The sequence below is a fragment of the Vibrio sp. 1159 genome (assembly GCF_033340395.1).
GTDB classification, from domain to species: Bacteria; Pseudomonadota; Gammaproteobacteria; order Enterobacterales; family Vibrionaceae; genus Vibrio; species Vibrio alginolyticus.
Genome location: NZ_JAWOWL010000044.1, coordinates 1 through 44,871, shown reverse-complemented (window position 1 = coordinate 44,871; position 44,871 = coordinate 1). Strand labels below are relative to the sequence as shown.

Below are 44,871 nucleotides of genomic sequence, written 5' to 3'. Positions count from 1 at the left end.
GTCAGTATTATTTTCATGGTGCGTAGCATGATCCTGATTTCATTGAAAATCAAGCATCTTCAATGATCACGGGTATATCAATAATGATAATAAAATTATAAAGCCCCACTTAGCTAAAATCCGTTTGAGATCATCATTCTTAATACGTGCGCGTATATATATGATTAAAAAAACCAATAAGCTTGCAATTGGAACAGTTACTTGCGCCAAGCCTGGTGAAATGTAATCCAAAAAACTCTCTACAGTTTTGTCTAGAAAAACCATGTAAATGAAAGGTGAGAAAAAAAGCAATAACGCAAGAAGCACACCGGCTGCTCGATCACCGCTTTTTTTATTTCTTTTTTGCATCTCTTCTTTTGTTAAAAATACGTATTTTATATTAGACACTTAAACTCCGTTTTTTTATTAGTTTTATATCTTCTACTAATTGACAGGGGGGCCCTAAAAAGATAACTACTTTGAACTTTGTAGGGGAGCCATATAAAAGGTTAGATATAAGTGATAGTGCTAAAATTATGATTTAAAGGTACCCACGGATACCTTTAAATTTGGTAAAAGTGGGGTTAATTTTTCACCTTAACAAAGAAGTTTGGATTGCCTTTTCGAATTACAAACGGAGTATCTTGGCTTACCAGAGGCTTATCAGATGGAGAGAAACGGTTAAGATGCTCTGCTTTGTAACCCATTGCTGGCACATAGGCTGATACCATATTAGTTTTGATAAATGGTAAGAATGTAGCCGTGTTCAATAGTCCATCAGTCAAACGTACAATGATGTATCGGTCAGCTTTTATATCAGGATTAAATGGAATACCTGATTGTTCTGTCGCATAGCGTACTACATCAACTGAGTATTTAGGGAACAGGTTGCATTCACCGTATTTAGCATCTCCGAGCATTACAGGCCAGCATGCACCACCTTTAACACGGTAAGAACCATCTTTGTAACTGACAAACTCTGTTGGATGTTCCATTTGTTTATTGAAATCAGAAGCGATAAACGTATCAGCAGCAGGCTTTAAGTAGTTAGTTTTTAAGTAATCATCTAGCGCAGCTTTGTTGGTAATATCAATGTTATCGGCAGGAATCCAAGCAATGATTTGAATGAAATCTGCTTGAACGTTACCACCAGCGTTGATGATAGCCGCCATGCCAAGACCGCCCAAGGCACCGATACCTCCATGTGCTAGAAAGCCAAGCCCGGCGCTAGTACCGTATCCAATTTTATTGTCATAGACATCCTGCGCTACTACTGCGTCCTTAATATCAAAAGGTACATAATCAAATCCAGATTTCAGAGATTGCATTGCCACTGAGTCTGACGTGTTTAATTGTAAAGGTGTTGGGTCAATAGCTTTGTTACTCGCACAACCAGAAAGAGCCAAAGTCAATGCGGCCATTGCCGGTACAAATAGTTTCTTCATTTGGTAAATCCTTTAACGTTCCATTTATGTCGTTGATATTTAGATGCTACTACTTTTGGAATAACGCGCAATCATACAGGGTATAGCGGAGTCATTGACATCGTGAAATTATTCAACAAGAGAATGATACGGAACTATGGACCCACATCAACTAGTAATTAAGTATCTGGTATAAAATTCAAACAATTCTGGTCGATATTCATAATCAATCAAAAACGCAAAATGTTGAACTCGTAAGATTTTCAATTCTTGTTTATCATAAGCCAAAATTTTTAAGAACAGGTGAGGTAGAGTGTCAGGATTAACGGAAGACCAACAGCTGGTGGCTGATAGTGACGGCCATACGATGTGTTGTGCGCTGCCTGGTAGTGGTAAAAGCCATACAATGGTTGCCTTAGCAGATAATCTGGTAAATAAAGATCCGTCATACAAATTGCTGCTAATTACATTCACCAAAGCTGCAGCCGAAGAACTCAATGAGCGATTAGCACAGAAGATTCAAGGCAACGGTAAGTATCGAGCCAAAGCTGCAACATTCGATTCTGTGTTCGGACAACAAGTGAGAAATGGTGGACGTAGCACTAAGCGCACGCTTGTTGGTGGGGAACAATATAATTTCCTTGAGCGCGCAATGCGGCATGCTGGCCTTTCAATGGAGATTGACGAAGCGATGAACGCCATTGATACCTATGGACGGATGCTAAAACCAGAACCAATAGGTGGGAAAAGTAGTAATTCGGGTTGGCTTATCTACCAGGCTTACTCTGACCTATTGAAGAAAAATAATTGCCAAGATTTTAACTTAATAGCGCGTTCGGCATACCTGGGCGTACAAAACGGTACATTACCGCCGTGGGACGCAACCCATATACTTGTTGATGAATTTCAAGATACCAGTGACATGCAATATGCGTGGATCCAGATTCACGGTGAAATGGGCGCGAAAATCGTTGTCGTTGGTGATGATGACCAATCAATTTACTCTTGGCGTGGTGCTGCTGGCTATCAGAATATGGTGAATTTTCAGGGGGACTTCAACGCGATAGGTTACGTTTTAAAAAAATGCTTCCGTTGTCGCCCGGAGATACTTGCAGCTGCTAAAAGAGTGATCGAGTACAACGAGGATAGAGTTTACAAGGATATGGTGTCGGGTAGGGAAGAGGGCGGCATTGTAAATTTGAAAGGTTACCTAACGGCTGCAGATGAATTTCAGGGAATGATTGAGGCTATCACTTCTGACAATCGTCAATGGGCAGTCCTTGGTAGAACGAACCGGATTCTCGATGAAGCCGAAGGTTACTTAAAACTGCATGACATTCCTTATCGCCGCTTAGGTGGCAAGAAACTTTGGGATGATAACGTTGCAAACATTGTCCTCAAGTTACTTTGGAGCCTAGTTCGACCTAAAGATACGCGATTCATCAGCGAGATACTTGGTTGGTTAGGAGAAGACGAAGAAGCCATTCAAATGGTTACTCAAGGCCTTGCTAAAAAAAGGTGCTCGTTTGGTGACTTCATGCCACCAGCATGGCTCGATTGGCAACATAGTTCTGAGCAACTGCACTTGCATTGGAAAGACTGGGGAACCGATACAAATACCAAGTCAGACTTGAATGTTCGGGTCAAAGTGATTGTTGACTTCCTTAAAACTCACCGTGGTGGAAAAGGTCGAGAAGCAAGGCTTATCGAATTGGTAGGCGATATTTTAAACAATCTCAATGTTGAGGGCGGTTTTGTAGATCGTGTTGAATTACTCTCAAAGAACTTAGCACCTAGCCCCAAAGGTGTGGATGAAGACACAGAAAGGGGGGTGGTGACGCTTTCGAGTCTACATTCATCAAAAGGGTTGCAGTGGGAACAAGTTTGGATCTGTGGTTCGAATCAAGGTGTTTGTCCATCTAATAACTCACTGGAAGAAGATTCAACTGGAGGTGTACCTGAAGAGCGGCGCCTTTTTTATGTTGGTATGACACGAGCAGTTGATGAACTTTACCTTTCATTCAATAGTGATCCAGACTCTTCTGGAACCGCGAAGAAAAAAGAGCCATCACAGTTCTTGGTTGAGGGCTTCCCAGAAGAACTCGCGCAAGTAGAGGAAAAGCTGGAGTTGTTGGCCAAGCAAAGAAAAGACGAAGAGCAGGAAGCTGCCTAATAACTGCTTAGGGGTGTATTTTCGCACCTCTCTGTTATTTCTCGCGGAGCATTGAATAAGTGGGTCTACATAGTGCTACATAATCAACGTCTTGAGGGTAGGTTTTAGGTGCTTACGCTTTCAACGTGCGTTATGATTAAAAGGTAAATTTCTTCTTTGGCCTTAGCCCATTCCTACAACTTCCCTCTCTTTTGAGAGACTTTGTTGGATTGTTTAAAGAAGAGCTGTGTTTTTTACTCACAACTGAATCTAAAGTAAGCTCGATTGATAACTTTCACTCGTGATAAAACTTAATCTTATGCATGCATAAGTAACTAAATATACTGCCGATTAGCTATCAAGCTTCTCTGTAGTCATTCACAAAATTTGTTCTCATAAGGAGGCTATGACTCTCCTGATGGGAAAAAACTCATAGTGTTCTTTTGATCAAATTTTATTCATTTAAAACTTGTTCGGAGGAAATATTATGGTGTTTTTAGGATTGCTTGCTTTTGGTTTTTTTGTAATTGCTCTGCTTTACAACGGTGGCGTTGCTATCGAGGATAGATACAGAGAGTACAACAAGAACCAAGTAGAAAATGAATCCAAGCGAAGTATTGTTTTAGAAAGCCCACCGATTAATATCCACGGTTTTCTAGTACGTACTCACTCTGATGCTGAGCGTGTCCACAACTTAGAAAAACTAAGTGTAAGATTCGGTAAGCATGAAGGAAAGACTTGGGCTGAAGTTCCAACTGAGTACTTAACTTGGATGGTTCATGAAGATCACAAATACTTGCAAATTGCTCGTGTGATACTTGCTGCTCGCCAGTCTAATTATAAATTTGTCTAACACCTATTAGGTAACCACATTACCAATTAGGTGACGTGGTTTCATTTTATTCATTTAAAGGAGAACACCATGTTACTTTTAGACATTATCGAAGCGATTACTGACGTCATTCTTTTGTTGTCTTAGTAAACGTTCGTACTGTAAGGGTTGAACCTTATAGTGTTATGCACATTTCACTCAGTGAATTAGTCATAACCGTTATGGAGCATACCTAGCATGATGTAAGTTGAAGTTAACGCCTTTGGCATTGCCTTCCCTTACACTTGCTAGGTTTCTCTTTCAGGTCTACCACCTCAAACGTTTTTACGCGAGAGCGTTTGAGGGTAGATCTGAATACAAAGAGAGGCATCCCATGACGACTGAAACCACACCTGAAACTCTACACAGCGCACTCGATACTGAATCAAACGTTTCATTGCATTACCGCGATAACGTAGTGAGCTTCCGTAAGAAAAAACCATCAACCACTATGAACAAAATGACTTCAAAAAGTCATTTGCACCGCTGGGCTCGATACACCGAGCAGCCAGAAAAGTGCGCGGTTGTTGCAATTTCTAGATAGGTCGCAGGGTTTCAGTTCGTCCTAGCTCGTTATCTTTATAACGCGCCTGGCAAGCTGCTTGGGGGAGGCTGACTCTCCCTCGCAGTCCATAAAAAGATAGATTCAATAAACCTGATGGCCAATAACCGTCAGTATAGGCGTTAGGCTGTAACCGTAAGACCTAGCTAGCCTCCGAATTTTTACCTGCACACTAGTTGATTCATTTGCCTACTGGCCTTTCCTCCCCACATTTTGGGATCGGGACTGTTGATGATCTAAGTGCTACCGTGACTTGTCTATTTGGATTCTTTTCCTAACTGACACTATTACTCTGTAATAGCATAAGTCACACCCCAAGTAGCTAATCTCACTACTTTAAAAAGAGATGATTACTAGTCATTGACCAGCTATATAAATGGCCTTCAACCTGTCTTCAAGATAACCACTTGTTGATAGATTTTTACTTCCCGAACTGGTGGAGCATTGTTCTTTACCTTTTTGGGTTAGATACTATATGCTCCGCTTACAAGTTCAAAATCAAGCGTTCTTATGCTTGTAAATAAACAAATCTGTGGAGCAACAAAATGATTAAGACAAACGCTAATAGTGTTGAATTTGGTGGAACATGTGGACGTGATCTTAAAGTAGTTGGTGGTAATAACGGTATGCAACCTTTTGGTGTCGTATCTGTCTGTCAAACTACTTCATGGCGCAAGAAAGATGGACCTGGATTCAATGAGCGTAAAACTTGGATGAACCTGAAATTTAACGACTACTTACTTCAAAAGCTTGAACGTAATGGTGGTTTACTTTCTGGTGACGAAATTTGTGTTAAAGGATTTCTCGTTCAACGTTCTATAGGTGAAGAAGGTCATGTGATTACAGAGATTCAAGTTGAATCTATAGTTTCACATATGCCTAAAGCCTTAAAAGAGTTAGCTAAAGAGGCAGGTTTGAATTATTCAGCTCAACCTCAAAGCTCTGCACAGCAAGCTGGTGGCCAAGGTCAATACAACCGACAACCTCAGCAACATGCACCGCAGCAGCCAGCACCTCAACGTACACCGCAGCAATCAGCACCGCAACAACGTGCCCCGCAGCAACCAGTACACCAAAGTGCACCTCAGCAACCTCAATATAGCGCGCCTCAGTATTCTGCACCGCAACACAACCCGCAGTACACTGATGACCAATACCCGCCAGAACAACAAGGTGGAGATTGGAATGAAGGAGATTTTTATGGTAGCCGTCAACAGTAATAACTCACTGTTTGTCATTGCCATTGAAATGTAAACCTAAACCTAAACTAACCAATTCAAAACAACCCTTTGGGAGAATTACTACTCCCTAATAGGGCTAGTGATCTCCCATTTTTAAACCGACTGTGGAGGTCACTATGTCTACTAACAACTCTTGTAACTCAACCGATCCGAAACAAACAGCAGCTTACCTTAAACGTCGTTCTACACGATTACGTAAGAAAGCTCGTTTTGCCCGTGATACGACTACACATGAACGCCTTTTACATATGGCAGATCGTGCAGTTACTCGCGCAAACGAAATTTACTTTGCTGCTTGTTGAGGTGTTGTCATGGCTAGTTTGATGTTTCAACTTGCAACGAGCTGTAAAGGCCGTATCGAGCGACACCGAACGGTAGGGGATAAAAATGCGCCTAGACGGATGCATATTTATTTTTCTCTTGAGAGCCAACAACGGTTCGTCATGACGGAAGAGAATACAAACCAAGGTCGAGAATTTACTGAACTCAGAGAAGAGCAAAAAGGCAAAAGTCTATGCGCTATTGAAGGGGAATGTATTCAAGAGCTTGGCCTCGAGTAATTTTAGTAACTAAACCAACCTTTAATTAAACCAATCTGCCTAAGCAGGAATAACTCCTGCGTAAGTAGAAGTGTGTTCCTCGTTTAAGCAGAACAAAAATTCTGTGGAGGAATTACACATGCAATACGACATCTTTGGTACTACCGAAACAACTTCAAAATTTCAACCTAAACCACGTCAGTCAAAACCTAAAGCTAAGAAACGCACCGCGCCTAAGAAACGCGTCACTGCACCACGAGCAATGGTTGAAGACAAAGACGGTATCACAATGCGCCATGCCAACGCGTCGCAGTCTATGCCTGATCACATGCTCTTGCTATGTCCTGAGTACGATCCTGCAACAGACGAACTGCTACTTGATTGGGATGAGAATACATTGCTTGAACTATGGGATGGGATGTTACATGAGCACCTTAAACAGCTTCGTCAAACTAAACCTGGCTCAGCGACTCGTGAGGAAATCTTAAAGTGGCAAGAAAGTGAATCCTTTAAGGATTTGTGTGCTGCGATTTGTTATCGACCTGACGATATTCGTGATGGTGTTCTTGAAGCGCTTCAAAACTACGACAGTGCTGCCCAAACTCGTAAAGTCATTAGCATGCTTGTGAAGTTGGACCACAAAGTTGTAGACGAAGTAAATGAAATTGGCTTGACCCCTCGTGAATGTAATTCACGTCGATTTAAAGACCAATTGGCCGACTGGTTCTTGTCTGAGTTTCGCAAATGCAAAACCAGCAAAGCTAAGTGGGTAAAGGTATCAACTTTGATGCATTGTAACGAACTACGTGATCTGGCCAGTAAAATCGGTATGGACATGGCAGGCGTTATCAACCGTATCAAACCAAAAATGTACTTTATTCAGAATCCAGAAGATTCTGAATTCGACGTTTAATTAAACAACCAAAACCAAACAAACCATGCCCAAAGGGGACGGCATAACTTCCCTTTAGGGACAGTTGTGTTTGTCCTTTGCGGGTTTCTAAATCCTGTGGAGGAATTTTAAAATGACTAATACTGCAACTCTTACTGCTCAACCATCTCAAGTAATCTCTCGTGAATCAGCTCGCCAAATGTCTAATGAACAATTGGTGAAATTGTTGGAACTTAAAAACCCAATGATAGAGGACATTGTTTACAGTGACCCTCGCTGGAGCGAAATGGAACTGGTAGATGCCGGCGAAGTATTTGCACCTCACATTCCGAAAGGCATGTTCAAAATTGCCCGTCCTAAACATCGCCATCCAAAATGCATCGATTCGAACCCGACTTACATCCCTCAAAGAGATGTACTTCGTTCAATCCTTGCTTGGTGGTGTGCTCCAACACGAAAGCTATCGCTATTCATGTTTGGTGAAACAGGTACTGGTAAAACTGAAATGCTTCTTTGGTTTGCTGACCGTATGAACTGGCCAGTGTCATTAACAGCGGTGAACGAGAGTATGCGACCTGAAAAGGCTCAAGGCTCTTACATTCTGTTCAATGGCAAAACACCTTACCGTTACGGTAGCGTGGCAAGTGCTATGAAGTACGGTTGGTGTCAGATTATGGATGAATGTGATAAAGGTTCGGGTGATTTCCTGAGCAAGCTTCACACTCCTGCTGAATACAAACCTTGGCAATTAGATGATACAGGCGAAATCATTACCCCACATAAAAACTTCCGTTTTTGCGCAACTGCAAACACGAATGGTGGTGGTGACATGACAGGTAGATACCATACCTCTCAACGTCTTGATGAAGCTTTCCGTCGTCGTTTTGCATTCGTGGAATGTGATTATCCATCTGCTGCTGTTGAAGATAGTATCTTGTCTGCAAGTTACCCTGACATCAGCAAATCCACTCGACATAAGATGATTAAGTTGGCTGGCCAAATGAGACTTGCACTTCGTGCACCTCAACTGGAAGCTAAAGCGACCACTCCGGAAGCACTTAATAAACTGGGTCTGCCAGATGAACGTCTGTCTTGTGCGTTTTCTACCCGTGTTTTAGTTGCATGGGCTGATTACATGACAATCTTCGGTGTGAAGAATGTTCCGTTGAAAGAGTCTTTTGACTTTGTATTCGGTAACAGCCTTGATGAATCAGATGAACCAGCGGTTTATTCGATTGTTCAACGTATCTTCGGAGAGTCATTCGACCATCCTGATGGTTGGAACGAGGCTAAAACATCGGGAAAGTAAGTGAGGGAACTGCTCAGGAGAAGGACTATTGTTCTTCCCCTGAACAGGATGTTTCAAGTGTTAAATTTGAATGCTATGGAGCAATCCGACCGGATGGTAAGCAGAAAACTTGGTCTATTGGCCTCGATGATCGCGGTGTCCATACCTGGTTCACTGAGCCAGGCGGTTCCCAACTTGTGTATTACTTCAAGCCATTAATTACTGACTTTGATGGGTCATCAATTAAAGCTGATATATATGTGACCAAGAAAGTACGTGAAAAGAAAGGAAAAGGTTATGTCTCTATAGGGCACATGACTTTTGACGCTCAGACACGTTCCTTTGTGCCACAACCTTAAAAATTAATCCTATGGGGATGCTTTTTACAATCTCCCCATAGGGGCTGATCTGTGACTGGTATTCCTTGGGTTGATTTGAATAACCAAACCAAACCAAACCAAATAATATTCTGTGGAGGAATAACCATGTCACTATCAACTACAACTAACTCGTCTGCTATCGATCACGCAACAGCGGCTACCCAAGAGCTGTTGGATAACCACAAACAACTTAAAGAGGGTTGTGTGATTATCGGTTACGAAATGCGTAACTGGAGCGGTAAGAAGACATTTAGTGAAGGTAAAGTAACAGCGCTTGACTCTGGCGGTAAAAGTGTTGAATTGCCTGACGATCTAGTTTCACCGGGTCGTAAGTCACTTCTAGATACAAGGACACACCTGAGCTTCTGTAATAAGTTCGCTTCTCGTTTTGGCCGTTTGTTTAATAAGTACGGGGTTAGATTTATGGGCAACCATTTATTATCCGACTCATCGCTTATCGAATTGCTTAAAGAAGCAGAACCAATGGTTGAAGAGTATGAACGTGAAGTTGATAACTTCTGTAGTAAGTACGAACAACTGATTGCAGATTGGTGTCAATTGCATCCGGGATTGGAATCTGTCATTCGTGATGGATACATGACTGTTGAGGAAGTTCGCTCTCGTTTCCGTCTGCGCATTTACAAACCTGTTCGTTTTACCCCTCGTGTTGAAGAAGATCTGGCAGATATTGTCGGTGAAGCTGCAGCACAGTTGTTTGAAGATATCGCTAAGGAAGCGCAAGCTCTCCTTAAAGACTCTTTAACAATCAAAGATGGGCAAGCGAAAGGTTCTCGTAAAGAAGAATGTACTCAAGACATAAAACGTCCACTGCGTCGCCTACGTGACAAAGTGTTCTCTCTGTACATGCTTGACCCGGTATTTGAAGGCGTTGTCGATATGTTTGACGACTTGCTTGATAAGGCTCTACCGAACACAGGCAAAATCAGAGGCTCGCATTTCAGTAATCTTATGGCACACGTCATGATGATGACTGACTCACACAAACTTAAGCTACACGCATCAGGTATTAACCAGATTGCAGCGAAGGTAGCCGAAGTGGAAAGTGAGCAAGAGGAAGAAGAGCAATCAACTACGGCTGCAAATAATGCGTCTCAAGTTGATACCGGTATCGATGATGTCGAAGCTGAACTAATACGTCAGTTAGAAGAAATTCGTCGTAAAAAAGCCGAAAATGCTCAGACTCCAGTTGTTGAAACCCCTGTCGTTGAAAAACCGCAGGAAGTTCAATCACAGCCAGTTGTTGAAGAACAGCCCGTTGTCGAACCACAACCTACTGTTGAACAAGCTCCTGTAGTAATGCCGGCGCCAAAAGTTGAGGTACCTGTCTCTATGGAAGAACCACTCGAAGTTGAACAAGCTGAGGCTTCGTTTGACGATGTGGTACTCGCAGAAGACGGTATTACAGTAGATCTTGATGCATTTGATTCATTTGAAAATGTTACACCTGAGACACCAGTTTCTGAGCCACTTAACGTGACTACTTCTGGTTTCTTCTTCTAATAAAACCTAACCCACAAGGGGAGTTATGCTTCCCTTTGGGTTGTATTTCTCCCTGTGGGTTGTCTACAAACCAAACCACAGTGGAGGAATATCCTTATGTCAATTAATACTGCTGAAAGTGCAATCTCTAAACCAGAAAACCCTGCGTTAGTAATGCGTCGTAAACAAGCACTTATACGCAAGTTTACTTTGCTTCAAACGATGAATACTGGCCGCAGCGTTGGTGTACAAATCCAAGGTACAAAAGCTTGTACTTCGGGAAAGATGACCACTTTACCGCTAGGTAATATGGAAGACCCTGAGTACTTAGACATGCTTGAAGGTATGATTGATCATGAAAATGGTCACTGTAAGCACACTGATTTTACAGAGTGGTACAGCATCAATAATAAGATGGTCAGACGCCTTACGAATATCTTTGAAGATGTTCGTATCGAGAAGCTTGTCGGGCACGAGTATCCTGGAGCTAAGACCAACTTATTGAAGTTGGTTCAGGTTGCAATTAAACGCGGTCTTTTTAGCGCACCATCACCACAAGATGACCTTGTTCGACTGGTACAAAAATACATTTTGTATACCGGACGTTACAAGCATCTTGACCAATACCCACTTAAAGAGTTCTCCCAAGATGCTGCATTTTGTCTTAGTCGCGCATTACCAAATGCGTTTCCAAAGTTAGAGGCCATTCTTACCCTGTCTGCTAGTGACCAATCAACTGTTGACGCTCGTCGTCGTGCAGAAGATGTTCTAAAGGTTCTGCAGGAAGAGTTTGAAGACCAACAGCAACAAGAGGAAAAACAAGATCAGGATGAAAACCAACAGCAACAAGAGGAAGAACAAGATCAGGATGAAAACCAAGATGATCAATCTGGTGGATCTGATTCAAACTCTGAAGTTGAGGACGAACAGTCTGAATCTGAAGTCTCTGATGAATGTGATAATTCTGATGAAGAGGGTGATGAAAACCAATCTGGTCAATTGGACACAGATTCTAATGATGATGCCAACAGCGACGGTTCTGAAAGTCAGTCAGAAACTGACAGTTTTTCTAATCAGGCAAGCTCTCAAGAAATTGAAAAAGCGATTAACGCCGATGAAGACGACTTATTGGAAGACATGCATGACGGTATTCGTCGCATGATGGAAGATAAGGCCGAAGAAAATGAAGAACAGTTCAAAGAAGAGTCTGGTGATAGATACTCAACGCCAACTTTAGCGTTTCGTTGTGATAAATCGCCACTTACCGGAGGTATTCCATTCTGGATGCCAAAAGCTAGACAACAATCACAGCGGGTAAAACTGGTGCTTAACAGCATTTTGAATGACCGCAACCGAGTTAAGCGTAGTTATGAAAATACCGGTACCGAAATTTGTGCAGGTACTCTTTGGGGAGTTTCTGCAGGAAATAACCGAGTTTTCAAAACTGAAACCATATCCAAGTCGCCTAACACCGCTTTTTCAATCTTGATTGACCGAAGTGGTTCTATGCAAGGTGGAAATATGGATATGGCCAATGTAGCTGCATTTGCAATAGGTCAAGCGATTGAGTTCATTAAAGGCGCGGAATGTGAAGTACTTTACTACCCATTTTACGACCCGGCTCGTCAAGATGGATTCGTTCACATTGCTAAGTCATTTAGTGAGCGTATGAACTCTGTTGCGACTAGAAGTTTCAACGTCCGTGCTGATCACGGTACACCGACGGCTGAAGCGCTTCAAGGTGCAACTGCTCGTTTAGCTTTACGTAAAGAACCAAATAAAGTGCTTTTCCTAATTACGGACGGACAAACCAGCGGTGCTACGGTACAAGCTGCTTTGCGTGAATGTGATGTTATGGGAATAACCGTTATTGGTATCGGTATTGGAACTGGTCAATTGGCTGGCTTCGAACATCGACCATACTTTGCGATTAAGAGTGCGGATGAATTAGCAAACTCGCTATTCACCTACTTAAGAACATACTATCGCGGATAAACCTCTAACCAAGGTAACCGCAACAAATAACCAAACCCAGAGGGGCGACATACCTGACCCCTTTGGGGATCAGTGTGTCAATCCTCTACAAACAACAATTCTGTGGAGGAATTACCATGAAAGTGACTATCACTGAGAAACTAACCAATGGCAATTATGTGAAAGCTGCAACAACTGTCATTGACGGTCGTGAACAGATCTTATTCGGAAAAATGCTTTCGGGTCCTGGCTTTGCCAATTTCCTGAGTCAATTTGAAGAAGGTATGAATCGTGTAACGATTGTTGAAATGTCTAGTTCGGCATTCAAGATGAAGGGCGTAATGAAGCTTGAGAAATCAGCTGTTGCACCGAGTAATCACAGTGAAGAAGTAGTGGCGTAAGCCACTTACTTTTTTCATTTCAACTGTTGCCGTGGGGACTACCAAAACTTCCGGTAACAGGGGGTTTTGGAGTCCCTACGGGAATTCAATTGTACGATTATTCGGAGGCAACCCATGTACGCACAAGGCCAATCAAAAATAGAAAAAGTTCGCGCAATCGCGGATGGTAAGTGGGACTTAGTATTTGGAGCATTTCCTCAGCTATCTACTGCCATCAAGAAAGCGCCACAACAAGTTCCATGCCCAGTTTCTCCGGGTGCTAAGAAAACCTCTACTCAGTTTCGATTCTTCAAGGATTGGGTTCAAACGGGAGGGGCGTACCACAATAAAGACGGCGCTATGCCTGATGGTATTGAGGTTATTAGCTGGATTGAAGGATGTAGCAAGTCAGAAGCAATGGATACGATCGTCAGCATTTTAGGTGGCGATATATCCCAAGTTTCAGATGAACAAATCCGATGGAAACAAAAACAAATGCAGCAAGCTCGCGAGCAGTACTGTGATGAAGAAGAAAAGCTTAAGCGCATGAACCGAGTTCGTGGCGTGGCGCAAACTTCTATTCCTGCAGCAAAAGCTCCTGAGCTACACGCATATCTACGTAGCCGTGGATTGAAAGGTGATTTTTCTAAATTGCCTGACACTATTCGCTATCACAACCGACTGCGTTACCCAACTTCGTTCCGCGAAGAAGGTGATAACCGTAGCCCTTGGTATTCCGCAATGTTAGGCACATTCAGAGATAAAGATGGAAATAACTGTTCTTTGCATCGCACATTTCTCTCTAATGGCAGAAAGGCTCCGGAAAAGAAAACCAAGCTTTTGATGTCTCCACCGTGGGATATTCGAGGCGGTTACATCGCTATGGATGATCCAATCGTTTACGAAGCAGAAGACGGCCTAGACTTGGCTATCATCGGCTACTGTGAAGGAATGGAAACTGCATTAGCGATTCGTGAAGCGTGCGGTATACCAATGCGTCCTCACTACTCGAGCTCATTACTGAAACTAGCCAGTGGCGTAGTTGTTCCGGGAGTTCCTAAACACCGTACTCTTATTACTCTTTGGGGTGATAATGATCGTTCTGGTGATGGTCAATCGACAGTGCATAAATTGGCTGAAAGATTGAGAGAAGAGGGTTACTTGGTGGAAGTATTCGTTCCGGACTATGAAATCCCAGAAGGTAAATCTTCTGTGGACTGGCTGGACGTCTATGTCGAAGAAGGTGCGGTAGGTTTTCCTATCGAACTGAGTCCAAGCGTAGGTATCAACGCGTTTTAACTAAACTGCGATGCTCTGTCATCGCCTTTACCCACAGGGGAGCATTTTTCCCCTGGGGGATAAGTGTTTCCTGTTATGAGGAAATACAGCATGCAAGCTTCAAGACATGTTTCAGATTACTATTTCAATATCTACTCTGCTGGCCAACAGGCTCATGCGGATAAGCAGGACCGTCGAAATGATTGTCCATACCCGGTGTTAAGTCATCAGAGAGTGGTATGGCAAAGTGGTTATGACGATTCAATGGCATTAGATCGGGAGGCCGTTATTTAAAGAAAAATAACACTCACCGTTGTTCATCAACAATGAAAACCTACTGAAATCTAATACAAGGAATCAAGATATGACGACTCAACACGATCCAATTGAAATGAAATTTGAAGAATGGTTCGGTAAGTACAAACCAGTAGCTAACCCAACAGGTGACAGCTTCGTTCAAGTTGACGATGTTTGTTATGCGTTTGGTTTGCATGGTGCGGATTTAGTGAAAATTCAGGCGGCTGACCCAAACTGTGTTTGGTCTCTTATAGAAAGCGATGATGTTGACTACGACGATGATGATGAAGACCGGGATACGGTATTGATTATCTCTGACGGTTTTCACAGAGTGAATGTAATGGGCTATTTAATCACAGAGGTTCCCGCTGATCCCAAGAGCTTCTATGAAATTAGCTACGATTGACAGTAGCTTCGTCCTGACCCTTTTTCCCTAATGGATTAAGGGTTAGGCACCACCATTTAAGTAGGACGCATTAGCGTCCTTCTGGTGGTTTATTCGAGAGTTCTGAGCGCAGAGCTGCCGAATGAGTCATCCAATGGCCCCGCCGCGTCGAAAGACGTGCCGAATGAAAAACCATACCCTAATAACTTCCTCAAATCTTAGCTTTGCTATCTTCCACATCCTCCTTGGATGCCTGGATGTTGAGTTTGTTTTTAGGTTCGTTAGCCAGTGAAATTCAAAAACTATTTGAAACTAACCGGGCGGCAATAAGTAGAAGATAAGCACTACTCTAAAATCGCTTTCATAACGTCACAACGTAACGTTTTGACATGCACAAACTGTCTGTTTGTTAACCACATTCAGATAGACATTTCATAACACAGCCATTGGGCCACATAACGCCAATGGCGCATGTGGTCTATCCCTATATTTCGGAGGCACACATGTACAAAATAATTAAGAAATTTCCAACCTTTGCATTACTTACCATCATTGCTCTTCTAGTAGCCGCTTGTATTAAAGTCGTAGACATTTATTACGAAAGTGGTCTTGTTGGTGCTTCGTGTTTTGCCATATTTTGCATCATCTTTTTTAGATGTTTAGCAAGCTTGGTAGATAACTCAAAAGCAAAATTTGAACTAGAAGGTGCTCGATAATGAATAATGCAGTAAATAACCGATCAATTCTTTTCGCTTGGACAGATATCGAATCTGGTGGTCTAGATGGAAAGTTAGAGAGTGGCGAACTAGGTATGCAGGTTTACCCGATACTCGAAATTGCTATTCACTTAACGGATACTGATCTAAACATCATCGATGGTGAAGGTTTTAGAGCTGTTATCCACCATTCGGAAGATATTCTAAACGCTATGGACCCGTGGAGCATCGAACAGCACACCAAAACTGGTTTGTTGGATGAAGTTCGCCAGTCAGTATTAACTCTGGAAGAAGCGGAACATATGGCATTAGAGCATCTAAGGAAACATAACGCTGAACCCTATAACCAGAAGGAAAAGCGTGGGACAGTAATGGCAGGCAATTCAATTAAATTGGATCGCAATTATCTATGCTGTCAAATGCCACAACTTCATAGGTATTTTCACTATCGTCAAGCTGATGTATCTGCTATCGCACTCTTCGTAAGAGAGTGGCGCCCAGATATTGAAGCATCCGTTCAGAAGAAATATCAACACCTGGCAATGGAAGACCTGCGAGAGTCCATCATGGAGGCGAAAGTCTATAAAGACCGACTCTTCAATAAGGACGCTGTAGTTTCAAAGTCTGGGATCACTGATATATTGGGCTCCATTAAGTTTTTGGCCGAGGATATGGAACGCGCAGTAGAGCGTTTTAATTTTGATGACGCTAAGTATCAAAATGATCCAGATATTCAAATTCTTAAGAGGGACTTAATGAACCTTCTCGATAGACAAGTTGATCTGGCCAATGATGTTACTCAAGGTTAAGGAAAGCTTTATGTTCAAGATCGCTGACTTTGGAAATGACACTGAATGTGCCAATGGCGAAGAGCTAATGGCTTCACTCAGAGGAAAATATGCTGGTAAATCTGTGAGTATCCATTATCGCCGTAATTCTGGGATTACCTGGACTAAATTTGTTGACGTAAGTACGGAAGGTCATGTGACTGATTCGTACAAGGGCAACGATTTTAACTTGGCTGATGTACTAGAAAAAGCTACCAGCTAACAAAAATCACCATTAAAAACCACCCATAAGGGACACAATTCGCCCTTACTGGGAGAGTTGTGTCACTTCAACCATTCTGTGGAGGAATGACACCATGATTTTCTATTACTATCCAAACTTATATGCAGATAACGATGACCTAGTGTTAGCTGAAAAACCAGAAATTCTCACCTTTGACCAACAAACAAGAACTTGGAAACAAGAGAACGGCACCTGTTACATGACAGACTGTTCAACGTTGGTACCGCTCAGCAATGACGAAGAGAAATTCGAGTGCCTAACAGGTTACTTCATCGTTGAAGTTACCGACCCTTATGGCAAGAAAGGACGTTTCAAACTGCATGCTGCAAATGAAATTGTCGACTACTGCCGCGCTCCTGGTGTTGTGTGTGACGATGAAATTGAAGGCAAAGCACTTGCTGACTGTGGAATAGCTAAACCAGAAATGGAACACAGCTTTATTCCACACATCGTGGCATATGGTTTCAATGAAGTGTCCGAAACCATAGGTACGATGGAGTTGGAGCTTCATGTGAATGAAGGCGAGCCAACTGGTGAAGAAGAGATTTTTCACTGGAAAGTTATCTAAATTATTAACCAATATACCAACCCATGCGGGACACACCGCTTGGTGTTGTTCCGATATTTCTGTGGAGGAACAACATTGGAAATTGAAACCCAAGTTTTAGTCGAACTGATCAAAGCTGGTGGTCATATCCTAACGGCGACGATCCCAAGCCTGACAACGCTTTTCGTAGGCAAAAAGATCATCAAGTCTGCCAAGCTCAAAGAGAACTATCTCATTGCGCTCAACGACATTCGGTATTTGCTGGGTGTTGAAGACTTACATTGCCGAGAGCATAGAGAACAGCAGGGTAAGCCATTAAAACTAACTATTCGTAAAGCTGTCACCGCTGAACGAAATTTAGAGTGGAGTGGTAAACACACGACTTCTCAAATCATTCGACGTATCGAAAAACTCAAATAAACCACTATCCCGGAGGGTATTAATTGCCCTCTGGGTAATTAGTCCCTCTGAATTTCCGTTCGGAGGAACAGCAATGAAATACCAACTAAAATCAGGCCTATCAATATATCTCGTAACTGTAATTTTCGAAGACACTGTTTACGTCGGGAACGGTCAAGGGTTTACTGACACAGTACATCGTTACGCGATTGCTGAGTCAAAATCTGCAGCTGAAAATCTTGCTACTGAGCATTTTGAAAATCAGGGAATGGCTGTGAGAATTACTGACGGCTTTGAAACATCTCGAGTCACAGTAAACAATCTTATATGCAAAGAAGATGTAATTGGCTTTGAAACAGGAGTAACAGAGAATGCTTAATCTTGTTCCAATCGCCAAATGTAGCCTTGTAAATACAAAACATCGAGTATGTCGTGGGGGATGGCTGAAGCCAACCTTCATTGCAGCACTGAAATGGCAGTGGACCTCGAGCAACTGTAAAACACACAGCGAGCAATTGAACCAACAGTTAGATAACTTCAACTGGAGCGTGCACTGTGATCTCTACAGTCTATCTAGCATGTTAAAACAGCATGTAGGACTAGAGGGGAGAGATTTCTATTCTCGCATTGTGTTTACTGAAAAGCCTCACGACAACCATTACAAGTATTGGAAGGTTATTGGCAAGAGCTGCGCAACCGGAAGGGATGAATTACTTTCGTTTCGCCTCTACGAGTCACCTACCAACCCAGAGAAAATGGCTGTTGTATTTGAAACCGTAACAGGACTATTTGGTAAAGCTGTATGGGACTTCGATAAATTGGAGATTTTCTCAGAAGAGATTTTTTCCGAGTTGACCTGGGCACCTGACCATTAAAAAACTACGTTTTCAATAATTAACGTTTAAATGTGATCGACCTCGACCAGTTATCGTAGTAAGATACTTTTACTGGCAACACAAACTATGAGTGCATTAGCACTCATGGCTTGTGTCTTTCAGGTAAAGCCATTCTAAAGCGAATAATGTATTGTTCGTTTCAAAATTGCTTTATATAGAATTTTCCAAACCCCTAAACTCTTTACATATCGAAGCTTTTGCTTCCTCTTACATCCTACTTTGGATTGCTAATTGATGTACTGAATTTTGGGTCAACAGCCAACGTTTTGACAGATACATTTCTGCTTTAACTTAGGTTGTTCATAGTAGCCCAGAACACTACTCAAAAAAGTTCTGTATTACGTTCGATCTCGCATTGAACAACTAAACTGTTTGCTCGTTAACCACGACCAGATAGGCTATAAACCAAAAACCATTACCATTAGGGAATGCAATATTTCATTCCTTGATGGACTGAATAATTGTCTTTCCTTCTCGGTGATTCTGTGGAGGAAACACTATGACTATCAATGCTCAACCTAACACCCCGGTTGCCTATTTCTATTATGGAAATCGTTTTCTGGGAGCTGCCAAGGTCGAAACTTCAATCAAAGCTGCTTTTGACGTTAATCGCGGATATTGTCTTTCTACCGATCGTGAAAGCTTGCCTTACCTTCCTTTCTGTACTCATGCTGAAATAGCTTGCGTCGAACTGGATAAAGAACTGAAGATTGAACCCAGTAATCCAATTTGGAATGCTGAGAACGGTCATAAAGCGTGTCTTGTTGCTTCGGCTTAAGATTCGATTATTCATTAAACCAAACAAACTAAACCATAGGGTTGCATTAACCTTATGGGGTTGTGCTACCTACCTCGGAGGACACAACCATGCAATTATCATCAATCTTACCTAAATTCCTTTCTTCTAAAGCTCAACGACCTGTTAAGCCACAGAGTTCCGTTTCTAAGAACGCACCTCAATGGAAAGAGTTAGGTAAATTATCTTCTAGCGGTGTACGCGGCATTTTCTACTCAGTGGATTGTACCGTTTATCTGGATACCGGTGATGTGATTATTCTTGATACCAAGATTCATTCACGTACAAACAACAGTCGCCAAAAGATCACAGCAGAAATTCAGAAATGGGCTTCTTACCGTGGTTTTATCAAAGCAGGCGAATGTATAGCTATCCGTTAATTTCATCGCAACAATCCCAATCCGGGCATACTTCCCGGTAGGGAAATATGTCCACCAACCAACAAAAAGTCTGTGGAGGACATAAACATGATCGTAACTAAAACTAAAGGTAAATGGGAAACTGTACACTTCATGCTAAATGAACTTGATGACTCTCTTTTTGAGATTCACGAGACGTCAGAGTATGAAGATAAAAAATACGCATTGAGTAAATCGGTGTCAGTTAATATTTCGGAAGACCAGTTACCACAAAACTTCTTTACCGCTCAAAAATGTTCTTACAAATTCCTTGAAGGATCAGAGGTGTCTTATGCAGTTCACATCGAGACTCGACATGGCCTAAGCATCAATGTTCACTTCGCATATTCACTACGTATTAACCGCCGTCGCAATGAAAAAGGTCAGCAGCTTATACGTGATGAAGTATCGAAAGAATTTAATAGAGTAGATTTTCTTCAAGCTTCTAAGGATGCTCTGACCGAAATTATGGAAAGAAACATCAAAAAGCTTAACCATGAAGAAGAACAGCAGGTACATCGATTTTTTGAGAATGATGCGGCTACCGCTGCAGAGAAAATTCTCCTGGAGTCTGATTGTCAGGAATGGAAATATCTTATTGAGCAAGAAGAGCAGTTGACTGCTTTGCTAGCTAACTTGAGAGATCGCCAAGCTGTTCTACGTAAAGAAGCCTTAAAGACTAACATGAAAGAAGATGAACGCGAGTTTCCTGTAGACATTCAAAAGATAGTTGATGACTATTTGATGAATGTGTCCGGTATTAAAAAGCGTAGAATATTCTTTTCTTAATCTTTTTTAAATCAAACCACCCGAGGGTAAACATCACCCTTAGGTGAAGTGTTTTCCCTCAAACCTAACCAAACCTGTGGAGAAAACACCAATGTCTATTCAAATTATTGAAAACAATGCCGGAAACTTTGTAAACGAAATCAATGACTACATTGAAGGTTCAGGCGTGAAGCTTATATGGCACTCTGACAATACGTTTGAGTTTAAGCATCGCACTAGTTTGTTTACAAATGTCGCTATGTTGCCGTCGAAAATGTTGCAGAAAAAAGTGAAAGAGTTGTTCAAGCTCTATTTCAAAGGCTACTTACCTAATTACAATAATTTAGGTACTACATTCTGGCCTGAGCTGGAAAGCCGATTTTTTGTAAACGTCTACGACAATAAACGTCATGTTCATCGTTATAAGGTTCTATCCACGACCAGCATATTGGACGCACCACTGAGCAAGGAAGTTCTTTCCTTATTTGGTTACGTGCATCAATCTGAGTGCAAGGTCATTTGTTTTGAGCGTTGTACTGGTGGTACTGCCACTATGCTCAATACCGTCGAGCCATCTATGGTTAATGCTCTTATGGAAGACAGCGAGAATTTCACTGTGGAATATAACCCTCAGTTAGATTGTTCATTCAAGCTGGTTTCTGAGCGTGACTTAGGCGCCGAACTGGATGAAGAACTAAGCGCAACGATCGGCTAACTTTCGACAACAAACCAACCTTGAGGGTTACATTACCCTCATGGGTCAGTGTTTCCCTCTTACTTAAAATCCTGTGGAGGAAACACTCATGTCAACAACACGTATTTTTCTAGACCGTAAATCAAAAACTATTGTTCATGCCATTGAAGAAGAACGCCAAAGCTTCCGCGATATGCGAGCTGGCCTTGAACCTGAAAAGCAATTTACTTCCATTAGCCGAGTATTACTCAAGCAAGGAAGTCGCCAACAGGGAAGGGGAAACGACGTTTTTAACGAGCTAATGAATGAGGGCCAGTTTGAAGAGGTAACCGCGGAGTCACTCATTGTTAAGAAGCAACTTTCTAGCACTGAGCTCGATTCCGTTACTGGTTTACTCTTAGCCAAACTAGGTATGACCGGTGACAAGAAATTTGAAGATGCCAGAGCAGTTATTGCTGCCCTGGATATCGGAGAATCGATTATAGAAAATACACAATCATGTACGGCACAGCCACAAAGTGAAGACGAAATGAGCTCGACTATTCGTGAGTTGATTCTTGTTGAAGCAAAAGTGGTCGCAGATGAATTTGATAAAGAAGGGTTAGTAGACTGGCGAGTTCGTGACTCTCTCATCGCGAAATTTCGCTTGAGTGTGCGACGCCGATTAAGAAATGTTGAAGGGTATACCTTTGTTACCACTGTGGTTAACAAATGCCTAGATCAGTTCTTAACGTCACAACCTGCCTAGTCAAACTCACTGTGGAGCAATAACATGAAAAATTTTACCAATGCATTAAATTCTCACCGCACTGTACAACTGATGCGTGAGGCCATTGATATTACGAAGGAAGAGAAAGGGTTTTACCGTAAGCTATTTGTGATTAGTGGCTTTAATCAGGGAACTATGTTGATGTTGTTCACTGTAGCTTTCATTGCGATTAATTTCACAATGATGATCACTGAAAAGCTTATATGGGGAGAGACGTTTTTAAACCCTCTAGACCCTTTCATAAACATGATTTTTATCGGTACTTACATTAGGGCGACATATCGTCTTAGTGACCTGATGATTACATGTGCATTGAAAGGTAAAGACCCAGAGCCAGAACCAGAACAGCCAAAATCGGCTGAACTGATACTGATGCCTTCTTCGAAAATCAAATAATGTAAAACCAACCATCTACCAAAGGGTAATACTTCCCTTTGGGGAAGTGTTCCCTTGGTAACAACCAACTACTGTGGGGAACACTATGTCTATTAAAACCGTTATTGAAAAGATGAAAGATCATGCTGAAGCTGTCGATCTACCTAAGTACTACAAGGAAGATCTGGACATGGACTTCAACAATATGAAGAAGTATGGCAACCGTGAATACGTATGGATGCTTCGTGAGTGCGGTTCGCTGCTCCTTCCATTACGGGTAGGCGCGTCACCGTTCTTGCTCGAGTACTACATGCGTCAGGACTCGACTGCTCGCTTCTTCCATGTCAGAGGGTTTAGTGAAGTCACCTTTAAGGAGCTGAAACACAAAGATGTTGAGTCTTTGATTAGTCAGCCACCGATTGAGTTTGGCCTAATAAACTGTCCTGATGACTTGATCTCGAAGGTGGGTAAAGTACTTAAAGATCGCAACGTCACTACTAGTGGCCTTGTAACTAAGGAAATGGACACTACACCGATACATTGGAGTGAATGGAAGTCGTTCTTCGATGGCAATAATGACGTTATGACGAATGTCATGACTCGAGCCATCAATATGTTGAATGACTTTTCCAAACGCTCAGGCTATTCAGGCCTACGTATTTCTTAATCAATAACAACCATAACCCAGAGGGGCTATACCCTCTGTGGGTTAGCTCCCTCGCAAATCTGTGGAGGAATAACCCAATGTCAAATAGAAACGTATCAATCGCTCGTTTTATCGAGGCTCGAATCGAAACCAATTACTCAAATCTTGCAGAGCTCGCTTCTTTCGTGAGTTTTGAAACTGATGATGCAGGGCAATTATTCGTATTCGATTTTGTCCCTAAAAACAAAGTTAAGCTTAGCTCTCATGGTAAGTATTCTTTGATCAGTGAATTGTTCTCAGGTGAAAGCCTTTGGACACTGCTCGATAACATTGATGATTTTGATTTAATCGTTGGTAAGAACTCTGTAGTACAAGCAAACGACGAAATCTTCTGTCGACCTGTAGTTACAAACACTCCGATTTCATCCTTGATCCCGGAAGTATCCAGAGTACTTAAAGCGAAAATTGCTACTGTGCGTAACGAGTTGGAAGCTGCTGCAAAGCAACTGGCCAATAATCTGTATATCCATAACTCAAATCACGGTGAAACACACATGTTACGTACCATCAAGCATGGTCGATGTGTATTAGAGATCCGAAAAGTACATTTGCAGTATGAGATTGAGGACTACGCAACTTTTGACCGCGAACTATTGTCACTTCAAAAGCTATATCAAGGTGATGGTGAGTTATTCACTATTTGTTTTGAGTTGAAGTGGGATGGCGAAACGGTACAGCACACAGCGCTAGAAGGTTTCATTATGGATTTGGGTGAAAACCCATTAGCTCTCTACAAAAGAGCAGTTCGTATGCAAATCGACAATGTGATGTTTTGTGCTCGTAGCAAACTTATAAGTTGCGGAAAAGTCCTGAGTAAAGATGCCAAGCAAGATCGGGCATTCTTTGGCTCGTTAAATATTGGAACTAACCTAGCTTAATCATTACGTTTTAAATACCCCCGAAGGGATAACCCTTTGGGCTATTCCTTCATCAATTCTGTGGAGGAATTAATATGTCTTTATCTACTTTTGTGAAACTGTCTTATGGCCTTAACCCGGCTGAATTAGTCCCTGTATCAGTTCAACCGATGAATGAACAACAACGTGAGATTGCTCAGTGTGTTGTGTTACCAAAGCGATGCTTTGATAACAGCATTCAGTTGGCCATGCATCTCGATGCGACTTATGTCTTGGGGGTGTATCAAAGCATCATTCCTATTGAACATGCCTGGCTTAAAGTTGGCGATACGTACATTGATCCAACCCTTGAAACGGTTCTCGGTGATGTCAGCGGTGAGTATTTATCTCTTATAGAGGTAAAGGCTTCAGACCTGATTGATCTTGTAGATGCCATTCAGCGGTATTCTGGTGATGATGCCGCGTACCCGCCAATGTTTCATACGATAAGGAATTTTCCGGAGTTCTCTCATTTGTTTATTTCTAACAAGGAAAGGCTTCGAATCTTACCGTGTGAATCGTTCTAAATTGCGTCATTTCGACGTTTCCATCTAGTAATTAACCAAACCCATGAGGGATGAATACAACGCCCTTACGGGATCGTTGCGTTCATTTCCCTCACTAAATTCTGTGGAGGAATTTTCCATGCAAGTAACAAATAACAAACCTACTTTTTCAGATACACCAGCATGCGTCCTAAACGATGTTTATGAAGTTCCAATGCCTGGTGATTTTGTTGAAGTAATTGATTCTCTGGATAGCCAAGCACCTGCCGGTTGCTTTGGTGTCATCTTGGGTTTCAAGCACAACTCCAAAGATGAATACGACATCTGCTTTAACCCGATTCGCGCCCCTTGGGGAGGTAAGTTCAATGACGCTCAGATCACTGCAGCTGGTGGAACAACTTACCCAATGGTACCGACTGAGTTACTTAAGCCTACGTCTACGGTAATGGTGAAGGAGTTTCTAACCAAAACACCTTACATTCACCCAGTGAAAAATGTTGTGAAGGTATGGACTATCGATTTGTGCGATTACGATCGTGCCGGTATCCGTAGTTCATACATTCAGCGTTACGCTCACTAAACCGTTTCAACTTTAAACCATCAACCTGAAAAGGGGAGTGCGACTATCCCTTTTCAGGGTTAGTCCCTCCCGAATAACTATTCTGTGGAGGAATACATGACTACTAAAACACTAACTGCTTATTTCAACTCTCAACTCAAAAGCTTAGGTTACGACGATATTGCTCGAGAAGATAAAACCACTTGGTCCCTCGGTTATTGCCAAGGCGATGGTGTGTTTTTCCCGGAAGCAACACTTCACTCTGATGATGCGAAAACATTATGTGATCGCCTTATGACGGGTAAACATCGTGCAGCCGTGAAACGAGCTATTGATAAGGACATCGAATTTACCGCTGGTGGTAAGTACGATGCCGAGTATGAAGATTGGAGAATGTCATCAGATCCGACGCCACTCGAAAGAGAGGCATGTGATTTGTTTGTCAAAGCTATTAAGCAAGACCTTACAGATTTGGCCAGCCGGCTCGAATCTGAGGGTTATGCGTTCCTTGAAGCTACACCAACCGAAGATGAACCAGAAATCGTGTCTACACGTAACCTGGGACGCCTTCGTGTTGTTGTCAGCAAGTGCAATGAAGATTGGTTTGACCTTTTTGGCTCTGATGCCGAAGAGGACATCCAAAACGATACCGAAGTAATGAAATCCATCATTAATGGTGATCTCAATTTTTTCAGTTTGAAGACCGATGTATTCGATCTTACGACGCTAGATGAATTTGAGGACTACGATGCCCTGGATAGTCTAACGACAAATTACTTGGGCGGTTGCACGCTTGGAAAAGATGAAGATTTTAAGGCTACTTATCGCAGTGAAGTACGTACCCAAATACATCAACTGGTATCCGAATGTCGAGATTTACTCGATATGGAACGACCAGAACGTGAGGCCGTCTTTGCAGCAATTCGAGAGCAAGAGCGATTAGCACTTTTAGCTGAACGTGAACGCCAAGAAAGCGAACGTCGTGCAGGTGAGTTAAAAGCAATTGCAGAAGCCGAAGAAGCTAGAGAGCACCTTGAGATGGCTAAATGGAGCGGAATGGTCTTAGACAATTCAGTGTCCAGTATTCACTCAAGTGCAAGTATCTAAATTTTCAATTAATAGCAGGAAAACAATTATGAAATTCTCTACATACAACGAGTTTAAAAAAGAAGTAGTAAACCTATTGAAATCACGCCTTGGCGTGAACGATGGTGACATCGATGAAGTCTCTTTGCGAGATTCTTTCGAGTCAGGTTGGTTGCCCTCTGATCATGTTGATTTAGTAGCGGCGAATATCTAACACCACATTTCAATCACACTAATACCCGTTCGGGGAGTTTCCCGGATGGGATACTCCTTTGTTCAGGCTGGGGAGAAAAATATGACTATAGCGAACAAGCCTCAAGGTGATTTTTTTCACAAGGTTGAGGAACTGTTACAGCAACAATTTGGGATAGGTATCGATGATGTTGGACCTGAAATGGTTGAGTCGTGCTTCGCGGGGAATGAAACACCTGCAGAGTGCGTTGGCCAACTGGCATCAAAGTACGAGTTAGACGAAATCTAATTCAACTTGACTATCTATTTCAGTAACTAGTCAGTTTCAGTTCTACGGACCTGAAATAAAACACACAACCTCTTTCAAAATGGAGCAGTAACTTAAAGAAGTGCGAAGTTTAGGGCAGGGGAAAAGGACAATGAAAATATGAAAAACAATAACAAGACTAATTCAGCTAAAAAACTAATTTTGGTTTCTGCAGTGGCATGTGTCATTTCAGCAGCTGACGGTTCTGATTTTGCGAATGTCTTTGAGGCAAACGTAAAAACTATATCGTTTTTGGTCATTGTAATGGGGTTAGGTGCGTTAGCACTGATCAAGCCTCAGTTTGTTAAGGAGTGGTGTTCTAAGGCATCAGTTACGCTTGCTGTACCACTAGTGGTACTAAGTGTTCTGAAGGTATTTATTGCCTACGCTGTAGAGCCTATGTGGTCTGTTATAGCAGTGTGTATCTTCATTAGTCTGAGTGTTCAGATTATTGCTGACATACGTATCGTAACACCACAGCTTCGAGAAGTATTTGTTGTAAAAAAGAAAGTAAATTAAATCAAAATATCCCCATTTGGGAGCATAGCCTCCCATATGGGTTCGCTGTGTCTCTCACCTGGGTTCAATAACGTAAAGGTGAATTTTATGGCGAGAAATAAAAGCAAAAGAAAACGTCGCCAAAACGCTCTTCAAAAGAACGCAAAACGACGTCAACAAAAAAACAAACAGCTGAGAAAGTCGCAGCAAGCAGATTTAGGAAACTTCCTGTCTGCTACTGCAGCTAACGCAGCAGCAGCCGGACTTATAGGCATAGCGGTTACAAGTGGAGACAACATCGGCCTTACGGTCGGATTGATTCTAATTGCAATCAGCCTTGGTCTATTTTGGCTATCTTTGGTAGTTAAAAGGTTGTAGATATAAAAAACCCGGTAGGTTGTCCTCGAATAGAGGGCCCTCCGGGTATTTTTTTGCCTGCTAAAAAGTTAGTTTAAGCTTTCGTTGGCTCCATGTACTTGTCTGGACTTCCGGTGTTGTCTGGCCATATCTCAATTAGATACTGACTTTTGCCGTTATGTCTGTTTTTCTGGTGCAAAAATAGAACAATCCCAGCGTGATAGAACTCATCAACAAGTTGTTGAACTTCGTTACTGATTACCAACAAAGTGATAGGTGCGGTCAAGCGGCCAAGGTCATCAAACGATTCAAAATGTTCACGCATAATGAAAGCGGTATTGTCTACAGTGGCTTCATAGGTACCCTCAGTTTCCCAGTTACGATCTAAGCCCCAAGTAATTTCCCAACCTGCTTCTTTTAGTTTCTCTCCAGCAATATTTATTCGTCGTTTGTAGCTGCCAGGTAACCTTCTCGTGTGTTCAACTTTTTCTTGGTAAGACTCGATGACAGATTCGAGGCTTTTCTCCATGTTGCTTAACATCCCGTGTTTGATACCATTCGAGGCCCAAATCTGAAGTTCATCGGTAAAAGCATGTCCAAAGCGACCAGTTTTCGCAGCATGTTTTGCCCAGTTGCCAATGAATTTATTTGCTGCAACTCGATTTTTCGGAGCGTTGGAGGAATATTTTCGCGCAATTCCAAGTGCAACAAGCGCGCACCATGCAACATGAGCTAGCTTTGCTGGGTTATCGTGTCTTATAGTTAAACTCATAATTGTGTCTATTTGGTTGGATTTTCTTGTCATTATACAACGCGTGTTGAATACGCAAGACCTTGGTGGTTTAAATTTGTAGTGTTATAGTGAAAGGTAGGTATTGATAGGAGTACGCAATGATTGTCATCCTAAGTGTAGTAGTCGTGACCTTGATTATCGTTACCCTTTGTATTCGGTATAGAAATGTTCGTTTCCTTTCTAACTTCGGAAACGGTTGCTTTATCGGCTCAATAGCAGCATTTTTTTACGAGTGGACAAACAATAATAATCAAGAAGTTCTGGTATACCTCAGCCTTATTTTTATTGCAGGGATTATATCAAAATTAGTGGCTGTTTACCTCGAACGAACATCAATTAAAAAAGGCTAGTATCCAGCAGTGGGCACTAGCCTTTTATATTTCAGTTGGTTAGAAAAAACCTTTCGATTCACCATCGTCTTCATTCAGCGTATCTAACATCTGTTTGACCACAACATCAGCCTTGTAATAGTCCTGTTTAGGCATAGAGAGGGTGTGAATGTTAATACTGCTAAGAAGCTCTTGTGCAGCTAATGTCTTTGACTCAGATTCGTTATACCAATCGCGGCCACCAGCTGTCACAAAGAAAGCAAGTTGAGGTTTAAGACTTTTTGGATCGAGTAGTAGTATATCAATGGACACATCAGGTATATCTTTCTCGACCTTACTAACGATCGCTTTTAAGCTTGTGCCGAACTGGACTAAGTAGCAATCACCTAGTTGTTCAATGACATCAATATATAACTTCATTTCTGACTCGGTTTCACCGATTGTCCTTGATAGATACTTAACGTCAGATTCATGATTCTTAGGCTTATGAGTGATTACACTTCTTTTTACAATGTGGTAGATCGATATTAAAGCAATTGCAATCAAGAATAAGACTGATGGATAGTTTGATAATACATTCATATTTAAAACGCTCAATTTAGAATGTGTAGTTTATATCAGTCTTGGCATTGTTCCAATTTATCTAAGAATCCAATCGCATCGCTATCGTACAATTCTGACTCTTTTAAGCTTCGAGGATGTAAGTTAAACCCAAGTTTTCTAGCCAATACCGGATCCAGTGAAGTCGATTCATTGCTATCTAGCTTAGTAATAATCTCAATGTTTTTCAGCTCACCTGTTTCAGCAGAACTGAATTTGACTCGAACAGCGTCCAACTCTTCGATTTCTAATTCCTGTGTGTGATATGCCCAGCCAAGTTCGATCGGAATACCATCGACATGCGCACATAGTGTGACAGTGTTACTTGCCTTACAAACGTTCATAACCTGGAGGGTAGTTTCGTTTTTCAAATCCATCTTATATTTCTCTCTTGTTGATTGATCTGCGGCTAGTACTGTTCCTGCATGTACTAGGAGTGCTTCTCTACCTGTAACTTCACATGCTCTTAATGCTAACTGCTTTGCATCTATGCTCAATAGAGGGTTAACAACGTAGATGTTTGATAATTCCTTGTTGAATAGCTGATTTAATACCTGGATTCGTTCTATTAGGTTTTGACCAGTTCTGTCGCATTCAAAGTAATATAGGTCTTTGATATACACTGAACCATCTAATCCCAGTTGAACATCAACAAGCAGTTTTTTGCCGTTCAAATATTGGTTTATCTTGCATAGCGTGACCATGTTGCGTTGGTTTACGCAGATAGGAATACCTGCAGGGCTCATGACCGATATTGCATATTGGGCATTTATGTCAAAGCTAACTAGTGCTTCAGTTCCATACGCGGGGATGACCTGTACCGCATAGCTATCACTATTAAATTGTTCAGTTAACGTAAATTCATTCCCCTCAGTTAGACCAGTACGAAGTGGCCAGTTTGTTTGGTCTAGATCATTCTCAAAACGAAAAGGCATTGTGGAATCAATGATGATTGAACCTTCTTGGATGTACTTATTTACCACTCTCTTAAATGTATCGAAAATGCCATTAGAAGGTATTGGTTTAGGGGTGGCTGAGTGAAAACTCTTCTTGAGTTCTCCGCCTGCTACAACCTCTGTTAATTCAATTATGTGGCCTTGGCTACCACGCTTGGTTTCGAGTTCAATCGCTTGACCGTCTTTAGTTTCCAATGCAACTGTTAAGGATTCGTTTGGTACCATCGTTACCTCAGTTTATTGAACGCCTGGAGCACAAGGCATGATGTTTAGGGGTCGAGGTGTGCCAACAACCAGAGCATCACTGGTGTGTTTCATTTCACAGCTCATCTTCACACCATCTAGCATGTCAATGGCTGCGTCGTAGCCAACAACTGTTTCAACTGCTTGTGAAGCAACCGCGACCAGTTTATTTAAGGCTCTCTGTGCGTCAGCTGCACTAGTAGCTCCAGATGTTTTTAGAAATAGGGCGATTGCTTTTTCAGCAAGAATTTCTGTTTGAGAGTTTGAATGCATTATTGATATATCCTTTTTATGCCCCGGCATCCGGGGCGGGTAAATTAGTATTGTGGTTGGTAGTAAGGCGTTTCTTCGTAATGATAAAACTGACCATCACCTACATTTGGTACCACTTGAGTATCCTGTTCAGGAACCGTGTCTGTAGTTGCATCAACACTCTTCAAATAGTCTTGCATTGAGGCTAAACGCATTGCGATAGGACCTGTGCTATTGATTGGCCAATCCTTAAATGCCTGGCGGATAATACTTTTAGCCACCATCTGCTCAAACCAATCGTTCCATACTGCCCCAAATGACAGTTGGCGTACTTTATTTATGAGGTCCATGCTTACGGGGGTGCAAATGAAGCTACCGTCCGGGCGCCTAGCCATACAATACCCTCCCACAAGTTCACCACGGCCTTTAGTGTCAAAGGGGTTGTACTCGTGGATTGGCTTGCTAAAGCGGTCTACCCATTTAAAGTCATCATTTTTATAGACCAGTTCGGCAACTGCACTATCAATAGCACCACTATCAATACCCAGTCGTCGCAATCCCTTATATGAAGGCTCAAGGTGACACTCAACTCGTTTGAGGTTTTTATTCCAGCGAGGAACGAGATATGCGAGGCCAAGTTGCGGATTAAGGGTTAGGCCGCTGTTCGCCACAAGTACCAAAGACTTTTTAATAGACTCATGAGTGGCATAGGCTAGGCTATAGTCTTTGTTGTTGGAGTTGTTGAAGTTCGTTTCGATCAACTGTTTTGCATAAATAGCTTCTTCATAGAAGCGGATATCTAGACCCGAACTTTTTGCTATTTTCTCAAATGAGTCTTTCGCACCATCAAGTACACCTGCAATTTCATCAAAATTAACAGCAGGCAATGGTTTCTTTGCTTGCTGGTTACGTTGATTGTTTTGTCGTTGCCATTGTGCTGGTGGACGATGACTACTTCTTTCCTGCGGATGACCTTGTATTGGTGCCGACTGTTGAGCTGGTCGAGACTGCGCGGGTTGAGATTGAATGTTACGTTGTGGTTGGCGTTGATGTTCAATCGCAGGGCGCATATCGTTATTTCGACCGTGGTGTTGAGCTTGCTCCATTCCTGTATAACCTGAATGTTGGTGAGTTGTCTGGGTCATGACTTAAATCCTCAATGTGGTGCTTTTCCACTATCATCAATCACACTACTGATCGTGCAAGTAGGCTTTTATGAAAAATACAGGCCTTGTGTTGTTGCCGTTTCAGTTGCTTCTATGACTGATGGCTTAACACTTTCTTGATTATCTGCTCGTTTAAAGAAAGCTTCTGCTCGAGTTCGGTAGCCACTCTTTTGTGCCGCATGACGTGACGTATTGACGATTGCGCGACGCTCTGTTTTTTCATAAAGATCCAAGTCGTTCTCCGATAAGTGTTTCGCTGCTTTAGCCAGTCGACCATGTTGTGCACTAGCCAGAGAATGTAGAGCACGTTTCAGTACTTGTTTTTTCTTAAACTCATCGGCAAATACTCCAAACCATGCTTCATTACCACTAAGCAAGGCGACTTGATTAAGTTCATCTGCCTTCATAAGTGTTGTTAAGTAATCGCCGTTCGGTGTGCATACCGTGCATAGAGCGCCAACAACGGGTCCACGGTCACCAAAGATGTTAGGAATATCGATTTGAGGCTTACTTGTTACGTCGTTGCTCAGTCTTACACTGTCCTTTTCGTGTATAACCCAAGTCGTGACGTGCGTCAGTGCTTTAGCTTCAGCGCAGAGGTGAAGCAGACCTTTGTATGTAACATGCAATTTTGCAATTGCTTGGCCGGTTGCATTCATTTCACCGATAACCATTGCATGGTCAAGAGTAGGTGATAGAGATAGACCCATAGCAGCCGCGTTAAATAGCGCATGGGCAACACTTTCAGGACTTGTTTTGGACAGTGGTACACGACTGGTGTGTGAGTTAGCTACCAACCGCATGGCAATACGAGATTCAACGTCGAAATCTAAATGTTCGACGGAATTTTCTTTAACGATGCTGATGTAGTCCTGTTTTATTTGATTAATAGCGAACTGGTATTTTTTCATCATGGGTTTCCTCTGTTTCTCACTATTAAAAGCGATGTTGCGAAACGCGCTAGTTCGCTCATTGTTGCCCTGGCATGCCAAATTCTCTGTCATGGTTAAACAGAGCGATGTCTAATGATTTTGTAGCTTGTTGTAACTCTGACAGCAGAGATTGAGGTGGGGCAATGAGAGTTTTTAGTGCTCTTTTGAATACATGGCGTTTAGCGAAATCAGGAGTAAGAGCTTTGAGATCGCCGCAGCTTAATCGAGAAAGTTCTTTCAGTTCTCTAATGGTTATCGTAGTGACCAACAGGTCATGATTTGGCACTTCAATAACGCAGATGGCACCTTTAAGCATTTCATTCTTCACGGGTGTTCTTACAGGGAACGTTGAACCAAAGACATTACCATTCCACGAAATACCATCATCGCCAGTTACAACATCAAGTGTGGAAATCGTGTATTCACGAATGCGTGACATTGTAACCTCAATGCCGGCAAGTGAAACGTCCAGGTAGAACTCAACTTCATTATTTACCTGCTTAAACATGGATAGCGTAGCCAATCCTTTTTCGGGACATAGTGACAATCCCAACTTCGCTGCATGGCTTATTGCTTGAATGATGCTATCTCGGGTTGATGGTGCCATCGTGTGGCTGCGTTCAAGATTGGGAATAAGCGCATGAATTTTCTGCAGCTCAGAAGTTGCATTTAGCAACCCGTTAAATGGGGAGTTTTCGTACAAGGCACGAATTTCTGAAACAAATTGATTGTAATGACTCTGCATTTCTATATCCGAATTTAAAATATCTAATAACTAAAATATTCGAATTTTCAAAACGTGCCATAGTGAAAGCGTGATAATGTTGTGTATTGAAGGGTTCTACTTGATACAATGTATCTAATTTTTCGTACAGAATAACAGGGTAGTAAAATAAAAATGAGCAACGAACGTCTAGAAGTTTTGAAGTTAATCTCAGACTCAATACAGCACTCTGATGATGGTCTTTCCAAGAAATAAAAAGCTTTAATGATCTTCAAAACCTATTGCAAAACACTGCAATTTGACATTATCGATATTGAACATAAAAAGAATCTCAAAACTAAGCCATCATTCAAGTTACTCGACAGTGATGGCATGACATGTGGCTTAATATGTAAGGAAACCTTAAAGGTCTTGGGTGACGATGGCCTTTCATATTTTGATCGGAACATCATCTCGGGAATAGGTGCCCTTTACCAGGAACTTGAAAATGCCTATTTGTCAATTACCAGCAATGAGCACAGTGTCGAAGAACGCTACATTAAATCGATGACACAAATTCTTTTAGCACTTGGTTACCCAATGGAAAACATAAAGGTACACAGCCGAAGACACGAAGGTTACAAGGTGGATATAGCTCAACTGGAAGGTCTTGATTATACACCGGAGGAATTCATACGATGGGGACTATGGATACCTATAATTTTAGCTGGTGTTATCGGTTTGTGGCTGCTTTCGCTTTAATTTAATTCAATATTGAAGAGGTCACATTATGGCCTCTTCCCATTACTAAAAGCGAACGTTTAGACCGTTTAACCGGATACCAATTAAAACAGCACCAGCAGGATATCTGCGCCATTGGGACTCAGGGTAAATGGTAATCCTTTCTTCTCTCCAGCCTATTTACTTTGTTTGAGCCTACGTAGCTTATGGTGGGCTTGAATATGCTGGCTATAAAAATTTAAAAAAATGTGTTTTTTAGGGGTTGTGCGTTGAGAGATCTACGAGAGTATGGTCTCGAAAACCAACTCAAAGGATAGTTATCATGCAAATAGTTAAATCAAACATCACGGCAATCTCTCTACTTGCGGCGTTAGTTATGGCAGGCTGTTCGAGCTCTCCGGTAGAAGAGTACCAAGAGCAACTTCAACAAGACAAAGAAGTAAAATACAGCAAAGAAGAGAAGAAGTTTAATTCTGTACCTAGCTGGTTTTTGAACGCACCTAAGAACGATGAACAGGGTATCTATGCTGTCGGTACTGCCACCAGCAATAATCTGCAGTTCTCGATGAATCACGCTAAACTCAACGCAGAATTCACTATGGCTAAGGCAATGAGCCAAGAAGTTTCTGGCCGTGAACGTGCATTCATGCGTGCAGGCTCTAACGGTAATGTTGAGTCTGATTCTGAATCAGTGGTTACTAAGTTTGTGGACTCAGCTGACATTGTGGGCGTAGATACGGTCAAAAATGAAGTTGTACTCATTGATGACAAATACACTGTATATACGCTTCTACATCTGTCATACGAGAATCAAGCAAACATTCTCTCACGTAAAGCTGGCGATACCACTCAGGCAACCGCAGCGAAAGCATACGCAGAAGTGGAAGCCGAAGTGCGCCGCCGAGCAGCAGAGCGTCATCAGTTAGAAGTTGATAAAGCTGCGGCGGCTGCAAAAGCAAAAGCCGAGGTTAACGCAAAGGCTGCCGCTACCGCTGCAAAGCAGGCACAAGCAGAAAAAGCAGCTCATTCAAATGAATTAACGTCATCTGCATCGTCATTAATCCAAACCGTTGAAAGCAAGATTTAATCGTGCTTGGTCGTAATCATGTTATCAGTGCAGGTGCGGCCTGGTTATTAGCTGGGCCGTACCTTTTAAATTATCAACCTAAACCATTTGAATCCGTAGTAATGTTCGTTGCCGTGTTATTCGGCTCGTTGTTACCCGACATTGATTCGCCCGAAAGCTTACTGGGTCGGCGTGTGAAGTTTATTTCAGTGCCGCTGAGTTATATGCAGGGGGATCGCGCTTTGCTCCCTTGGAGTGAGGATACGCATAGTCGCGGTATTACACACTCAATATGGGCACTAGGTGCGTGTTTATACTTTCTAACGGGCCAATTCGGTATCGCAGCTGCGGTAGGTTTCGGGTTTGTGGCTCACTTAATTGGTGATGCACTGACACCCGCTGGCGTTCGTTTATTCTGGCCACTGAGTATAAAAATTAGAAGCCCGATATGTTTTCGGACGGGTGGGTTCATTGAGTACGTGTTCACGACAGCTTTAGCGACGGGTGCAATTGCAGTCTGGCTCGGCTATGACGTTTTGAACATATTGCAAGGTTTAGTAATAAGCTAATTATTGAAAAGGTGATAATGCATGATCGATAAAAGCATGACGGGGATTATCATTAAGGGAATTATTCCACAATTCGCGCTAAAGGAATTCGATGCTGACAGTATTTTAGAAGAAGCCTCTCCCGAGGACATGATCAGTCTAATTACAAGCGTAGCTTCTGAGTTTGGTGAAGGAGAACTTAACTATTCATTCGACTCAGAGCATAGAGCTTTGCAAATAAGAGTCATGGACCTGGGTGTCGATGTTCAGGTATCAAATTTGAATGAGCACATTGACTGGGAATTTGAAAATAAGTCTGATTTTCTTCTTCTTCGATCAGTTATGCCCAAGTATATGAAGTTTGATAGTGAAACAGTGATGCGTATGAATGAGGCTCACCCAAACATCAAACTATATTTGAAAAATGAAAGGTTAGTGATTGAAGAAGCATACTACCTCTCATATGGCGTATCTGTATTGAACTTAATGGACAGACTAAGTGCCTTTTTGAATACATTAAGTTCCATTTAATCACGGTAAACGCTACGCATGTTGAATTTATTGACATAGTTTAAAATGTAGCGTTTTATTGTATAAACAGATCTGGTGATTTACACAGTAAGGAATAATATGAACAAGACGCAACTAGTAGAATCTATCTCAGAAAAAGCAGACATTTCTAAAGCGGCTGCGAGTCGCGCACTTGACGCAATGCTAGAAGGTATTACTGAATCCCTAAGGGCGAAAGATCCAGTTCAACTTGTAGGTTTTGGTACATTTAAAGTGAATGAGCGTGCTGCACGTACAGGCCGTAATCCAAAGACTGGCGAAGAGATTCAGATAGCAGCAGCTTCCGTACCGGCGTTTTCCGCGGGTAAAGGACTGAAAGATAGCGTGAATTCTTAAATCGTTATTAAGCTCGGGTAACTGATGATTTACCGTTAGTTAAGAGAAGAAATCCGAGATTTATCTCGGATTTTTTATTTCTAAGATCGAGATTTAAACTAAGACCATAAGTCTAAATAGAATATTTTTTCTTGAACGATGATGCGGAAGCAAACAACCCAATAGCCACAGTCGTTATTAAGATACCAATCAAGAATGACAAATCTTCGTATGCTAGAAGGCCATAACAACTGATTCCAAACGCAAAAATGGTTAGTGATACATTGATACGATGGCGCAACGGCCGTTTAACAGAATGCTGAGCATACTTTTTTACTAAATCAAATCCCATAAACTTCACTCTTAATACAATTACCAATTTACAACGTATCAGCCAAGTCCTGATAGAGGTTTCCAGAATTGATCAGCTGGTGGACCGACGGAGTAATGTCTTCACTGATGTCAATGTCGCGGAATTTCTTCTCACGAACAATTGAACTGCTTATGGTGCTCAGTTCGGGGTTGACCAATAACGAAATGCGTCCAACAAGTGGAGTGGTATCACTCGATGTTGAAAACTTTGCAATATGCTCTGGCTTAACAACCAATGTGACTTCTGCGGATGGGTTCTCAGATTCAATATATTCAATCACCTGACTAGTTTTGACGTAAGTACCATCAGGATTAATCAAGTGTTCTACAGGGTACACTGAGGCGTTTTTAGAGCATATATCACCAAGGAATGCCTCAAGCATATCTATACGAGTTTGGTAGTCTGCTAATCGATTACCACGAGCATAGGCCTGGATTGGTACCAAAAGTACGCGATCGTAAAGAGACAAACTCTCAATCAATTTCTTGTGGCCGATGGTTGGTGGGTTGAACGCACCTGGTATCACGGCGGTTTTCACTTCTATAGATTCCTCTAACAATTGAACTAACCAAAGCTTTAATAACGCTTATTTTTGAACATGTGGTATTGTATTGTATTGTATTGTTTTTGATATTAAATGTCATTCAACAATAGGTTTTACATCGATTCATAAGAGAATCTATGTAAATCAGTAATACAAGTTCTGGATATGGAGTTCTAACAAAGTGAAAAAAACAATTCTGATAAGTAGTGTCATTGGTTTAACTGCTTGTAGCACACCGCAGAGCTACCAGAGTTTCCAAACTGATAAAGAAAAGCAAGTCTCTGAATATAGTGATCAAGATGCCAAATCGGTGACCTTAAAAGTTGTTACACCAAAAGAACTCAAGAGTTTGGATGATGCAATGAAACTGAATTATGAGGTCGTGACTGATGATCCAAAACGTAAAAGTGATAAAGATAAATATATTTTTTCTTTAAATAAAAGTAGTGACCGGTTTACGTTTGTCGAGACCAAATGTAGTTACCATCCGGGTGTAGGGCCTATCTTCTTGGATGGCCAGTTCATTGATAAAGATACAAGATGTCTGGAAAGCCAGTTGCACGACTTTCCGCCAAACGGTCATAAAACGCAGGTCAAAGGTAACTACCAGTTTAAAACCGAAAAAGAATCAAATACTCATGTGTTTAAGATTGATTCAGCAACCTCACAACATTCAACGGGACCAAATTTATTCTCTGGATACATCATTTCTGACGTTGAGCAGAAAGCTACAGCAAATTCGTTGGCAAACCATTTTGCTAGATATGTCGATAAGCAATTCCAGTTTAAAACCGGGTATGGGTATAACTCAGTACAATCAGCAATGTTTAGAAATTCTACCTTCACACAGTTCGATCTGAATAATGTCGAAAAGATAGATCGATTCATTGACGTCACAGGCACACTTAGTCAACGAATGCGTCAGATGGGCCAAGTTTACGTGAAACTTAAAAATGCAGATGGGTATATTGCTATTCAAGTAGGCCACGATACACACAAGAACGATACCGTTGTATATCTGACACCAACTTACTACCTAGTCGTTCCTGACAAAATATCAGGGGAGCTTACTTTTGATTTTTCACAAGCAAGAAAAGAGTTGGTTGAGTTTATCAAAGGGGTCGAGCAGTCGCTGGAAGGGTGATGGTTCTCGTATCAAAGCCATCCCAAATTTAGCTATCAAAACGAAAGTGCGTACATGCGACACATAGTGTGTATGCCTTCATATTATTAACAAACACTCTTTTATTCCAACTTTAATGCATTGATTGTTAAGTGAATTTAAATAAAATTCATTGCAAATAGAGAATTCAATTTGAAGGACTGAGAATTTGAAAATTAAAGGAAACATTAGACCAATTGCACTGGCTCTTGTTTTAGGTGCAATACTAGCAGGTTGTAAGGCAACTCCTGATGTGATCGAACCGGTGCCTTTTAGTAATCAGAATAGCGCTGCACTCAATATAGCGAATCAAACTGCCCTGACAAAAGACCAAAGCCCTCTTAGAGATTACACAGTGCAAGAGGTTCAAAATGCAGAAGTGTCCCTAGAGCAACATTACGGGGGCAATAAACCCATCATTTTAGGTGCACTAAAGCTGGCGACACTAGATCTGACAGGTGTCATTGATGTCGCAGGAGGCTCAATGGCTAACCTCGCTCAATCTAACCACATTGCGAGTAAGCCAAGGTGGTTTGTCGCTTTGCCTAAAGTACAATTCCAAAGTAAAAATGAAGCAATAGATTTTGCAAGACACAGCATCCGTGAAGCTCAAATAAAAGCATACTCTACTTATGGCAATGTGAAGGTTGAAACAAACCCTAAAAACAGTGCAACGTATTTATCCCTTGAAATAAATGGCAAAGTCACACCGATTGGTGGCGTGTATAACGAACAATTACAACCTACTGTGATTGAATCTAAATTCTCTGGTGTTGACAGTTACCTAATGGGTTTTGATGGCAACATGTATACAGGGTTCATCTCTGTCACGGGTGCGCTAATAGCGGAACTAGAGAATGATAGTGTAGAAATATCACCAACAGTGGTGTATCAGTCAATCACGAATGAGTTACCCGAAAACTTCTTTATATACATGCCATCATTCGGACAGTTTCATGGACAAGGCAAGGTATACACCGATTATAGTCACGTCGTTCCTTCCATTTACACTCAAGGAAAAAAACTTCAGTTCATCAAGCCTGAATAACTCAAGGCTTTGATGTTTGAGCTATACGGATTAAAATAAAATATACAAAACATTGCAGGGGACAAGTCACTGAGTGTGGCGTTAGACTTCGTATGGAGTGTTGATGAAGATCCATATTATAGGTGGGCCTGGAGCTGGAAAAACCACTTTATCGCGAACAATATCGAAGCACTTAGGTTGCAATATCCTTCACCTCGATGACGTTGCATACGACAAAGGTGACTTCAATAGACCAACATCACGAGAATATAGACTGACAAAGGTCTCACGCTTTACTAAGCAAGATAGCTGGGTAATTGAAGGTGTTTACTTTAGTTGGGTGGGAAGTAGCTTTAAGCATTGTGACAGGATAATTTTTCTCTCATTGGATAAGAGCTCCCGGAGGGACAACATTATTGATAAATTATCAACGCGCACGAATCTAACAATCAAGCAACTGGAAGAGCAGAAAGCCAGACTTCTTAAGTCGAATGATGAATTTGATGATCTATTTAAAGAAAGAATTTGTGGTTTTCTGAAGAAATTTGAAAGTAAAGTTGTTACTGTAAACGGAAGTGTACTTGATCTAAAAGAATTACTCTGAACGTCAATCTGGCGTCTAGTAAGAAAGCTACCTGGGGATGTGAGTTCGAGTCTCACAATCGCTAGATTTGTGAAAGCCACATTATTACTAGTAACTGCTGCTCTTTTATTAGCGCAGCCCTCACTTTTTGTTACTGCATTTAACGCAGTTAAGGAGGGTGTTTTTATGGTTGAAGCATTGAAGTACGAACTGTTGATAGCCCTAAAACCAGTAGGCAACGTTTTATTGGCCGTAGCAGCTAGCGTGACAGCGGGTCTGTTCCCCAGCCGCATATCTAACAAGAACAGTCAGAAGATCGTAGCAAAGCTGCGTCTCTGCATTGTTTCTGTCCAGAAATTTCACAAGTGGGCACTTTCGAACGCAAAAGTGCTCCGTTCCTAGCTAGGGATGCTAATTTGCCGATTTCAACGTACTGAATATTTTTCAATCCATTCGGGTAATAAAGGTTTGCTCGTCATCCACAAAAGCTACAAAGCCGCCGTTATAGATAAACACCCGACCACGCCCCTCTACTAGACAGGCAAGCTGTGGGTTCAAATCTTCTTCGTTATCCTTCCTTTGAAAAGTGCCTGTATCTGTGATCACGCCGCTGAGTGTAGGCAAATAGCCATAAGCACGCTTGGCTTGATCGATCAGGTTCAATTCGCTGTCAGTAGAGAAGCAAGAGGGGATAGCACCAGCGTCTTCGATAAATATAGGTTTCAGTTCTTCAAAAGCTGTAATCACCAGCCAGTCAATGCCGTTAACATGATGGATAAACATAGAGTTGCTCGATAATTTTGATGCGGAGATTCTATCACTATCAGGTGCAGAACGTAGTAGAAAGTTAGTTGCTAAAGCCGGTAATTCTATGCCATTTCTGGACGTTCACTAGTGCCCTCGATACACGTTTTTGTCCAGAGGCGTGTTTCAGAGGTTCTGGTCAAAAAACGAGGTATTGGTCCGAATAGTTGGCGGCTAATCAAACATCTTAAGAAAAAACACTATAAAAGTACTTACATAGCTATATCCATAATAAACTTACATTCAAATAAGTGAAAGGAACTAGCTATACATGAACGATTCAATAACTGATTTGGAATTAAGTTTTATTGTCTCTACAGAGGTGGGTGAACTGTATGGTAAAGCCATAGAGTTTGCCAAAAGCATTCCTGATTATTCGTTACTACAGTATCGGCATATCATAGATTTAATGCTTACACAGATAGCAGACAAATATGATGTTGTGTTCAACACGTCTGACTTAATTACGCGTATTGATACTTTGTTTGATAGCCAGTTGATCAACAACTCGACCAAGGACTCTTTCCATCAAGTGCGTATACTTGGAAACAAAGGAGCTCACATAGAGCGTGAAAAACCGCAACAAGAAGACGCAACACTTAAGAAAGCTGAACATAAAGAAAAAATGATTCAGTTGGTAGAGCAAGGACGTAAACTGCTCATTTCAATTTTTGAAGACGTACTCCGACTTAATGATGACAGCATCCGTATTGGAAAAGTAGTCATGATGGAATTGTCGATTCAGGAATTTCAGCATGTCGTAGCTCAAGGGATACTCACAAACGATTTTGAATCCAAAATGAAAGCAGCCTTGTTGGTTGATAATGCGGCCAATGAACAGGCTCAGAGTGGTGGTATAGTTGTGTCATCGAATGAACTGGCACATGGGGAATCGATGCATGCTATAGCAATGAACCTATTCGATGCTTGCTGTACTTTATCCGCTGATATTACCTTAGAAAAGGAAGTCTACGGGGAACTAGAAGGTAAGAGCAAAGAAGAATACATCCAAAAGCATGCGGATCTCGAAGCATTGTTTAAGTATGCTTTGACTGCAGATATGGTCACTGATGCAAACGAAGAAAAGAAAGTAGCAAGAGTAAAAGCGGCTGCTGAACGGGGATTCGAACCAGCGCAACTATTCTACGCTGAAGAACTATATTTCAATCAATCTAAGTATGATGAAGCACTCAAGTATTTTGAGATGGGGATTGATGGGGTAGAGCCGGGGGTTTACTTGTCATTATTCCAGTTCTACAAAGATAAGAACAATCCACACCACGATTTAGAAGAAGCTTTTACCTATTTGCATCGTGCAGTTAATGAGGGAGCACGAAGTGCTAAAGCAACCTTGGCGGGAGAGTACTTCAGTGGGGAATATTTGCCTGTAGATATAGACCTGGCGTTTTCACTTGCAGAAGAAGCAGCGCGGGAAGGTTGCATTAAGGGAATAATGCTGTATCGCATACTTGAGCTACACACGTTGGCGAAGCACTACGAAGAAATGGAACCAATAAAGAAAATCAATCCTCACACTAAGCAACCCAAGCTAGGACCAAATGAGGAGTGTCATTGCGGATCAAAAAAGAAATTCAAAAAATGCTGTAAGGGGAAACCACCAAGACCTCTTCCTCATGAATTGTTTTATTGATTGTTAGAGCTGTAAAAAGGCCCCTGAAACAGGGGCAAAATAACCTATTGGCTTCTAGATACCAATTACTATGTAGACCTAAAACCAAGCCTTTTTGTTTTGGACATAAATTCGGTCAAAATCTTCTTCTGTCTTGGTCAGGTAGATGATGAACTCAATGAATGCAATGATACCAATAATGATTGATGGTAAACCTAGAAGAATGAAACCTAATAAGAATACAATCAGCATGATGAAGCCTTGCTTTTTGTATCCTAGATAAAATTTGTGAATACCTAATGAGCCAAGAAAAAATGCAAAGAGAGCTGCAGGGATTTTTTTGCTCGATGTCGCTGTGCTGGCTTCAAGATAAATTTCTTGAGCGGTATTTTCAGACGCAGTGAAGTCAACCTTACTCCCGGTTTTTGGTAGTTGGCTGCTTTTCCATTCTGACATATTCAACTCATATCGATTTCCATCTTCACCTGAAATAATACCCTGACGTGTAGTCTCATCGAAATTTAAGATAGAGCCTTTCATTTTTAGTCCTTCTTGATTGTATGAATATTACGCTTTACCACTTTGCGCTTTGTGCATTTAGCTAAGGCAAATGGAAACTGTTTGCGATAACTGTATCGCTAGATTTATTCGCTCTGTTAAGCCACAGATGTATCGAATTCTTTAAATCAACCCTTTGTATGAGGCAACCATTGTGGGTCAATGGGTACAGGGTTCTATACACAAACCTTTCCACCGAAAAAGTGGATAACTTTACCGGATAGAGCGAAATGGCTGTTTGTCATTGTCACGTGTAATGATTTGGCCTGCACTAAAACGCTCACTTCCAACTACTGCGGATTGGTGCAGAACACCTCTTTTAATTTGGCCGTTTGGAAAGAAACTGATTTCCTGACCAGGCGCAAATACAAGTTGGCCATACTGAACCGGTGTATTGCTTGGTATATAAGAGCGAATACTTCCGCCTTCATACCAAGTAAGCTGGCCAACGATTGGGATGTTCATGTACTGGCTAGGCCTTGATAGATTCACCCCTAAACTTTTATCTACCGGGTCGACGTAATAAGTGCTGCCGGCGGGTATAAGAATGTCATGGCGCCATTCATCGGCTAATGAAGGTTGAGCCCTATTGTTGTCGGAAATTACATTTGCGCACTGTTTAGATACTTGTTCGTTATGTTTTATTAAGCACTGCAGTAGTGCTTGTGGATTACCATCAGTGGTCGAGCAAAATGTAGAAATCTCAGGTTTGCAAAAGCGGCGTACCTGGTGAAACTGGAATTGCCCCTTTACGGTTGCTATATCTCTAACTTGCCCAAGGATCTGATTCATTCTATCTTGGCTCATTAGACTTTTGGATTGGTTAGACTGTTGACGATTGGATGCTTCTGTCTGTCGCTGAACCTGGGATAGTATTTCTTTTTGCCAACTTTCTGTTTGGTCTGTAGTAAACGAAAAACTTGTGGCTGGTGCAGCACAGAGGGAAACAGTACACAGTGCTATGAACCGACGTAAAGGGCATCTTAACAATGATTGATAATTTTTAAGCGGCATACAATTACCACGAGTTCAATAATTGTAGTTATTTTGACATGGTTTATTGATAATCATAAGACTTGTACAGCAGAAAATCGGAAAGGTTGTAAAATTTTTCCTCAATATTGGGAGGTTTAGGAAGTTAAATGCCGTTGAGTCCGTATCATTCTGTTGCTTACGCACACGACCTATGCCGCTTATGATACTTAGCCATGAATTGCTGTATGTAGTGGTACGGTGAATTTGGCCACCTGATTAGAGGTGTTAAGATACACCTCATAGCATGACAGGTGAAACTATGA

The 44,871-nt window shown here is 41.7% G+C and carries 59 protein-coding genes; 46 read left to right on the top strand and 13 right to left on the bottom strand.

Annotated features, from left to right (window positions below; translation table 11 throughout):
* Positions 1-66: 66 nt before the first annotated feature.
* Positions 67-387, bottom strand: a complete 321-nt coding sequence (locus tag R7127_RS23445; protein WP_318148592.1) for a hypothetical protein — start codon at positions 385-387, stop codon at positions 67-69.
* 176 nt (positions 388-563) lie between these two features.
* Positions 564-1,424: a hypothetical protein gene (locus tag R7127_RS23440; protein ID WP_318148591.1), complete on the bottom strand. Its 861-nt coding sequence runs from the start codon at positions 1,422-1,424 to the stop codon at positions 564-566.
* A 292-nt stretch (positions 1,425-1,716) separates the two neighbouring features.
* On the opposite strand from R7127_RS23440, the gene R7127_RS23435 reads away from it, so the two are divergent.
* From R7127_RS23435 to R7127_RS23260, 36 genes are all read left to right on the top strand, one after another.
* Positions 1,717-3,576: an ATP-dependent helicase gene (locus tag R7127_RS23435; RefSeq protein ID WP_318148590.1), complete on the top strand. Its 1,860-nt coding sequence runs from the start codon at positions 1,717-1,719 to the stop codon at positions 3,574-3,576.
* Between the two features lie 466 nt (positions 3,577-4,042).
* The gene (locus R7127_RS23430; protein ID WP_206953781.1) at positions 4,043-4,408 is read left to right on the top strand and encodes a putative quorum-sensing-regulated virulence factor; all 366 of its coding nucleotides are present in this window, start codon (positions 4,043-4,045) and stop codon (positions 4,406-4,408) included.
* 352 nt (positions 4,409-4,760) lie between these two features.
* Positions 4,761-4,970, top strand: a complete 210-nt coding sequence (locus R7127_RS23425; protein ID WP_206953782.1) for a hypothetical protein — start codon at positions 4,761-4,763, stop codon at positions 4,968-4,970.
* 563 nt (positions 4,971-5,533) lie between these two features.
* Positions 5,534-6,208 carry a hypothetical protein gene (locus R7127_RS23420; RefSeq protein ID WP_206953959.1) on the top strand — a complete coding sequence of 225 codons (675 nt, stop codon included), beginning with the start codon at positions 5,534-5,536 and terminating at the stop codon, positions 6,206-6,208.
* A 137-nt stretch (positions 6,209-6,345) separates the two neighbouring features.
* Positions 6,346-6,531: a hypothetical protein gene (locus R7127_RS23415; protein ID WP_206953785.1), complete on the top strand. Its 186-nt coding sequence runs from the start codon at positions 6,346-6,348 to the stop codon at positions 6,529-6,531.
* A gap of 9 nt (positions 6,532-6,540) precedes the next feature.
* Entirely contained in the window at positions 6,541-6,789 is a 249-nt protein-coding gene (locus tag R7127_RS23410) for a hypothetical protein (RefSeq protein ID WP_318148589.1), read from the top strand.
* A gap of 118 nt (positions 6,790-6,907) precedes the next feature.
* Entirely contained in the window at positions 6,908-7,681 is a 774-nt protein-coding gene (locus R7127_RS23405) for a hypothetical protein (RefSeq protein ID WP_206953789.1), read from the top strand.
* Positions 7,682-7,793: 112 nt separating this feature from the next.
* Positions 7,794-8,969 carry an AAA family ATPase gene (locus tag R7127_RS23400; RefSeq protein ID WP_206953794.1) on the top strand — a complete coding sequence of 392 codons (1,176 nt, stop codon included), beginning with the start codon at positions 7,794-7,796 and terminating at the stop codon, positions 8,967-8,969.
* 464 nt (positions 8,970-9,433) lie between these two features.
* Entirely contained in the window at positions 9,434-10,849 is a 1,416-nt protein-coding gene (locus R7127_RS23395) for a DUF3150 domain-containing protein (protein WP_206953796.1), read from the top strand.
* Positions 10,850-10,945: 96 nt separating this feature from the next.
* Complete coding sequence (locus R7127_RS23390) at positions 10,946-12,823, top strand: VWA domain-containing protein (protein ID WP_318148588.1); 1,878 nt, start codon at positions 10,946-10,948, stop codon at positions 12,821-12,823.
* 116 nt (positions 12,824-12,939) lie between these two features.
* Positions 12,940-13,203, top strand: a complete 264-nt coding sequence (locus R7127_RS23385) for a hypothetical protein (protein ID WP_318148587.1) — start codon at positions 12,940-12,942, stop codon at positions 13,201-13,203.
* A gap of 114 nt (positions 13,204-13,317) precedes the next feature.
* Positions 13,318-14,481 carry a toprim domain-containing protein gene (locus tag R7127_RS23380; RefSeq protein ID WP_206953799.1) on the top strand — a complete coding sequence of 388 codons (1,164 nt, stop codon included), beginning with the start codon at positions 13,318-13,320 and terminating at the stop codon, positions 14,479-14,481.
* Positions 14,482-14,571: 90 nt separating this feature from the next.
* The gene (locus R7127_RS23375) at positions 14,572-14,754 is read left to right on the top strand and encodes a hypothetical protein (protein WP_318148586.1); all 183 of its coding nucleotides are present in this window, start codon (positions 14,572-14,574) and stop codon (positions 14,752-14,754) included.
* A gap of 70 nt (positions 14,755-14,824) precedes the next feature.
* Positions 14,825-15,163, top strand: a complete 339-nt coding sequence (locus R7127_RS23370) for a hypothetical protein (RefSeq protein WP_206953801.1) — start codon at positions 14,825-14,827, stop codon at positions 15,161-15,163.
* A 482-nt stretch (positions 15,164-15,645) separates the two neighbouring features.
* On the top strand, positions 15,646-15,858 hold the full coding sequence (locus tag R7127_RS23365) for a hypothetical protein (protein WP_206953802.1): 213 nt from the start codon (positions 15,646-15,648) through the stop codon (positions 15,856-15,858).
* Positions 15,858-16,667 (top strand): oligoribonuclease, encoded by an 810-nt coding sequence (orn, locus tag R7127_RS23360; RefSeq protein WP_318148585.1) that lies wholly within the window; start codon positions 15,858-15,860, stop codon positions 16,665-16,667. The genes R7127_RS23365 and orn overlap by 1 nt, the downstream gene beginning before the upstream one ends.
* Before the next feature lie 10 nt (positions 16,668-16,677).
* The gene (locus tag R7127_RS23355; RefSeq protein ID WP_318148584.1) at positions 16,678-16,908 is read left to right on the top strand and encodes a hypothetical protein; all 231 of its coding nucleotides are present in this window, start codon (positions 16,678-16,680) and stop codon (positions 16,906-16,908) included.
* A gap of 94 nt (positions 16,909-17,002) precedes the next feature.
* Positions 17,003-17,497: a hypothetical protein gene (locus R7127_RS23350; RefSeq protein WP_206953807.1), complete on the top strand. Its 495-nt coding sequence runs from the start codon at positions 17,003-17,005 to the stop codon at positions 17,495-17,497.
* Positions 17,498-17,572: 75 nt separating this feature from the next.
* Positions 17,573-17,896, top strand: a complete 324-nt coding sequence (locus R7127_RS23345) for a hypothetical protein (protein WP_318148583.1) — start codon at positions 17,573-17,575, stop codon at positions 17,894-17,896.
* Between the two features lie 73 nt (positions 17,897-17,969).
* A complete protein-coding gene (locus R7127_RS23340; RefSeq protein ID WP_206953811.1) occupies positions 17,970-18,254 on the top strand; it encodes a hypothetical protein in 285 nt (94 codons plus the stop codon).
* Complete coding sequence (locus R7127_RS23335) at positions 18,247-18,750, top strand: hypothetical protein (protein WP_318148582.1); 504 nt, start codon at positions 18,247-18,249, stop codon at positions 18,748-18,750. Before R7127_RS23340 ends, R7127_RS23335 begins: the two co-directional genes overlap by 8 nt.
* 520 nt (positions 18,751-19,270) lie before the next feature.
* Positions 19,271-19,549, top strand: a complete 279-nt coding sequence (locus tag R7127_RS23330; RefSeq protein ID WP_206953815.1) for a hypothetical protein — start codon at positions 19,271-19,273, stop codon at positions 19,547-19,549.
* An 89-nt stretch (positions 19,550-19,638) separates the two neighbouring features.
* Positions 19,639-19,947 (top strand): hypothetical protein, encoded by a 309-nt coding sequence (locus R7127_RS23325; RefSeq protein ID WP_318148581.1) that lies wholly within the window; start codon positions 19,639-19,641, stop codon positions 19,945-19,947.
* 87 nt (positions 19,948-20,034) lie between these two features.
* Positions 20,035-20,754, top strand: coding sequence for a hypothetical protein (locus R7127_RS23320; protein ID WP_318148580.1), 720 nt, complete (start codon positions 20,035-20,037; stop codon positions 20,752-20,754).
* A 91-nt stretch (positions 20,755-20,845) separates the two neighbouring features.
* Positions 20,846-21,448, top strand: coding sequence for a hypothetical protein (locus R7127_RS23315; RefSeq protein ID WP_318148579.1), 603 nt, complete (start codon positions 20,846-20,848; stop codon positions 21,446-21,448).
* A gap of 88 nt (positions 21,449-21,536) precedes the next feature.
* Positions 21,537-22,175 (top strand): hypothetical protein, encoded by a 639-nt coding sequence (locus tag R7127_RS23310; RefSeq protein ID WP_318148578.1) that lies wholly within the window; start codon positions 21,537-21,539, stop codon positions 22,173-22,175.
* A gap of 24 nt (positions 22,176-22,199) precedes the next feature.
* On the top strand, positions 22,200-22,592 hold the full coding sequence (locus R7127_RS23305; RefSeq protein WP_318148577.1) for a hypothetical protein: 393 nt from the start codon (positions 22,200-22,202) through the stop codon (positions 22,590-22,592).
* Positions 22,593-22,677: 85 nt separating this feature from the next.
* Positions 22,678-23,238, top strand: a complete 561-nt coding sequence (locus R7127_RS23300; protein ID WP_318148576.1) for a hypothetical protein — start codon at positions 22,678-22,680, stop codon at positions 23,236-23,238.
* A 77-nt stretch (positions 23,239-23,315) separates the two neighbouring features.
* A complete protein-coding gene (locus R7127_RS23295; RefSeq protein ID WP_318148575.1) occupies positions 23,316-24,155 on the top strand; it encodes a hypothetical protein in 840 nt (279 codons plus the stop codon).
* Positions 24,156-24,229: 74 nt separating this feature from the next.
* Positions 24,230-24,700 carry a hypothetical protein gene (locus R7127_RS23290; RefSeq protein WP_318148574.1) on the top strand — a complete coding sequence of 157 codons (471 nt, stop codon included), beginning with the start codon at positions 24,230-24,232 and terminating at the stop codon, positions 24,698-24,700.
* 118 nt (positions 24,701-24,818) lie between these two features.
* On the top strand, positions 24,819-25,259 hold the full coding sequence (locus tag R7127_RS23285) for a hypothetical protein (RefSeq protein WP_206953827.1): 441 nt from the start codon (positions 24,819-24,821) through the stop codon (positions 25,257-25,259).
* Positions 25,260-25,355: 96 nt separating this feature from the next.
* Complete coding sequence (locus R7127_RS23280) at positions 25,356-26,345, top strand: hypothetical protein (RefSeq protein ID WP_318148573.1); 990 nt, start codon at positions 25,356-25,358, stop codon at positions 26,343-26,345.
* A gap of 28 nt (positions 26,346-26,373) precedes the next feature.
* Positions 26,374-26,538, top strand: a complete 165-nt coding sequence (locus tag R7127_RS23275; RefSeq protein WP_157052371.1) for a hypothetical protein — start codon at positions 26,374-26,376, stop codon at positions 26,536-26,538.
* 81 nt (positions 26,539-26,619) lie between these two features.
* Positions 26,620-26,805: a hypothetical protein gene (locus R7127_RS23270; protein ID WP_206953831.1), complete on the top strand. Its 186-nt coding sequence runs from the start codon at positions 26,620-26,622 to the stop codon at positions 26,803-26,805.
* A 138-nt stretch (positions 26,806-26,943) separates the two neighbouring features.
* Positions 26,944-27,342, top strand: a complete 399-nt coding sequence (locus R7127_RS23265) for a hypothetical protein (RefSeq protein WP_318148572.1) — start codon at positions 26,944-26,946, stop codon at positions 27,340-27,342.
* An 87-nt stretch (positions 27,343-27,429) separates the two neighbouring features.
* Positions 27,430-27,699 carry a hypothetical protein gene (locus tag R7127_RS23260; protein WP_206953834.1) on the top strand — a complete coding sequence of 90 codons (270 nt, stop codon included), beginning with the start codon at positions 27,430-27,432 and terminating at the stop codon, positions 27,697-27,699.
* A 73-nt stretch (positions 27,700-27,772) separates the two neighbouring features.
* On the opposite strand, the gene R7127_RS23255 is transcribed toward R7127_RS23260, so the two are convergent.
* A complete protein-coding gene (locus tag R7127_RS23255; protein WP_206953836.1) occupies positions 27,773-28,450 on the bottom strand; it encodes a DUF2913 family protein in 678 nt (225 codons plus the stop codon).
* A 119-nt stretch (positions 28,451-28,569) separates the two neighbouring features.
* On the opposite strand from R7127_RS23255, the gene R7127_RS23250 reads away from it, so the two are divergent.
* Entirely contained in the window at positions 28,570-28,821 is a 252-nt protein-coding gene (locus R7127_RS23250) for a hypothetical protein (RefSeq protein ID WP_206953837.1), read from the top strand.
* Positions 28,822-28,860: 39 nt separating this feature from the next.
* Here R7127_RS23250 and R7127_RS23245 read toward each other — a convergent pair whose 3' ends face one another.
* The 6 genes from R7127_RS23245 to R7127_RS23220 form a co-directional block, all read right to left on the bottom strand.
* Positions 28,861-29,220 (bottom strand): hypothetical protein, encoded by a 360-nt coding sequence (locus R7127_RS23245; protein WP_206953838.1) that lies wholly within the window; start codon positions 29,218-29,220, stop codon positions 28,861-28,863.
* 197 nt (positions 29,221-29,417) lie between these two features.
* Complete coding sequence (locus R7127_RS23240; protein ID WP_318148571.1) at positions 29,418-30,581, bottom strand: hypothetical protein; 1,164 nt, start codon at positions 30,579-30,581, stop codon at positions 29,418-29,420.
* A gap of 12 nt (positions 30,582-30,593) precedes the next feature.
* On the bottom strand, positions 30,594-30,872 hold the full coding sequence (locus R7127_RS23235; protein WP_206953840.1) for a hypothetical protein: 279 nt from the start codon (positions 30,870-30,872) through the stop codon (positions 30,594-30,596).
* Between the two features lie 44 nt (positions 30,873-30,916).
* Positions 30,917-31,996, bottom strand: coding sequence for a RecT family recombinase (locus R7127_RS23230; protein ID WP_318148570.1), 1,080 nt, complete (start codon positions 31,994-31,996; stop codon positions 30,917-30,919).
* A gap of 68 nt (positions 31,997-32,064) precedes the next feature.
* Positions 32,065-32,931 (bottom strand): recombinase RecT, encoded by an 867-nt coding sequence (locus R7127_RS23225; RefSeq protein WP_318148569.1) that lies wholly within the window; start codon positions 32,929-32,931, stop codon positions 32,065-32,067.
* Positions 32,932-32,986: 55 nt separating this feature from the next.
* A complete protein-coding gene (locus R7127_RS23220) occupies positions 32,987-33,694 on the bottom strand; it encodes a hypothetical protein (protein ID WP_318148568.1) in 708 nt (235 codons plus the stop codon).
* Positions 33,695-33,937: 243 nt separating this feature from the next.
* Here R7127_RS23220 and R7127_RS23215 point away from each other — a divergent pair, with 243 nt between their 5' ends.
* The 5 genes from R7127_RS23215 to R7127_RS23195 all read left to right on the top strand — a co-directional run bounded on the left by R7127_RS23215 (position 33,938) and on the right by R7127_RS23195 (position 36,913).
* On the top strand, positions 33,938-34,414 hold the full coding sequence (locus R7127_RS23215) for a hypothetical protein (RefSeq protein ID WP_318148567.1): 477 nt from the start codon (positions 33,938-33,940) through the stop codon (positions 34,412-34,414).
* 301 nt (positions 34,415-34,715) lie between these two features.
* Entirely contained in the window at positions 34,716-35,480 is a 765-nt protein-coding gene (locus tag R7127_RS23210) for a hypothetical protein (protein ID WP_318148566.1), read from the top strand.
* A 2-nt stretch (positions 35,481-35,482) separates the two neighbouring features.
* Positions 35,483-36,028 carry a metal-dependent hydrolase gene (locus R7127_RS23205; RefSeq protein ID WP_318148565.1) on the top strand — a complete coding sequence of 182 codons (546 nt, stop codon included), beginning with the start codon at positions 35,483-35,485 and terminating at the stop codon, positions 36,026-36,028.
* 21 nt (positions 36,029-36,049) lie between these two features.
* Entirely contained in the window at positions 36,050-36,538 is a 489-nt protein-coding gene (locus tag R7127_RS23200; RefSeq protein WP_318148564.1) for a hypothetical protein, read from the top strand.
* 99 nt (positions 36,539-36,637) lie between these two features.
* Entirely contained in the window at positions 36,638-36,913 is a 276-nt protein-coding gene (locus tag R7127_RS23195; RefSeq protein ID WP_206953853.1) for an HU family DNA-binding protein, read from the top strand.
* A 359-nt stretch (positions 36,914-37,272) separates the two neighbouring features.
* On the opposite strand, the gene R7127_RS23190 is transcribed toward R7127_RS23195, so the two are convergent.
* On the bottom strand, positions 37,273-37,803 hold the full coding sequence (locus R7127_RS23190; protein WP_318148563.1) for an adenylyltransferase/cytidyltransferase family protein: 531 nt from the start codon (positions 37,801-37,803) through the stop codon (positions 37,273-37,275).
* Positions 37,804-37,990: 187 nt separating this feature from the next.
* Here R7127_RS23190 and R7127_RS23185 point away from each other — a divergent pair, with 187 nt between their 5' ends.
* The 3 genes from R7127_RS23185 to R7127_RS23175 all read left to right on the top strand — a co-directional run bounded on the left by R7127_RS23185 (position 37,991) and on the right by R7127_RS23175 (position 40,602).
* Positions 37,991-38,953, top strand: a complete 963-nt coding sequence (locus R7127_RS23185; RefSeq protein WP_318148562.1) for a hypothetical protein — start codon at positions 37,991-37,993, stop codon at positions 38,951-38,953.
* A gap of 187 nt (positions 38,954-39,140) precedes the next feature.
* Complete coding sequence (locus R7127_RS23180) at positions 39,141-40,019, top strand: hypothetical protein (RefSeq protein ID WP_318148561.1); 879 nt, start codon at positions 39,141-39,143, stop codon at positions 40,017-40,019.
* 103 nt (positions 40,020-40,122) lie between these two features.
* Positions 40,123-40,602: a hypothetical protein gene (locus tag R7127_RS23175; protein ID WP_318148560.1), complete on the top strand. Its 480-nt coding sequence runs from the start codon at positions 40,123-40,125 to the stop codon at positions 40,600-40,602.
* Between the two features lie 423 nt (positions 40,603-41,025).
* Here the strand turns inward: R7127_RS23175 and R7127_RS23170 are convergent, their stop codons facing one another.
* Entirely contained in the window at positions 41,026-41,364 is a 339-nt protein-coding gene (locus R7127_RS23170; RefSeq protein WP_318148559.1) for a cytosolic protein, read from the bottom strand.
* Between the two features lie 292 nt (positions 41,365-41,656).
* On the opposite strand from R7127_RS23170, the gene R7127_RS23165 reads away from it, so the two are divergent.
* Positions 41,657-43,036 carry a DUF4145 domain-containing protein gene (locus R7127_RS23165; protein ID WP_318148558.1) on the top strand — a complete coding sequence of 460 codons (1,380 nt, stop codon included), beginning with the start codon at positions 41,657-41,659 and terminating at the stop codon, positions 43,034-43,036.
* Between the two features lie 78 nt (positions 43,037-43,114).
* Here R7127_RS23165 and R7127_RS23160 read toward each other — a convergent pair whose 3' ends face one another.
* Together R7127_RS23160 and R7127_RS23155 are read right to left on the bottom strand one after the other, a co-directional pair.
* Complete coding sequence (locus R7127_RS23160) at positions 43,115-43,555, bottom strand: TM2 domain-containing protein (protein WP_318148557.1); 441 nt, start codon at positions 43,553-43,555, stop codon at positions 43,115-43,117.
* 231 nt (positions 43,556-43,786) lie between these two features.
* Positions 43,787-44,365, bottom strand: coding sequence for a cysteine rich repeat-containing protein (locus R7127_RS23155; RefSeq protein WP_318148556.1), 579 nt, complete (start codon positions 44,363-44,365; stop codon positions 43,787-43,789).
* Between the last annotated feature and the right edge of the window lie 506 nt (positions 44,366-44,871).

What these genes read in the sequence shown, in the direction of transcription:
- R7127_RS23440 (WP_318148591.1), bottom strand. Translation starts at nt 1,424, where the DNA reads ATGAAGAAACTATTTGTACCGGCAATGGCCGCATTGACTTTGGCTCTT.
- R7127_RS23430 (WP_206953781.1), top strand. Translation starts at nt 4,043, where the DNA reads ATGGTGTTTTTAGGATTGCTTGCTTTTGGTTTTTTTGTAATTGCTCTG.
- R7127_RS23425 (WP_206953782.1), top strand. Translation starts at nt 4,761, where the DNA reads ATGACGACTGAAACCACACCTGAAACTCTACACAGCGCACTCGATACT.
- R7127_RS23420 (WP_206953959.1), top strand. Translation starts at nt 5,534, where the DNA reads ATGATTAAGACAAACGCTAATAGTGTTGAATTTGGTGGAACATGTGGA.
- R7127_RS23415 (WP_206953785.1), top strand. Translation starts at nt 6,346, where the DNA reads ATGTCTACTAACAACTCTTGTAACTCAACCGATCCGAAACAAACAGCA.
- R7127_RS23410 (WP_318148589.1), top strand. Translation starts at nt 6,541, where the DNA reads ATGGCTAGTTTGATGTTTCAACTTGCAACGAGCTGTAAAGGCCGTATC.
- R7127_RS23405 (WP_206953789.1), top strand. Translation starts at nt 6,908, where the DNA reads ATGCAATACGACATCTTTGGTACTACCGAAACAACTTCAAAATTTCAA.
- R7127_RS23400 (WP_206953794.1), top strand. Translation starts at nt 7,794, where the DNA reads ATGACTAATACTGCAACTCTTACTGCTCAACCATCTCAAGTAATCTCT.
- R7127_RS23395 (WP_206953796.1), top strand. Translation starts at nt 9,434, where the DNA reads ATGTCACTATCAACTACAACTAACTCGTCTGCTATCGATCACGCAACA.
- R7127_RS23390 (WP_318148588.1), top strand. Translation starts at nt 10,946, where the DNA reads ATGTCAATTAATACTGCTGAAAGTGCAATCTCTAAACCAGAAAACCCT.
- R7127_RS23385 (WP_318148587.1), top strand. Translation starts at nt 12,940, where the DNA reads ATGAAAGTGACTATCACTGAGAAACTAACCAATGGCAATTATGTGAAA.
- R7127_RS23380 (WP_206953799.1), top strand. Translation starts at nt 13,318, where the DNA reads ATGTACGCACAAGGCCAATCAAAAATAGAAAAAGTTCGCGCAATCGCG.
- R7127_RS23375 (WP_318148586.1), top strand. Translation starts at nt 14,572, where the DNA reads ATGCAAGCTTCAAGACATGTTTCAGATTACTATTTCAATATCTACTCT.
- R7127_RS23370 (WP_206953801.1), top strand. Translation starts at nt 14,825, where the DNA reads ATGACGACTCAACACGATCCAATTGAAATGAAATTTGAAGAATGGTTC.
- R7127_RS23365 (WP_206953802.1), top strand. Translation starts at nt 15,646, where the DNA reads ATGTACAAAATAATTAAGAAATTTCCAACCTTTGCATTACTTACCATC.
- orn (WP_318148585.1), top strand. Translation starts at nt 15,858, where the DNA reads ATGAATAATGCAGTAAATAACCGATCAATTCTTTTCGCTTGGACAGAT.
- R7127_RS23355 (WP_318148584.1), top strand. Translation starts at nt 16,678, where the DNA reads ATGTTCAAGATCGCTGACTTTGGAAATGACACTGAATGTGCCAATGGC.
- R7127_RS23350 (WP_206953807.1), top strand. Translation starts at nt 17,003, where the DNA reads ATGATTTTCTATTACTATCCAAACTTATATGCAGATAACGATGACCTA.
- R7127_RS23340 (WP_206953811.1), top strand. Translation starts at nt 17,970, where the DNA reads ATGAAATACCAACTAAAATCAGGCCTATCAATATATCTCGTAACTGTA.
- R7127_RS23335 (WP_318148582.1), top strand. Translation starts at nt 18,247, where the DNA reads ATGCTTAATCTTGTTCCAATCGCCAAATGTAGCCTTGTAAATACAAAA.
- R7127_RS23330 (WP_206953815.1), top strand. Translation starts at nt 19,271, where the DNA reads ATGACTATCAATGCTCAACCTAACACCCCGGTTGCCTATTTCTATTAT.
- R7127_RS23325 (WP_318148581.1), top strand. Translation starts at nt 19,639, where the DNA reads ATGCAATTATCATCAATCTTACCTAAATTCCTTTCTTCTAAAGCTCAA.
- R7127_RS23320 (WP_318148580.1), top strand. Translation starts at nt 20,035, where the DNA reads ATGATCGTAACTAAAACTAAAGGTAAATGGGAAACTGTACACTTCATG.
- R7127_RS23315 (WP_318148579.1), top strand. Translation starts at nt 20,846, where the DNA reads ATGTCTATTCAAATTATTGAAAACAATGCCGGAAACTTTGTAAACGAA.
- R7127_RS23310 (WP_318148578.1), top strand. Translation starts at nt 21,537, where the DNA reads ATGTCAACAACACGTATTTTTCTAGACCGTAAATCAAAAACTATTGTT.
- R7127_RS23305 (WP_318148577.1), top strand. Translation starts at nt 22,200, where the DNA reads ATGAAAAATTTTACCAATGCATTAAATTCTCACCGCACTGTACAACTG.
- R7127_RS23300 (WP_318148576.1), top strand. Translation starts at nt 22,678, where the DNA reads ATGTCTATTAAAACCGTTATTGAAAAGATGAAAGATCATGCTGAAGCT.
- R7127_RS23295 (WP_318148575.1), top strand. Translation starts at nt 23,316, where the DNA reads ATGTCAAATAGAAACGTATCAATCGCTCGTTTTATCGAGGCTCGAATC.
- R7127_RS23290 (WP_318148574.1), top strand. Translation starts at nt 24,230, where the DNA reads ATGTCTTTATCTACTTTTGTGAAACTGTCTTATGGCCTTAACCCGGCT.
- R7127_RS23285 (WP_206953827.1), top strand. Translation starts at nt 24,819, where the DNA reads ATGCAAGTAACAAATAACAAACCTACTTTTTCAGATACACCAGCATGC.
- R7127_RS23280 (WP_318148573.1), top strand. Translation starts at nt 25,356, where the DNA reads ATGACTACTAAAACACTAACTGCTTATTTCAACTCTCAACTCAAAAGC.
- R7127_RS23275 (WP_157052371.1), top strand. Translation starts at nt 26,374, where the DNA reads ATGAAATTCTCTACATACAACGAGTTTAAAAAAGAAGTAGTAAACCTA.
- R7127_RS23270 (WP_206953831.1), top strand. Translation starts at nt 26,620, where the DNA reads ATGACTATAGCGAACAAGCCTCAAGGTGATTTTTTTCACAAGGTTGAG.
- R7127_RS23265 (WP_318148572.1), top strand. Translation starts at nt 26,944, where the DNA reads ATGAAAAACAATAACAAGACTAATTCAGCTAAAAAACTAATTTTGGTT.
- R7127_RS23260 (WP_206953834.1), top strand. Translation starts at nt 27,430, where the DNA reads ATGGCGAGAAATAAAAGCAAAAGAAAACGTCGCCAAAACGCTCTTCAA.
- R7127_RS23255 (WP_206953836.1), bottom strand. Translation starts at nt 28,450, where the DNA reads ATGAGTTTAACTATAAGACACGATAACCCAGCAAAGCTAGCTCATGTT.
- R7127_RS23250 (WP_206953837.1), top strand. Translation starts at nt 28,570, where the DNA reads ATGATTGTCATCCTAAGTGTAGTAGTCGTGACCTTGATTATCGTTACC.
- R7127_RS23245 (WP_206953838.1), bottom strand. Translation starts at nt 29,220, where the DNA reads ATGAAGTTATATATTGATGTCATTGAACAACTAGGTGATTGCTACTTA.
- R7127_RS23240 (WP_318148571.1), bottom strand. Translation starts at nt 30,581, where the DNA reads ATGGTACCAAACGAATCCTTAACAGTTGCATTGGAAACTAAAGACGGT.
- R7127_RS23235 (WP_206953840.1), bottom strand. Translation starts at nt 30,872, where the DNA reads ATGCATTCAAACTCTCAAACAGAAATTCTTGCTGAAAAAGCAATCGCC.
- R7127_RS23230 (WP_318148570.1), bottom strand. Translation starts at nt 31,996, where the DNA reads ATGACCCAGACAACTCACCAACATTCAGGTTATACAGGAATGGAGCAA.
- R7127_RS23225 (WP_318148569.1), bottom strand. Translation starts at nt 32,931, where the DNA reads ATGATGAAAAAATACCAGTTCGCTATTAATCAAATAAAACAGGACTAC.
- R7127_RS23220 (WP_318148568.1), bottom strand. Translation starts at nt 33,694, where the DNA reads ATGCAGAGTCATTACAATCAATTTGTTTCAGAAATTCGTGCCTTGTAC.
- R7127_RS23215 (WP_318148567.1), top strand. Translation starts at nt 33,938, where the DNA reads ATGATCTTCAAAACCTATTGCAAAACACTGCAATTTGACATTATCGAT.
- R7127_RS23210 (WP_318148566.1), top strand. Translation starts at nt 34,716, where the DNA reads ATGCAAATAGTTAAATCAAACATCACGGCAATCTCTCTACTTGCGGCG.
- R7127_RS23200 (WP_318148564.1), top strand. Translation starts at nt 36,050, where the DNA reads ATGATCGATAAAAGCATGACGGGGATTATCATTAAGGGAATTATTCCA.
- R7127_RS23195 (WP_206953853.1), top strand. Translation starts at nt 36,638, where the DNA reads ATGAACAAGACGCAACTAGTAGAATCTATCTCAGAAAAAGCAGACATT.
- R7127_RS23175 (WP_318148560.1), top strand. Translation starts at nt 40,123, where the DNA reads ATGAAGATCCATATTATAGGTGGGCCTGGAGCTGGAAAAACCACTTTA.
- R7127_RS23170 (WP_318148559.1), bottom strand. Translation starts at nt 41,364, where the DNA reads ATGTTTATCCATCATGTTAACGGCATTGACTGGCTGGTGATTACAGCT.
- R7127_RS23165 (WP_318148558.1), top strand. Translation starts at nt 41,657, where the DNA reads ATGAACGATTCAATAACTGATTTGGAATTAAGTTTTATTGTCTCTACA.
- R7127_RS23160 (WP_318148557.1), bottom strand. Translation starts at nt 43,555, where the DNA reads ATGAAAGGCTCTATCTTAAATTTCGATGAGACTACACGTCAGGGTATT.
- R7127_RS23155 (WP_318148556.1), bottom strand. Translation starts at nt 44,365, where the DNA reads ATGAATCAGATCCTTGGGCAAGTTAGAGATATAGCAACCGTAAAGGGG.